Here is a 56,509-nt window from a genome sequence, read left to right on the forward strand (position 1 = left end):
CGCGAACAGCAACGGTGCGTTGCGCGCAATAAACAAGCGCAGGGCAAAACTCCTTTGCCGCCTTTAAGATTATCATTCTGTCGGCTATCACCGTTATCGGAGCAAGGCGAACTTCGTCAACACGTTATTATTGTCTTGCTATCATTAATGTTGTTTTGTATCGCTCACGGTGTTGCGACCCCGTGGGCCTGATACTGCACCCAGGCAGAACAAGGACCCAAGGGAAGGCCATGATAGAAGAAGCCCCGAATGTGGTTACAGAAGGCGGACTGCGCGGCTTGCTCGCCGAGGGCTACCTCATTGAGGTGGTCTGCAAGGAGAGAGCAGAGAAGCGCCATAACAGTTGGTACGGCTCGTGGGTCATCCGCGCCGTCGCCACTGATGGGCGTGACGATAAGATGCTCGTCACCAGCCGAAGCGTCCTCAAGCTCCGCGACTTCAAAACCATCGTTGGCCTTGTCAGTTTCTTGGCCGACATGGGCTGTACGACCGCTAGCATCCCACTTGAAGAAGGTGGCCGCGAGCGCCACGCCGCGCCTCCGGTCAAAGGCAGCTGACCGCGCGACTGCGCTCGTCGTTGCTTTGGGTACAGGCGTTTGTTCCGCGCCCCCGGCCCTGGCCGACGGTTTCATCTTTTCGGTTGGCCCAGACGGCCAATTGATTTCCTCTTCTCAAGAGGCAAACGGGCGCCTTTTTCTCTTCGCAGAACCTCGCGTTCCTGACGCAACGAGCGAGACAGCGATCCCGGCTCGATCCGCCGCCCGCGCCACCCCAGAAATCCTCCATGCGATCGAGACCACGGCTCTGCGGTATGCCGGGCATGGTGCGCTGCGTCGCGCAGGGCTTTCAGTCACTGATTGGGCGCTCCTTTACCGGGCCAATATCGAAGTCGAGAGCGCATACAATCCCGCAGCGCGTAGCCCTGTCGGTGCCATAGGCCTTGGACAGCTTATGCCGGACACCGCCCGCGACCTCGGCGTCGACCCACATGACATTGCGCAGAACCTCGACGGATCAGCTCGCTACCTGCTGATGATGCTCGACCAGTTCGGTGAGGGCTCTCTGGCCCTTGCGGCGTACAACGCTGGCCCTGAGGCGGTCACACGCCACGGCGGCATCCCCCCTTTTCGAGAAACCCAAGGGCATGTGGCCCGTGTGACCGCCGTGTTTGAGCGGCTCAGAGGAGATCTTTCATGACATCGAGGAAACGTCAAAGCGTGCTCCGCACGCGGGCGATCACCGCGTTCGGCGCGATGGCCCTTATCGTGCTGGCGGGTCCAGCGCTTGCGCAGAGCATCGACCTTTCGCCGGTGCAGACCCTTTTGCAAGGCATCGTCGATGCGATCACCGGTCCCTTGGGGATCGTGATCGGAACGCTTGCGCTGATCGGGGTGTTCCTTTCCTGGCTCTTTGGCATCCTCGACTTTCGTCAGGCGCTTTGGGTCGTGGTTGCAATCGCGGGCATCGCCGCAGCACCCACCATCGTCGCCGCCATCTGGACGACCTGAGCCGAAGTTTCTGGAGTTCTTGGCCATGGCTGACCAGTCCCGCGTGTTCATCGGCCTTCTCAGGCCACCCAAGCTGATGGGCTTGCCGATCATGTACGCCATGGTCTGGCTCTTCGGCTCGACGCTTCTGTTCCTCTGGGTGCAGAGCTGGGTGGTGGCTGTGTTCGCAGGGCTGGCCTGGCCGGCGCTTTGGAAAGCCGCAGACTGGGATCCGAACTTCCTCGATGTCCTGGTGATCACCTTGCAGGAAACCCCGCCCACGACAAACCGCAAGCTTCATGGGGGTGACAGCTATGCCCCGTGATGGAGTAGCCGATGACGTGGCCGACGCCCTCGATCCGCTGACGGCACTGCCGGCATGGGTCAAGGGCGAGAAGCGGCTCTCAATGATGCTGCCTTATGTGAGCCTTGTCACCGACCGGACGATCCGGACGCGCGGCAATGAGCTGATACAGTGCATCCGCCTCGAAGGGGTGAACAGCACCACGAGCGAGGACGGGCATCTCGACCGGATCGGAGGGTTGCTGGCTGGCATCGTGGCGCAGGTCGGGACCGAGTTCTCATTCTACCTGCACAAGGTCTCGAAAGCGGTCGATGTGACCCTGCCGCCCGTTCCGGGCGAAGGGTTTGCGGCTGCCGTCGATCAACGCTGGCGCGCGCATCTGGGTCAATCTGGCTTGCGCGACAAGACGCTGACGCTGACCGTGCTGAAGCGCCCGGAGGCGAGCAGCCGTCTGCCCTTCGGTCTGGGGGCGTCTCGCGCGAGACATGCGGCGGACACGACCCGCCGCTTGCGCAAGCTCGACGAGGTTGTGGGGTTTCTTCTGACCTCCTTCGATGAGCTGAAGCCCCGCCTGCTGGCCGCAAGCACCGGCGAGCTTCTGGGCTTCCTCGGTTCACTCAACACGGGCGAGGAGCACCCGCTCTTCCCCCGGTCGCGCCTCGGTGTGATCGCCGAGGACGTAGCCAATACGCGCGTCACCTTCCGCGGCACGACCATCGCACTCTCGGACGGTGCCGTGGGCGACAAGCTCGGGGCGATCTTTGCGGTGAAGAACTATCCCGCCAAGACCGACAGCCTGATGCTCGACGAGTTGAATCTGCCCGTCGACATGGTGGTCACGCACTCTTTTGTGCCGATCAACGCCAACATCATGGCGGGCCGGATCAAGCGGCAGCTGCGGCTAATGCAGGCCGCCAATGACGGAGCCGTCAGTCTCGCCCAGGAACTGGAACTCGCGCAGGACGATCTGGAATCCAAACGCCTGATCTTCGGCGAGCACCACATGACCGTAGCTGTCTATGCGCGATCCCAGGCCGCCCTCGACGACATCGCGGCCGAAATCCGCAACATCTCCGCCACTTCCGGGATCAACCTGATCTCGGAGGCCTTCGGGGCGCGGGCGCATTTCATAGCGCAGCATCCCGGGAACACCGGGGCGCGCAGCCGCAAGGCCGCAATCACGAACCACAACTTCGCCGATCTCGCTACCTTCCACCGCACCCCGCTCGGAAAGACAGGGCGGGAAGTCCCCTGGGGCGTGCCGATCACGCTCTTTCCGACACCCGAGCGCAGTGGTTTTCGCTTCAACTTCCACGAACAGGGCGCGCCAGATCGCGAGCCCACAGGTGGGCACACGCTGATCCTCGGCCGTCCCGGCTCCGGCAAATCCGTCCTGGCGGCTTTCCTGATGACCATGGCACGGCGCGCAGGCGCACGGCTTTTCGTCTTCGACTATCGCGCCGGTATGGAAATGGCCGTCCGCGCGCTCGGCGGCAGCTATTCGACCGTGCGGGCGGGGCGCCCCACGGGCCTCAATCCGCTCCAGACCGAGATCGACATGCGGGGCCAGGCATGGATTGCTGATTGGCTCGCAAGCCTCTTGGAGCGGCGCGATCGACCGCTAACCCCGGTTCAGACCAATCGACTGCAGGAAGTCGTGCGCCAGAACGCGAGCGCAGGACATGCTACCTTGCGAAACTGGTCGGATTTCGCCTCGCTGCTGGTCTCGACCGATGACGAAGGCGATCTCTTCGAGCGTATGCAGGAATGGACGGCCGAGGGTCGCTACGGCTGGATCTTCGGGGCCAATGCCGAGGACAGTTTCAGCATCGATGGAGACGTCGCGGGCTTTGACCTCACCGGCATCCTCGATTCCGAGAGCGAGCGGGAACGCATGGCGGTCCTGTCCTACCTCTTCCGCCGGGTCGAGCGGGTGATCGAGGACCGCAAGCCCACCATCATCGTCATCGACGAAGCATGGAAAGCCCTCGACAACGCCTACTTTGCGGAGCGACTCAGCAACTGGCTGGTGACCGCCCGCAAGCAAAACGCGGTCGTCGTGATGATGACGCAATATGCCAGCCAGCTCGAGCGCACGCGCACCGGCAAGACCATCGTGGAAGCGGTGCCGACGCAGGTGCTCTTGCCCAACATTCGTGCTTCCGCCGCTGACTACGCGATGCTCGGCCTGACCGAGAAAGAGCTCGACGTGCTTCTGGGCGTCGGCTCGGCCTCGCGGCTCGCGCTTGTACGCGACGACCGTGGTTCCGTCGTGATCGATGCCGATCTCAGCGCGCTCGGCCCGCTCGTGACCATCCTTGGCGGAATGGAGAAGGGCGAAGCGTTTGTCGGCGCCGATTATCGCGAACGTCCTGATTTCTGGAGAGTGACATGACCTGTACCATCATTCGCGGCGTCGTGCTGCTCGGGCTCGGCCTGACCCTGACAGCCTGTGCGCAGCATAACCCCCCGCAAGCCAACTGCTTCAATTTTCGCGAGGCTCCTGCGCAGGCAGGAACCGCCAACGCCACGATCTCGACCATGGGAGCGGAGGTCACGCGCCGCGACACGGCCTGCGATTTCGTCCTCTTGGGGGCGGGCGGCTGAGCCAATGCGGACCTGGCTTCCTCTCTCGATGATCGGCTTTGCAATGGCAGGTCCCACGGCGGGGCCAGCGGTCGCCCAGGGCGTGCCGACCTTCGATCTGCGCCTCTTCGCAGAGCGGCAGGCCATCCTTGAGCAGACCGATCGGGACCTGGCACTGCAGCAGGACCGGCTAAGCCGCGAGGAGGAACTGGCCGAAATCGAGCGCCAGCAACTCGCCTCCCTCGAAGGGCTGATGGATGCCATGTCGCTTGGCGCTGGAGACGTGGCCGGAACCGTGGCGGGGCTCGAGGCGGGGCAGGGGGCGATTGACGACGTCGAAAGCGCGGCCGCCAGTCTTTATGCGCCCGAGGACACCAATCCAGCGGCAGCGCGGATGTTCGGCGATGCCCGGGAGGGGATCGAGGAGCTGATCATCCGCGCAGCACGCGACACCCATAGTCTGTCCGGGGTCGGCCGCGCAGGTCTTTCGCTCGTGCAATGGCGCTGTCTCTTGCAGGCGCTGATCTGGCAGGAAAGCCGTTTCCAGATCGGGGCACGCTCACCCGTGGGGGCCTTCGGACTTACCCAAATCATGCCCGGTACCGCGGGCGATCTCGGGATCTACCCGGCCTATTACGACGATCCCTATCTGCAGGTCACCGGCGGTGCGCGATACCTCGCACAAATGCTGAACATGTTCGATGGCAACATTATCCATGCGCTCGCCGCCTATAACGCCGGGCCGGGCAATGTGCAGGATTATGGCGGTGTGCCACCCTTCGCGGAAACCCAGCATTATGTCGTGGTGATCCCGCAGCAGTACAACAGCTACCTCGCGGCCGTAGGCGGCATCGATGCGCTCGGCACCATCGACCCTGTGCTCCTCGCCAACGCGAGTTTCAGCCTCTCGGCCCATGGCGCAGGGGTCTATGGCGACTATTCGCTGGTCTCGGTCCGTGCCGCCGCCCTGCGGGTTCAGGACATCATCACCCGCATTGGTGAGACCGAGGATCTCCACGAGGCCATCGCGCTCAACACCTACGCCCGGGCCGAACTGGCCCGGCTGGTCGCAATCCGGACCCGGATCAAGGCCGCCCGAACCGAGCCACTCAGCGCCGAGCAGATCGCCTTGGCGGCAGCCCAGGCTGCCGAGGGGCAATTCATGGATTTTAGTCAGGAGGATTTGCGTTGAACCTGCGCCTGCCCCGTTCCCTTTTCGCCGGTAGCATCGCTCTCGCGCTTGCCCTCAATGTCACCGGACCTGCCAGGGCACAGGGTGTGCCCACGGTGGACACCCAGAACATTGCCCAGGAAATCCGCCAGCTTCAGCAGATGCTGCAGGATTTCGGTATCCAGACCGATCTTCTGGACAATGCGTTGGAGCAACTGGACATGCTGCAAAGCCAGCTCGATCAGCTGAACGAGATGTATGCCTCGCTCACCGGGCCGCGCAGCATCCTCGGGCTTGCCATGGGCGGGGACCTCGACACCTTGCTTGAGGCCAACTTCGAAGACATCCCCGGCCTGATCCGAGGCATCCAGGCGGGCGATTGGAGCGCTCTCATCGGGCCAAATGCCGGGCCCATGCGCACGCAGATGGAACAGGCGCTGGCAAGCGCCGGGTTCGACGAGGATTCACTCCGCGAGATCGCCACCAGCGGCAATCCGGGCGCCGAAGGCGTGGCCACGCGGGCCACCACAGGTGCTGTGATGTCGGCGGCGGCGCAGAACAGCCACGCAGAGGCGGAACAGTCTCTCGAACGGGTGGAACGTCTGGTCGAGATGATCCCCGACATGGAAGATCTCAAAGCCTCGATGGATCATAACACACGCGTCACGGCGGAACTCGCCATCGCCATGACCCGGATGTGGGAGCTGGAAGCGATCCAAACCCTAGGCGCAGGCAATGCAGGCGTGGTCGACGCCGCCACGGTTGCCGAAGAACGCCGCTACATGGACTTCACCTTGCCGGACCTTGAGCCATGAGTGGGGTAGGGGTGATGACTGCGCGCGAACTCGTGGAAGAGGAACTTGTCTACGGTGCCCTGCGCCGGGAACAGCTTTGGCGGATGATCGGAATTTCCGGGGCTGGCTTTGGCGTATTCGGCTGTTTGACGGCTGCGGCTGTCGCGCTGATGGTCGAGACGCCGCCTCCCGTGGTTGTCCCCTACGACCCCGCGACCGGGATGGCGCTTCCCAATGCCACGGTTGAAACCGTGTCGCTCGCCGAACGGCCTGCCGTGATCGAAGCGCAAATCTACCGCTACATTCTCGACCGCGAGACCTATAACCAGCTCGACAACGATCTTCGTGTCCGCCGTGTCCTCGCGCAGTCTTCCGGGTCGGCCGAGGCCAACATGCGCGCGATGTGGACATCGGGGCAGGACAGCTATCCGCCGACGCGTTACGGGGCTGCGGCCGAGATGGCCGTTGAGATCGCATCGATCACCCTTATTGGCGAGAACCGCGCCCAGGTGCGGCTCAGAAAGCGCCTGACAAGCCCGCAAGGGGTACAGGATGGATCGTTCACTGCCACGTTGATGTTCGAATTCCGGCCCGAGCGGACCCGCGCGATCGACGATGTCTGGCAAAACCCTTTCGGCTTCACTGTTACCCAATATGCAATCCGATCGGACCGTTCTGAATGACCCGCACTCCAATCTCTGCGCTGCTGGCCGCCAGTATTCTCGCGTTCGCGGGAACGACTGCTTTGGCCGAAACTACGCCCCGTCCAGGTTCTCATGACAATCGCGTGCGCGTCGCGACCTGGACTGAAGGCCAGGTTTACCGTGTCGTCACGACTCTGACCCGCGTCACCACAGTCGAATTCGGTGAGGGTGAAACCATCCGCTCGATCATCGCCGGTGACACGGTCGGTTTTCAATTCGACGGTGTCCCGGGTGGCCGTGCCTTCGCCATCAAGCCGACAGCATCTGGCGTCGCCACCAACATCACCGTCTACACCAACCGCCGCTCCTACTACTTCCATGTCGTCGAAGCCCGGGAGACGCCGCATTATGTCGTGCAGTTCCGCTATCCTGAAAACCGCGTGCACCCCACCAGGGCGGTTGCGGCCGATGCGCCGAATGCGAACTATGCGGTCAGCGCCCGAGAAGAGTTCACGCCGACGGCCATCTGGGATGATGGTACCTTCACGTATTTCCGGTTCGCACGGAATGCGCCGGTGCCCGCCATCTTCCGATATTCGAACGGCAGGGAACGCGCGGTGAACAGCCAAGCCTTGAGTGACGGCGTCATCCGCGTGTCCGGCGTCAACCGACAATGGGTCCTTCGCCTTGGCGAAGAGGTGGTTTGCGTCCAGGACGCAGGACAGGCCACATCATGACCGAAGGTACGGAAGACCTCGCCGCGCGCCTCGCGGCTCTCGAAGGCTCGACAGGCAAAGCGAAGGCAAGCAAGCGGCCTGCGCCGCTTGCCGCGATCCTTGGGGTCGTCGGCATCGCGGCAGCAGGCGGTCTGGCATGGGCTGCCCTGCAGCCGTCAGCAGAAGCACCAATGGCGACCGCCGCGCCGGAGGAGTTCCAGAGCAGCGGCCCCGGATTCGGAGATCTGGCGCCGATTTCTGCCCCGCAGCCCAGCCAAGCCCCGCCTGCGGACTCAGGTCCGAGCGAGTCGGAACTCGCCCTGATGGAAAGTCTTGCGACATTGAGAGCGGAACTCGAGGACCTGCGGGCAAGACCGGCCGAGGCCGCGGATAGCGGGGCGGAGCAGGCGATTGCGGACCTGACGGCGCAAATTGCCACCTTACAGGAAGCATCCGCCGAGGCTCAGCGTGCCCTCGAGCGGCAACTGACCGAGCGGGATCGCGAATTGGATCAGCTCCGCATGGACTTGGAACTTGCACGGCTTGCACCACCAGGGCCGACCTCATTGGGACCAAGTGAAGAAGAATTGCGGCTGGCCGAACTCGAAAGGCGTCGCGCAGCCGAAGCCGAGGCCCGCGCAGAGCGCATCGCGTCTCCTATGATCGCGTTCTCCGGGATGGGCGCGGGTGCGGATAGGGAGAATACGCTGGAAGCCGCGCGTCTGAATGCAGATGAAGCCTTTGTTCGTTCGGGCGCGCAACCAGCACAGGTGACACGTGCCGAAGTGATCGCGAACCCATCGAACACGGTTGTTCAGGGCACCATGATTCAGGCTGTGACAGAGACGGCCCTCGACAGCACATTGCCCGGCGCGATCCGCGCCATCGTCTCGGAAGACGTCCATTCTTTCGATGGAACGCGTATCCTGATCCCGCGCGGCGCGCGGTTGATCGGGCGCTACCGCTCCGATGTCGCACTCGCCCAATCGCGCGTCATGGTGGCATGGGACCGGATCATCTTGCCCGATAATCAGACCGTGCAGATCAGCGCCTTCGGTGGAGACGAACTCGGCCGTACTGGCACCACCGGGTTTGTCGACACCCGTTTCGCGCAACGCTTCGGCTCCGCCGCGCTGATCTCCTTGATCGGCGCCTTGCCTGCGGCTGCGGCGGGTCAAATCGACAGCGAGGCGGCGGCCGATGTTGCGAGTGATGTCGGCACCGACCTGCGCGATAGCACGCAAAGCGTGATGCAGGACTATCTGGCGATCCGGCCAGTGATCCATGTCGATCAAGGCACGCGGATCACGGTCATGGTCGACCGCGATCTGGAGATATTCTGACATGGCGGCAAGTTATCTGGAGGCGTCGCTCGACCGTCTCGGCCCCGAGGTCCTGCGCGACGACACGATCGAGATCTGCGTCAATCCCGACGGACAAGTCTGGGGCGAATTCCAGGGCGACCACTTCATGCGAGGTCTCGGTAGCCCGCTGAGCCAGACCGAGATCAAGGACCTCGGCAATCAGATCGCCTCAGCAGCCTCGACCACGCTCAGCACCAAGAAGCCCATCGTCTCTGTCTCGATCCTGTATCGAGATCGCCCGATCCGTGCGCAGGTGATCCAGCCGCCGGCAGTCGAGGGCGGGTTTTCAATATCGTTGCGGTTCTTCTCCTCCCTGCCGCTGGAGGCAATCCGGCTCGGCTTCCTCTTTGGAAAGGAGCGCAGCCTCGAAGGTCTGCGGCGCGAACGAAACGCCGCGCTGCGCAATGTGGTTGCCTCCGGCGACATCGACGCCGCGCTGCGCTTCTGCGTCGAGAACAAGCTCAACATGATCGTTTCGGGCGGTACATCGACCGGCAAGACGGTCGCGGCGCGCAAGATCCTTTCGCTGATCCCGCCCGAAGAGCGGATCATCACCATCGAGGAGGCGGCCGAGCTGCGCCCCGAGCAGCCCAATGCCGTGACGTTGATCGCGGACCGTGACACGGATGCCCGCAGTGCCGATGTGCTCTTGGCCTCAACGCTTCGCATGCGACCCGACCGGATCGTCCTGGGCGAAGTCCGCGGGCGCGAGGCGATGACGTTTCTCGAGGCAATCAACACCGGCCACGGTGGATCGCTGACCACGCTGCATGCCGAGACCCCACAACTTGCTGTTCGGCGCCTCGCCATCGCCGCCCTGAAAACGGATGTACCGATGACCTATGCCGACATGATCGATTACATCGAAGGCTCGATCGACGTGATCATTCAGGCAGGCCGCCATGAAGGCGCACGCGGAATCACCGAGTTCTTCCTCCCGGGTCAAACCACAGATTTGAACCTCGACACGGTCGACGGCAGAGGCAACAAGAGCCCCTCCGTCACCGCAGAGTAGAAAGGAACACCCAGATGCGAAAACCAATCCTCGCAGTCATGCTTGCCGCCCTGGCGGGCCCACTTGTGGCGCAGACTTCGTCTCCGATCTCAAACGATCTCACGATCAATATGTCGCCCCAGCAATACCGGATCTGCAATGATCGCCCGGCGCGCCCGACCTGGATGGACCAAATCAACCCGCGTGAAGCTTACAAGGCTCGGACGATGATGCGGCTCTATGAATTGCGTTCTTGGCAGGCGATCACGTCATCAGGCGATTGTGGCTGTGACATCCGCTTCCCACCATGGGATGCTGCCTCGGCGGAATATGAAGAACGTTTTGCGACAAGTACTCAGGCGGAACATACTCAAGCTCGGTTAGCCCTCAGGGACCAACAAAACCAGATCGCCCGTGAAGTGCAGGATATCTGCGAAGCGCAAGGGAACTGGTAGTGGGTGTCGTCAGCTGGATGGTCGGAACCGCAGACGCGTTCCTTGTCGACGCGGCCGAGTCCCAGTTCGGGGCTGTGGCAAGCAATACCGGCGCGATCGTCCTGCTTATGGCCACTCTTTCGCTGATCGGCGTCTGCATCAACATGGCCTTCCAGTTCCGCAGCATGGATGGGGCAAACTTCTTCTGGTACCTAATCAAGCTGATGCTGATAGGGCTCTTCGCCTTCAACTGGGCCAACTTCAACGCTGTCGCAAATGCGATCATTGGTGGGCTCGACTATGTCGCTGGAGCCCTGATTTCCTCGGTCGGCGGCGGAGGGGCGGGGGCCACATACTTCGCGGCCGAGTTCGATGATCTCATTTCAGAGTTCAGCCAATACTTGAACGCCATCGGCAGCAACCTGAACTGGATGACAGGTGCGATCTTGGGCGGCATAGGGCTCGTTCTGTTGAGCCTTCTTGGCTTCATGACCGGCATCGTGCTCATATTCGCCAAGATGATGCTGACCCTCATGCTCGGCCTTGCTCCGATCATGATCGCATTGTCGCTCTTCGACGCGACCAAAGATTTCTTCCATAGGTGGGTCTCGACGACGGTCAGCTATGCCTTCTACCCCATCGTCATCGCAGCCATGTTTTCGACCGTCGTCGGCATGGCGAATTCGCTTCTCGCGCAGCTCGGTGATCCGAATTCGGCAACCAACATCGGATCGCTCGTGCCGTTTTTTGTGATGGTCTTCTTGGCCAAGGGCTTCGTTGCGGCAACGCCCCTGATCGTGCGCGGCATATCGGGGAACCTGATGGTGGCCGCGGCACCTGCGATTGTCAGCGGGTCTGCAGGGGTCCTGCGGGGGCTGGTGAACACCTCAGGCGTGCAGGGCAGAGAGAGGATTGGGGCGCTCTCGACGGGTGAGGCGATCGGGCGGGGGGCTGTCCAGGCCCCCGCTGCCGTGCGGAGCGCTGCGGCGACCGCGAGTGTGCAGCTGGTCAGGATGACCGAGAGGGCAAAGCGGTTGGGGCGGTGACGCCGCAAGCGAGGGTCGCTCCCGTGATGGATGGTGACGATTAAGTGGAAATTTCAGACACTTGTGATGTTCCGTGTACACGTTGTGTTCATTTTTCAATCGCGCGCTCTCGAGGTTTGTCGCGCGATGTTCCACCAGATGCGTTCAGTTGCAGGTCATTCGGGGTTGCGATTGCCGCTGTTTTTCTGCCTTGCGACCGGTCAAGACTCGCCCGACCTCTGAAGCGAAACGAACGTGTGCGAGATGACTTGCTTGGGTCTCTACCGGTTCCAACTGTTTCTGTTTTTGAAGAGGCGGGGTGGGGTCAGCGACCTTCTGGAACGACAGAATGGTCCTGTTTCCTTGGTCGAATGTCCTCGAGCGCTGCATAAAATGCGGGCAACACCAACAGGATAAGAACCGTCGCCGCCAACAGGCCAAAGACGACCGAGATCACAAGCGGCTTGAGGGTCTGTGCCTGGGTCGAGGTTTCCAGAAGCAGCGGTGCCATGCCCATGATTGTGGTCGAGACCGAAACGAAGATCGGACGAAACCGGGTGCGCACGGCCTCTCCCGCGGCCATCGCGGCAGACAGTCCATCGACGCGGCGGGCGTTTATGACGCCGACCAGCAAGATCGCGTTGTTGACCACGATTCCGGCAAGCGAGGCGGCGCCAACCAGCGACGGCATGGAGATATTGTAGCCCATCAGCACATGGCCCCAGATCACGCCGAGAAACGCGAGCGGGATGGTGATCATCACGATGAGCGGTTCAACATAGCTGCGGAACTGGAAACTAAGCACCAGGTAGATGCCCACCAGCCCGATCAGGAAACCGCGCAAGATTGAGGCGACCGTTTCCGCCGAATTCGCCGCTTGGCCGCCGATTTGGAAGCCGAGGCCGGGGGTGGTAGCCGCCAAGTTGGGCAGGAAAACCTCGGCCAGTTGCGCGGTGATCGCGTCGGCATTGCCGATGCGACCATCCACATCGGCTGCAACGGTCAGGGTACGCAAGCCATTGCGGCGCGTGATGGTGCCCCAGCCGCGCGCCTCGTCGACAGTGGCGATGCTGGACACCGGCACGGTGCCGCCACCGGGCAGGGCAATTTCGAAGTTGCTCAGATCGGTGGGGCTGACGCGATCATCATCGGCCAGCCGCACCTCGATATCCCAGGCCAGATCGCCGCGCCGGATTTCAGAAAGCTGCGTGCCGAGAAAGGCCGCGCGGATCTGGCCAGCGACGTCCGTGGCGGCCAACCCGAGGGCTTCGGCGCCTTGCGACAGGCTCAACCGCAACTCCGGTGTGCCGGGGCGTAGGTCGAGGATCGCGTTGCGCACGCCGGCATAGGTTTCAAGCTCCGCCAGCGTGGCGCGCCCCGCCGCCTCCAGTGTGGCGAGGTCGGGGTGGCTCAGGCGCAGTTCCACCGCGATGCCCTGCGGGCCGATCCCCGGCTCGGTCAGGATCAACGAGGACACACCGGGCAGAGTGCCGATTTCCTCGCGCCAGAGCGTGACGATTTCGTCCAACGTGCTGCTGCGTGTCTCGGCGCCGAGCAGGTCCACCGCGACGGTGGCGACATGGGCACCGGTCTCGCCCGCCGAGAGGTTGCGGCCCAGCCGGGTGATGCGGCGGATCACCAGCGGTTGTGCCTGGGGCTGATCAGGGGACAGGCGGGCGTTCACGCGGTCGAGCGCTGCCTCGACCTGAGCCACGGCTTGGCCCGTGCGCGCTAGCGGTGTGCCTGCGGGTAGCATCAGCCGCGCCTCGAGCACGTCGCCATCGATCTCGGGCATCGCCTCGCGTTTGACCACGCCGCCGCCCAATGCGCCGACGGTCACGATCAGCGCCCCGATGGCCAGACCGACAACAAGCCAGCGCGCCTTGATCGCGGCGTCTGCCAGGCGGCCCACGCCACGTTCGCGCAGGGCATCGAAACCCGCCTCGAAGCGGATGCGAAAACGGGATGCGGCGGTGTCCTTCATCCCGCCTTTCAGGTGATGGGGCAGGATCAGGAAGGCCTCGATCAGCGAAGCGGCGAGTGCGGCCAGCAGGACCACCGGAAGAACCTCCAGCACCGCCCCCAGTTCGCCTGCCAGAAAGGCAAGGGGCAGGAACACGGCCAACGTCGTCAGGAAGGACGAGATCACGCCGGGCGCCACGGCTGCGACGCCCTCCGCGACGGTTTCGACCGTGGCCCCCTTGGCCGAATGAACCGCGATGGAATCCGCGATCACGATGGAATCGTCCATCACGATCCCGATCGCCATCAGAAGCGCCACCAGCGTCATCATGTTGAGGCTGAGCCCTGTCAGCGCCATCCAGACGAAGGCGCCCGCAAAGGCCATGGGCAGGCCCATCGCTGCCCAGATCGCGAAGCTAGGTCGGAAAAACAGACTCATGACGACGACCACCAGCAGAAGGCCTATCACCCCGTTCTGAACCAGCATCACCAACCGGTCGCGGATGATGGAGGTCACGTCCTGCACCACCTCCACCGTGATCGTGTCGGGCAGGCGGGCGGTTTCCTCGGCCACCAGCGCCGCGACGCCGTCGAGCACCCGCAGCGCGTCGGCATCGAGCGCCTTGGCGACATCGAGCACGATGGCGGGGATGCCATCGACAAAGGCGCGGTCTTGCGGCGGGTCGAAGCGTTCCTCGATCGCCGCCACGTCGCCCAGCGTCAGGGTCGCGCCATTGGGCAACACCAGAACCGGGATCGTGGCAAGCGTCCTGGCTGTATCGCGCTCGGCGGTGAAGCGCAGGGTCAGCTCCGCGCCCGGCCCCTCCAGTGTGCCTGCGGGCAGGTCGATGTTCTGCGCGGCGATGGCGGTGGCGAGCGTCGTGGGTGTCAGCCCGTGGCTGTCGAGCACGGCGCGCTCCGCAATGATGGTCAGTGTCCGGGTGCCGAGGCCGCCGCGCGTGACGCCCGCGACACCTGGTAGGGCGGTCAGCCGGTCCAACAGCGCGTCAGCGTAGCGGTCCAGCTCGCCCAGAGGCAGATCGCCCGAGATGGCGACTGATGTGACAGGATCCGAGCGGTGCAATTCGCGCACCACGGCAGGATCGGCGCGGTCGGGGAAGGTGTCGATGGCCGACACCTCGGTGCGCAGCGAATTGACGAAGCGCAGCGCATCGTTACCGGGCGCCATGGTTGCCACGGCCCGCGCGCGACCAGTCTGGGCCGTGCACGTGAAGGTTTCCAGCCCCTCGACACCCTGCACTCCGTCCCAGAGCGGCGCGCAGATCGCGGCTTCCACATCCTCGGCTGCAGCGCCCCGGTAGGGCACGGTGACCTCGGCCTCGACGGCGCGGAAATCGGGGAAGGTTTCGCGCAACAGGCCCGGCGCGGCAAAGGCACCGGCAACGAGGAACAGAAGGAGCAGCAGATTGGCTGCCGTCGGGTGGCCAGTGAACCAGCGTATCATTGCTGGACCTCGACCGGAGTCAGGGACATGCCGGGGATGGCCGGAGCGATATCGTCGATCACCACGCGGTCACCCGGCGACAGGCCTGCGGCGATAACCACGTGGCCATCCTGCGCGAAGGCGACGGTGACGGGACGCAATTCCAGCAGGTCATCGGGGCCAATGACTCGTACCGTTCTGCCATGCAAGGTCGCCTCGGGGATCGCGATGACGCCGGTGAGAGATGCGCCCGAAAAGGCAAGCTGCACCTGCATGTTGGGCACCAGCGGCAGGCGGCGGGGCGGGTCGGCGCCCTCATAGGGGTCGTCAACCCTGACCACGACCGGCACGGTGCGCGCACGGGCATCCAGCACGCCCTCGATCCCGACAACACGGGCGCTCCAGATCTGCCTCGGGTCCGCCATAGGGCTGAGCGTCACCTCGATCTGCGTGGCGGGCATGTCGCGCATCATGTCGCCAAGGGTGATGCCCTCCGGTGTATCTCCCAATAGCCGTCGAAAGCTGTCTATCGGCAAATGCGCCACGAGCTCGGCCGCCGCGATCCCGTCAGCACGGATCACCACCTGACCGGGGGCGACGGTCTGAAACAGCTCTGCAGTCACCTCGGTCACGCGCAGGTCAAACGGCGTCGTCAGGGTCGTGCGGTCGAGCGAGCGGCGCGCCCGGTCGATGGCGGCCTCGCTACGTGCGACCTGCGCCGCGATCCGCGCCTCGCGGGACGGGATCAGGGCGAGCGTGTTTTCCAGCTCCGCCACCGTGCGGCGGGCCAGAAGCGTGGCGCGCTCGGCCTCGTCAGCGCGCGATTGTGGGACGGTGCCCTGTTCGGTCAGCGTGCGGGTGCGGGTCAGGTCGGCCTCGGCCAGTTCCAAGCGGGCACGTTCCAGATCAAGGATTCGGGCCGTATTGGCCACCTCGGCAGCCAGTTGAGCACTCTCGGCGGCAAGTGCCGCGAGATCGGCCTGCGATTGCGCAAGCGCCAGTTCGTAATCGGCCGGGTCTATCTGCAAAACCTCGGTCCCTGCCGGGATCAGACGTCCGGCTTCCAGATCAGGATGGCGCCAGATCACCTCGCCCTGCACCTCGGCCACGGCGACCCAGCTGTCGGCGGCGCGCAGGTTGCCCCAGGCGATTGCGGTGGGGCGCAGGTCCTCTGCCGCGACCGTCGTCACACGGACTGGCAGAGCGGGTGCGTCGCCCTGGACCTGTGCGGGGCCGGGCGCCGAGGCGATCATCCAGACTGCCGCGACGATGCCGATCGCGATAGGTGGTAAGGCAAGAAGGGGGGCGAGGCGCATGGGGATCAGTCCTGCGCGCGCCGCATCCGCGCCAGAGTGCCGTCGCGCAACACGAACTGATGGTAGAGCGCGCCGACCACATGAAGGGCGGCCAAAGCCAGCAGGACAATCTTCAACACATTGTGCCCCTGAGCTGCGGCTTCGACCCCGCCGAACCACGCGACGGCCCCGCTGAGTGGCATCAGGATCATCAGCGCGTAAAGGCCAACATGGGTAAGCTTGGCGAGAATGCCCTGCACCTTGCTGGCTTCGATTGCCGGGGGCACCCCGCGCCGCGCGCGCAGGGTCAACCGCCAGAGCGCGAAGATCATCACCAGCGCGCCGCCCGCCACATGGGCCAGCACGAGCGGGTCGAACCCAGCCTCCAGCCCATCGGTGATGCGGTCCCATGCGGCCGACATCGCGTCCTTGAAAATGTACTGATGCGCGATCAGTGCGAAGATGAGCCAATGCAGCGCGATCTGAAGGCGGGAATAGCCGGTGGGGGCGGTCTTGGCGGGCATGGCTAGGATCCTTTCGGTCAGGGTGCGCGACTCGGGATAGAGGTTGCGGTTGTCATAACTATATGTTAGTGAGTTATAACTAACAAGAGGTGACACATGTCGGGCCGTCAAAGTGCTGAAGAGAGAAAGGCGCAGATCGTGGCCGAGGTTCTGCGACTGGCCGATGAGATCGGACCCGACCGGCTGAGCACCACGGATGTCGCGCGTGCCATCGGCCTCAGTCAGCCTGCGATCTTCCGGCATTTCCCCACCAAGGGCGCGCTCTGGCTGGCGGTGGCCGAGGATATCGCTGACCGGTTGCAGAGTTACTGGGCTGCGGCCGAGGCAGGGGCCACCGGGCCGCACGAACGCCTGAAAGCGCTGATCGGTGCGCAACTGACGGCCATTGCTGAAACGCCTGCCCTGCCGTCGATCCTGTTCTCGCGCGAGTTACAGGTGGAAAATCCAGTCCTGCGCGAGGTGTTTCGCAAGCTTCTAGGCGCGTTCCAGGGCCGTCTTGTCGCCGCGATCCGGGATCTTCAGGCGGCGGGTCACCTGCGCCGGAACGTCGGCCCGGAGGATGTCGCTATCCTGTTGACCTCGCTGGTGCAGGGCGTTGCGATCCGCTGGACGCTTGGCGCGCGGGGCTTTGCGCTCGTGCCTGAAGGGTTGCGGCTGTTTGACGTGCAGATGGAACTTCTACGCGCGAAGGAGGGCGCTTGCGATGCCTAGAACCAGTCTGACGCGCCGCATAGCGGGCGGTGTTGCGATTGCCTTTGGCGTGCTGACCGTTTTCTCTGGTGGCCGAACATTGCTCGGATCAGCCGACATGGGGGCAGTCGTACCCTTCGTGCTGTGGTTCAACACGCTGGCCGGGCTCGCCTATGTCGTCGCGGGTCTCGGCCTGTGGCAGGGGTGGCGATGGGCCTGGCCCCTATCGTTCGTGATCTTCGCCGCAACGCTGCTGGTCTTCGCGGCGTTCGGTTTGCATGTGGCGCAGGGTGGAGCCTTCGAGATGCGCACCGTTTACGCCATGGCCTTGCGCAGCGCGGTCTGGGGCTGGTTCGCGTGGGTGGCGCGTCAGGCGTTTTCCGGTCGGTAAACGCAATCGGCCAGGGTGCTGCGGTTGAGGTCGGCGACAAACGCCGCCTCGGCATGGGCTAGCCGCGCTTTCAACCGACATTGCGGGGTCAGGGTGCAGCTGTTGGTGCCGGCCGCGAAGCATTCCACCAGAGCCTGATCTGCTTCGAGGGCCGCCACCACATCGCCCAGGCGGATGTCCTCGGGCGCGCGGGCCAGCATGGCGCCTCCCCCACCGCCGCGCCGGGTTTCCAGAAGACCTGCCGCGGCAAGTGCCGAGATCACCTTGGCCAGATGGTTGCGGGAGATGCGGAATTCATCGGCGAGTTCCGACGTTGTGAAAGCCCGGTCGGATGCGCTCGCCATCCGCATCAGAACGCGCAGGCCGTAATCGGTGAAGGAGGTGAGGCGCAAGGTCGCGCTCCTGGTTTGGTAGTTGAAATGCGCATTCCCAAGATGGTATGCGCATTTCAACTACCAATTCGCTGCGGCCCACGCAAGGACCCGGCGACGCGCGAGGGAAAGGACCCGCGATGAAAGACCTCCCCGAAACGGACGTGCCGCAGGATACCGGCGCCCTGATCGACCATATCCTGACGCGCTATCACGAGATGCACCGGGAGGATCTCGCCTCGCTAATGCCGCTCGCCGACCGGGTCGAGCGGGTCCACGCGGACGATCCCGAGGCGCCCACGGGGCTCGCCGCGGCCATCCGGACGCTCGCCGGGGAGATGGAGGATCACATGATGAAGGAGGAGATGATCCTGTTTCCGGCCATGCGCGCGGGCGGCGGGCCGGGCATCGAGCACCCCATCGCGGTGATGCGCGCCGACCACGACGATCACGCCGAAAACATCGCGCTGATCCGGCGGCTCACCTGCGATCTGACGCCGCCCGAGCACGCCTGCGGCTCCTGGCGCTCGCTCTATGGCGGCCTGGCGGCGCTGTTCGACGACCTTGCCGCCCATATCGCGCTGGAGAACGATGTGCTGTTCCCGCGATTCGAGCCGGCTTGAGGCGAAGATGCAGCTTGCGGGAGTGACAGTCGAGGGACGCGGCGGGACGGATCGTCTTATGGACGCGGTGGCTGACCGGCTAACGCGGGACGGCGTCCGGCTGGTGGGTGCGTTGCGCGCGGCCTCGCCCGATGCCGGATCGGGATCGTGCGACTGCGATCTCTGGCTTCTGCCCAACGGGCCGCGCTGGCGCATCACGCAGGATCTCGGACCCGGCGCCACCGCCTGCCGGATGGATGCAGGCGCCTTCGAGGAGGCCGTCGGGTTGGCGATGTTGCGGCTTCTGTCCGGCCGGGCAGACCTCGTGATCCTCAACAAGTTTGGCCTGAGCGAGGCAGAGGGGCGCGGTTTCCGCGCGCTGATCTCCGAGGCGCTTGCCCGCGGCGTTCCTGTCCTGACTGGCCTCTCCGAAACCCACAGGGCCGCGTTCGACCGCTATGCCGATGGCATGGCGACGATCCTCACACCGACCGAGGCTGCCGTCATGGACTGGTGCAACGCCGCTGTCGCACCTGTGGCCGAGGAAGGTGCGTGTCCATGAGCGGACAGGGAGCCTATGCCTCGCCCCCCTGCATGGCGGCGGAGGTGGACCCGACCTATTTCGATCCGCTTGGCACGGATGTGCAGCAGGCGCGTGACGTGGCGCGCTGGCGTCGAGCCGAGCGGGCAAGGCTGGCCAGCCTGAGGGAGGGGTTGGGCCAGACAGGACGGGCGCATGTGAGCAGTTCTATCTGCAGTCATCTCGAAACGGTCCTCGCCGCGCGCGGGACCCTCCGGGAGACCGTGCTCGCCGGCTACTGGCCGATCCGAGGAGAACCGGATCTGCGCCCGATCCTGTCCGATCTTCACGCGGCGGGCGTCTGTATCGCGCTGCCGGTGGTGGAGACCCCCGCAGCGCCGCTCGTGTTCCGACGATGGATGCCGGGCATGCGCATGCTGCGCGGCCATTGGAACATCCCCGTTCCGCCGCCCGAGGCGGAGGTCCTGACGCCCGACATCGCGCTCGCGCCCTGCCTCGGCTGGGATGCAGGCTGTTATCGGCTCGGCTGGGGCGGCGGCTATTACGACCGGACACTGGCCGCGCTCTCGCCGCGGCCCGTCACCATCGGCATCGCGCTGGCGGCAGCCCGACTGACCACAATCTACCCGCAGCCCCATGACATTCCCCTCGACAGGATCGTGACGGAGAAGGGCGTATCGGGGGAGCGAAAGGACCCATCATGATCCCGACGAGCGAACCAACGGCCCGGTTGCGGCCCGGCGAAGGCGCGATCGCGCGGCTTGCCTGCCTTGTGCTGCAACCGGTCCTGACGCGCGTTGTCCGTCGGGTCGCGGCGCGGCACCCGTCTCTCTTCGCGCGGCTCGGACCGCACCAGGCGACTGACTTCCTGATCGATCCCGTGGAACTGCCCTTTGCGCTGCATCTCCGCCCCGACCCGCAGGCGCTCGTCTTCCGCGCCGTGCCGCGCGATACGGCGCCGCAGGTCGGGGCCACGATCCGCGGGCGGTTCTTGCTGCTTCTGGAACTGATCGACGCCGAGCAGGACGGCGATGCGGCCTTCTTCTCGCGCGATCTGGAAATCAGCGGGGACACCGAGGCCGTCGTTCGTCTTAGGAATGCGCTCGACGACATGGACGGCTCGCTGGCCGAGGAGGCGTCGGCGATGTTCGGGACACCCGGACGGGCGGTTCTCGCACGGTTGCGGCGGGCCTATCCGGATGCCACCAAACCGAGGGAATACGCATGAGCCTTGCCGAACTGATCTGCCCCGCGGGCACCCCCGCCGCGCTGCGCACCGCCGTCGACGCGGGCGCCGATGCGGTCTATTGCGGCTTCCAGGATGCGACCAATGCGCGGAACTTCCCGGGGCTGAACTTCACCCCCGATGAACTGGCCGAGGCGGTGACCTATGCCCATGCGCGCGGCACCAAGGTGCTGCTGGCGCTGAATACCTATCCGCCTGCGGGCAAGGTCGATCTCTGGCGACATGCGGCGGACACCGGCGCGCGCTTGGGCGTTGATGCCTTCATCGTGGCCGACATGGGCGTGGCCGACTACATCGCCCGGATGTATCCGGGCATCCGGCTGCACCTGTCGGTACAGGCCGCGGCCTCATCGCCCGAGGCGATCCGCTACTATTGCGAGAACTTCGGTGTAAAGCGTGTGGTCCTGCCGCGCATCCTGACGATCCCCGAGATCCGCCAGATCCGCCGCGAGATTCCCTGCGAGATCGAGACCTTTATCTTCGGCAATCACGGGCTGATGGTGGAAGGGCGGTGCAGCCTGACCAATTACCTGACGGGTCAATCCACGAACATGGACGGGGTGTGCTCGCCCGCCTCAGATGTGGAATATGTGCGCGACGCTGACGGGTCGATGTCCTCGCAGCTCGCGGGTTTCACCATCGACCGGTTCGGGCCCGAGGAGAAGGCCGGCTATCCCACGATCTGCAAGGGCCGCTACGCCGCGCCCCATCGCCCCGAGGGCTACTACGCCTTCGAGGAACCGATCAGCCTGAATCTGTCGCGGCTCCTGCCCGAATTAATCGAGGCGGGCGTGCATGCTTTCAAGATCGAAGGGCGTCAGCGCTCGAAGAGCTATGTCCGCGGCGTTGTGCGTGCGTTCCGCGCAGCGGTGGATGACATCAAGGCCGGACGCGAGGCAAACATCGCCGACCTGATCGCCCTGACCGAGGGGCAGAAGCAGACCCAGGGCGCCTTCGAGACAAAGAAATGGCGGTGAATACCATGACGAAACTGACGCTCGGCCCGATCGCCTACCACTGGTCCGCGGATGCACGGCGTGACTTCTATGCCCGCATCGCGGATGAGGCGCCCGTCGACGAGGTTTATCTGGGCGAGGTGATTTGCTCCAAGCGCGCGCCCTTCCACGAGGCAGACCTGCCGGCCACGATCGAGCGGTTGGAGCGCGCAGGCAAGCGCGTGATCCTGTCAACGCTGGCCGAGGTGATGCTGAAACGCGAGCGCAAGGCAACCGAGGACATCGCCGAGATGGTCTCGCCCGAGATCGAGGTGAACAACGCCGCAGGGCTTTACGCGCGCGGTAAGCGTCCGCATCGGATCGGCCCCTTCATGAACGCCTACAACGACGCGACGATAGCCTGGATGGCCGGGCAGGGCGCGACCCATGTTTGCCTACCGGCCGAGATGCCGGCCCCGGCCATTGCAGCCGCGGCGCAGGCCGCGGTTGCGTTGGGCCTGGGTGTCGAGGTGCAGGTTTACGGCCGCGCGTCTCTGGCTGTGTCAGCGCGGTGCTATCACGCCCGCGCGCACGGCCGCACCAAGGACAACTGCCAGTTCGTCTGTGAAGAAGACCCCGACGGCATGCCGCTCCGCACCCGCGACGACCGCCCGATCCTGCGGGTGAACGGCATCCAGACCCTGTCGGAAAGCTATGTCGACCTGCTCCCCGAAGTGGCCCGTCTGATTGCCGATGGCGTCACGCACCTGCGGCTGATGCCACAGGCGGTGGACATGGTCGCGGTGGCGCAGGTGTTTCGCGATGTGCTCGATGGGCGCGTGCCGACAGGCGAGGCCGATGCCCGCCTTGCGACGCTGAGCGGGGATGCGGGCCTGAGCAACGGTTTCTATCATGGCACGGCGGGCTACCGCCGCATTGCCGCCGCGGCGCCGGCCTGAGCGCGCAAGGGACGCCACAAATGACCTCGACCGCCGAACAGATGCGCGCCTGGACCGGACCCGCGATCCTGACCTACGGGTTCCGCCCGTTCTTTTTCGGTGCGGCGGTCTGGGCCGTGCTGGCGATGGTGTTTTGGGTGCCGATGCTGTCAGGGCACCTGATGTTGCCCACAGCCTTCGACCCCGTGTCATGGCACGCGCACGAGTTCCTCTACGGTTATCTCGGCGCCGTCGTCGCGGGCTTTCTCCTGACTGCGGTGCCAAACTGGACGGGGCGCCTGCCAATCGTCGGCTGGCCGCTGGGCGGACTGGCGGCTCTGTGGCTCGTGGGGCGCGTGGCTGTGATCTTTTCGGCGGGGTTGCCGGGGCTGCTGGTGGCGGCGGTCGACCTTGCCTTCCCGGTCGTACTGGCCACGGTGATCGGGCGCGAAATCGTGGCGGGCCGGAACTGGCGCAATCTGATCGTGCTGGGGATGCTCGCGGTCTTTGCCCTCGGTAACGCGCTGTTTCACTGGGAGGCCGCGCGAGGCGAGTATGCCGCGCAAGGTTACGGCCTGCGACTAGGCCTCGGCGCGGGCGTGATGATGATCGCGGTCATCGGCGGCCGAATAGCGCCGTCCTTCACCCGTAACTGGCTGGTGAAGCGGCGCAGCGCCGTACTGCCCGCAGCGCCGATGCAGCCCTTCGATAAGGGGGCGCTCGCGGCTCTTCTAGTGGCGCTTGTGCTGTGGGTAGCACTGCCACTCGGGACGCTGACTGGAGTCGCGCTTGCGCTGGCAGCCGGGTTGCACGCCCTGCGATTGGCCCGTTGGGCCGGACACCACACCTTTGCCGAGCCGCTGGTGACTGTGTTGCACGCAGGCTATGCCTTCGTGCCGTTGGGGGCCCTGGCATTGGCCGCAGAAATCTTGGCTCCCGGGTCCTTCGGAATGGCGGGCGCGCAGCATTTCTGGATGGCGGGTGCAATCGGCTTGATGACACTGGCCGTGATGACACGCGCCACGCTGGGTCATACCGGGCAGGACCTGCGGGCGGGAGCAGGGACCGTCATGATCTATCTGGCCCTGATCCTGTCCGTATTCGCGCGGGTCGCGGGGGGCGTATGCCCCGAATTTTCCAGCCCGTTGCACACGGTGTCCGGGCTGTCGTGGATCGTCGCCTTCGGCAGCTTTGCGGTCATTTACGGCGGGCTTTTGCTACGTCTGCCCGCCGCCAAGCGGATCTGAGGCGCGCATCCATGGGATGGTTCGAGTTCGCCCTGGCCTATGTCGTGTTCTTCCTGTCGCATTCCTTGCCCGTGCGCCCGCCGTTGCGACCCTGGCTTAAGGCGCGGCTTGGCCCTGTCGGTTTCACGCTGGTCTATTCCGCCCTGTCGCTCGCGGTGCTGGCCTGGCTGATCGCGGCGGCAGGCCGCGCCCCGCATGTGGCCCTTTGGGACTGGGCGCCATGGCAGATCCATGTCCCTTTGACGGTCATGGGGCCGGTCTGCCTGATCCTTGCGCTCTCCATCGGCCGGCCCAACCCTTTCTCGTTCGGGGGTGCACGCAACGAGCAGTTCGACCCAGCACGGCCCGGCATAGTTCGCTTGTCGCGTCATCCGCTGCTTCTGGCGTTGGCGCTTTGGGCGGCGGCCCATGTCGTGCCCAACGGAGATCTGGCCCACGTGTTCCTGTTCGGCACCTTCGCCGCCTTCGCGCTGCTGGGAGGCCGACTGATCGACCGGCGCAAACGCCGCGAGATGGGGCCAGAATGGCAACGGATGCGTGATCTCGTAGCGAACGCACCGCTCCTCTCGGCGTCCCTGTCGGGGGGCACTCTCCTGCGGCTTGCGGCAGGCGTTGCGCTTTACGGGGCGCTGCTCTGGGCGCATCCATTTCTTTTTGGGGTCAGCCCGCTTCCCTGAACGTCAATCCTTGATGTCTTCGATCCAGGTCTTCGCGGCGACGGCCCGCGGCAGCCCAAGCGGGCCGATGGCCAGCATCGCGACCTGCATGATCGCCTCAGCCTCAATCCCTTCCGATCTGGCGCGCCGGGTGTGGGAATGGACCGCGCCTTCGGAGCCCGCGCCAATCGCGAGGGCGAGCTTGACGAGGCGCTTCTCGCGGTCTGTCAGGGGGCCGCAATCGGCCGTTGCCTTGCCCAAGGCAGCATAGGCCTTCCAGACATCAGGGTGTTCCTCGGCGAGATCTCCGGCGGCACCGGGCATGGATTTTGTCATCTGTCAGTCCCTCAGGTTGAAAAGTCATCAATCAGTGGATTTGGTTTCGCAAAGCGCTCAAGGTCCGCCTGATTGTCGATGGAGATACGGGTGCCGGTCACGGAAACGCCATAGGGCTGCAGGCCCTTGAAGGCGCGGCTGAGGTTTTCAGGTGTCATGCCGAGCACGGAGGCAAGGCGTCGCTTCTCGAAGCTAAGCTCGAATGCTGCCGCGCCGCCGGCGTGCCTTTGCTGCCTGAGCAGATAGTTCGCAAGCCGCTCGAGCGACGTTCTGAGTTTCAGATCCTTTTGCGCCTTGATGACCGAGCGATAGCACTGCGCCAGTTCCGTGACGACCGCACGCGCAAAGTTCATGTCGGCATCGAAGATCGCACGAACGTCCTGGCTGGGGATCAGCGCGATCCGGCTTTTCTCCAACGTGCGGGCCGACATCAGGTAGGGCGCATCCTTGATGGTCGCCGCTAGAATGAAGGTCGAGATCGGGCGGACAGTCGCCATGCTGGTCTCTCGGCCATTCCAGGTTGAAAACAGATCGACCGAGCCGGAAATGACGATGTGAAGAAAGTCGCTCGGTTCTCCTTCAGTGATCAATTCAATCTGTGCAGGAAAATTCTGCACATAGGCACCACGCATCAAGGATGTGAAATTATCATCCGCCATCTGCGCAAAGAGATCGAGTTTTCGAATATCCCGGTATTCGGAATCGGGCATGTCGGTCCCCCTTCGACTTTGCGCGCTCAACAATTGTCACCAAATCAATTGATATATGTCAACCCGTCGGTTGACCTTCGCGACCGCAGCCTTGATCTGCGACCGCGCACCGGATGACATATTTCTGTAAGCCATTTATTTCGTTACCTTTTTCCAGATTTTGTGATCTAGATCAAGTCACGAGCGTCGCCGTCGCGTCAGGTCTGGCACTGATCCCCTCAAAGGGGTGAACCGCTATTCTTGCCGGAGACCCGCCATGCAGACTGTAGCCACAGCCTCACGCGCCGATCAGACACGCGCCCTGAGCCTGAGCACGATCGCCTTCACCGCCTGTTTCGCGGTCTGGACGATCTTTTCCATCATCGGTGTCGCCATCAAGGCCGAGCTTGGCCTGAATGACACCCAGTTCGGCCTGCTGGTCGCCACCCCGATCCTGACCGGATCGCTCACCCGCCTGTTTCTCGGCGTTTGGACCGAGAAATACGGCGGGCGACTGGTGTTCTCGAGCCAGATGATCCTGACGGCGCTGGCCACATGGGCGCTGACGCTGGCCGACAGCTACATCATGTATCTGATCGCGGCGCTCGGCATCGGCCTCGCTGGCGGATCGTTCATTATCGGCGTGGCCTATGTCAGCCGCTGGTATGACGCTGGCCACCAGGGGACCGCGTTGGGTATCTTCGGCGCGGGTAACGTTGGCGCCGCGGTCACCAAGTTCGTCGCTCCCTTCGTCATGGTCGCCTATGGCTGGCACGGTGTGGCCTATGTCTGGGCGGCGGGGCTGGCCATCATCGGGGTGCTTTTCTTCCTGCTCGCCAAGGATGACCCTGAGCTTGTGGAGCGCCGCAAGACCGGCACCAAGGCACCGTCGCTGGCACAGCAGTTCGCGCCGCTGAAGAACCTTCAGGTCTGGCGCTTCTCGCTCTACTATTTCTTCGTGTTCGGTGCCTTCGTCGCGCTGGCGCTCTGGATGCCGCACTACTTGATCGACGTCTACGGCATCGACGTGCGCTTCGCTGGTATGGCGGCGGCGTCCTTCAGCCTCTCGGCCTCGCTGTTCCGGGCCTATGGCGGCGTGCTGTCGGACAAGTTCGGCGCCCGCCGGGTCATGTACTGGACCTTCGGCTTTTCGCTGCTGTTCCTGTTCATGCTGAGCTACCCGCCCACGGACTACGTCATCCAGGGCAAGGACGGCGCCATCGCCTTCTCGACACAAATGGGTCTTTGGCCCTTCATCGTCACGCTCTTCGCTTTGGGCTTCTTCATGAGCCTCGGCAAGGCGGCTGTCTTCAAGCACATCCCGGTCTACTACCCCAAACATGTGGGTGCCGTCGGCGGGCTTGTCGGCATGATCGGGGGCCTTGGCGGGTTCATGCTGCCGATCGCCTTCGGCGCACTTCTCGATCTCACGGGCATCTACACGTCATGCTTCGCGCTGCTCTTCGGACTGGTCGCCATCGCTCTGACCTGGATGCACCTGTCGATCCGCGCGATGGAGCGCGCTGCGCATGGCGAAGTGCTCGACCAGTTGCCACAGCTGCCCGAGATGCAGGACATTCACCACCCCGAACGCACCGCCATGCCGCGCGTGCTGGAGGATTGGCGGCCGGAGGACCAACAATTCTGGGCCGAAAAGGGCCGTGCCGTTGCCCGCCGCAACCTGTGGATCTCGATCCCCGCGCTTCTGCTGGCCTTCTCGGTCTGGATGGTGTGGTCGGTGGTCGTGGCACGTTTGCCCGCCATCGGGTTCGACTTCACCCCGGGCCAGTTGTTCTGGTTAGCGGCCTTGCCGGGACTGTCGGGCGCGACGCTGCGCATCTTCTACAGCTTCATGGTGCCGATCTTCGGCGGGCGGCTCTGGACGACGCTTTCGACCGCCTCGCTGCTGCTGCCCGCCATGGGCATCGGATACGCGGTGCAGAACCCCGAGACGCCTTACCTGATCTTCCTCGTCCTGGCCCTTCTGTGCGGGTTTGGCGGCGGCAACTTCGCCTCTTCGATGGCCAATATCGGGTACTTCTTCCCGAAGGCCGAAAAGGGCAACGCGCTGGCGCTGAACGCCGGGCTTGGGAACCTCGGCGTGTCGGTCATGCAGTTCCTTGTGCCCATCGTCATCACGGCGGGTGTCTTCGGGGCACTTGGCGGGCAACCGCAGACCATGTCCGACGGCGGTCAGCTGTGGATGCAGAACGCAGGCTTCGTCTGGGTGCCCTTCATCCTCGCAGCGACCATCGCGGCCTGGCTGGGCATGAACGACATCGCAGATGCACGCGCCAGCTTTGCCGACCAGGCGGTGATCTTCGGACGCAAGCAGAACTGGCTGATGTGCATTCTCTATACCGGCACCTTCGGCAGCTTCATCGGCTACTCGGCGGGTTTCCCTCTGCTGACGCGCTTGGCCTTTCCCGAAGTGAACGCACTCAACTACGTGTTCCTTGGGCCACTCGTGGGGGCGCTGAGCCGCGCTGCCACCGGCTGGATCTCGGACAAGTTCGGGGGCGGACGCGTGACCTTCTGGACCTTCGCCCTGATGATCGTTGCCACCTTCGGTGTGATCAGCTTCCTTGGATTGGGCTCCTTCGTCGGCTTCTTCGCCTGCTTCATGGCCCTGTTCTTCCTGACCGGTGTCGGCAACGCCTCCACCTTCCAGATGATCCCGGTCATCATGGGCCGCGAAATTCCGCGCCTGATGCCGCATTTGGGTGCTGAAGAGCGCAAGCGTCAGATCGCGATGGAGTCCGGCGCGATCGTGGCCTTCACCTCGGCCATCGCGGCTTACGGCGCCTTCTTCATCCCCAAGGCCTACGGGACGTCAATCGCGATGACCGGGTCTGCCGTTGGGGCACTGTGGGGTTTCCTGATCTTCTACGTGATCTGCGTCGTCATCACCTGGGTGGTCTACACGCGCCCCGGCGGCCTTCTCCACGACATCGAACATGGCCGTACGCCGAAGGGCACCGCAGCCCAGCCCGCTGAATGATTCAGTTGATTTCCCGGGCGGCGGAGCTCGCCGCCCGGACCCAGACACCCGAAAGGACAGCCCAATGAGCCATCTGCTCGACAAACTGAACTTCTTCCAGAGCAAGGAACTGGAGCAATTCTCCGACGGTTGGGGTCAGACCACCCGCGAGAACCGCGACTGGGAAGACACCTACAGAAACCGCTGGCGGCACGACAAGATCGTGCGCTCGACGCACGGGGTGAACTGCACCGGGTCGTGTTCGTGGAAGATCTACGTCAAGTCCGGCATCGTCACCTGGGAGACGCAGCAGACCGATTATCCGCGCACCCGTGCGGGCCTGCCCAACCACGAACCGCGCGGCTGCGCGCGGGGAGCCTCCTACAGCTGGTATCTCTATTCCGCGAACCGGGTGAAGAACCCGTTGATCCGTGGTGCGCTGATGCGGGCGTGGCGAAAGATGCGCGAGACGATGACGCCGGTGGCCGCCTGGGCCGCGATCCAGGGCGATCCCGCCCTGCGCAATTCGATCAACAAAACGCGGGGCAAAGGCGGCTTCGTGCGGGCCACCTGGGACGAAGCGACCGAGATCATCGCCGCCGCCAACGCCTACACGGCCAAGACCTACGGGCCCGACCGCGTGTTCGGCTTCTCGCCGATCCCGGCCATGTCGATGGTCAGCTACGCCGCCGGTTCACGCTACCTGAGCCTGCTGGGCGGCACCTGCATGTCGTTCTACGACTGGTACTGCGACCTGCCGCCAGCTTCCCCCCAGACCTGGGGCGAACAGACCGACGTTCCGGAATCGGCCGACTGGTACAATGCAGGTTTCCTGATGCTTTGGGGCTCGAACGTGCCCCAGACCCGGACACCCGACGCCCATTTCTACACCGAGGTCCGCTATCGCGGCACCAAGTCGGCCGTGGTCAGCCCCGACTATTCGGAAGCCGCCAAGTTCGGCGACATCTGGCTGAACCCGCAGGCGGGCACCGACGCGGCGCTGGCAATGGCGATGGGTCACGTGATCCTGCGCGAATTCCACCTCGACCGGCAGGCCGAGTATTTCGAGGAGTATGCCCGCAAGTACACGGACATGCCGATGCTCGTTCGGCTCGACGAAAAGGACGGGCATCTGGTGCCGGGCCGGATGCTGCGCGCCGACGACTTCGACGGCAAGCTGGGCGAGGCCAACAACCCCGACTGGAAGACGGTCGCCTACGACGAGGCGTCGGGCCAGATCGTCGCGCCCAACGGGTCCATCGGGTTCCGCTGGGGCGAAGAAGGCAAGTGGAACCTCGAAGAGAAAGCGAAGGGCGCTGAAAGCAAGCTGCGCCTGAGCCAGATCCTCGACGGCGACCACGACGAGGTTGTCGGTGTCGACTTCCCTTATTTCGGCGGTGCGGCCACGGGCGATTTCGTGAAATGCGATCACCCCGAGGTGTTGACCCGGAACATTCCGGCGCGCCGCGTGAAACTCGCCGACGGGTCCGAGGCGCTGGTTGCCACCGTTTTTGACCTCTTCTGCGCCAACTACGGGCTCGACCGGGGTCTTGGTGGTGACTGGGTGTCCAAGGATTTCAACGACGACAGTCCCTACACCCCCGCCTGGGCCGAAAAGATCACCGGCGTTGAGAGGGAGAAAATCATCGCGGTCGCCCGCGAATTCGCCGGCAACGCCGAAAAGACCCATGGCAAGTCCATGGTCATCCTCGGGGCCGGTCTGAACCACTGGTACCACATGGACATGAACTACCGCGGCATCATCAACATGCTGGTGATGTGCGGCTGCATCGGGCAGGAGGGCGGCGGCTGGTCGCACTACGTGGGGCAGGAAAAGCTGCGCCCGCAGACCGGATGGCAGCCCCTTGCCTTCGCGCTCGACTGGAACCGCCCGCCGCGGCACATGAACTCCACCTCCTGCTGGTACGCGCATACCGACCAGTGGCGCTATGAGACGCTGCGCGCCGGTGAAATCCTGTCGCCCACGGCGCCCGAAGGCGACTGGGACATCTCCCTGATCGACTACAACATCCGGGCCGAACGGATGGGCTGGCTGCCCTCGGCCCCGCAACTCAAGACCAATCCTCTGGAAGTCTCGAAAGCCGCAAAGAAGGCTGGGAAGGAGATCAAGGACTACGTCGCCGAACAGCTGAAATCCGGCGATCTGGAAATGTCGTGTCAGGATCCGGACGCCCCGGAAAACTGGCCGCGCAACCTGTTTGTCTGGCGCTCGAACCTGCTGGGGTCGTCCGGCAAGGGACACGAGTACTTCCTCAAGCACCTCTTGGGCACCGACCACGGGGTGATGGGCAAGGACCTTGGCGAGGAAGGCGGCGTGATGCCGAAGGAGGCCGTCTGGCATGACGAAGCGCCGAAGGGCAAGCTCGACCTGCTGGTCTGCATCGACTTCCGCATGTCCACGACGGCGGTGTATTCCGACATCGTCCTGCCGACGGCCAGCTGGTACGAAAAAGACGACCTCAACACCTCGGACATGCACCCGTTCATCCACCCCCTTCAGGCGGCGGTGGACCCGGCCTACGAAAGCAAGTCGGACTGGGAGATCTTCAAGTCGATCGCCCGGAAGTTCAGCGAAGTGGCGCCCGAGGTGCTCGGCGTGGAGACCGACATCGTCCAGCTGCCGCTTCTCCATGACACCGCCGCCGAACTGGCACAGGCCCATGTGAAGGACTGGAAGAAGGGCGAATGCGACCTGATCCCCGGCAAGACTGCGCCGAACTACATCGCGGTCGAGCGGGATTATCCCAACCTCTACAAGAAGTTCACCTCGGTCGGGCCGCTGCTGGAAAAGCTCGGCAACGGTGGCAAGGGGATCAACTGGGACACCAAGACCGAGGTCAAGCATCTGCGCGACCTGAACGGGGTCGTGCTGGACGAGGGCGTGTCCAAGGGCCAGCCGAAACTCGAAACCGCCATCGACGCGGCCGAGATGATCCTGATGCTCGCCCCGGAAACCAACGGCGAAGTGGCCGTGAAGGCCTGGGAAGAACTTGAGAAGCCCACGGGGCAGCACCATGCCCACCTCGCGGAGGGCGCCCATCACACCAAGATCCGCTTCCGCGACATCGCCGCGCAACCGCGCAAGATCATCTCGTCGCCCACATGGTCAGGCATCGAGAGCGAGGAGGTCTGCTACAACGCTGGCTACACCAACGTCCACGAACTCATCCCGTGGCGCACCCTGACGGGCCGCCAGCAACTCTATCAGGATCACGAATGGATGCGCGCCTTCGGCGAGGGTTTCGTCAGCTATCGCCCGCCGGTGGACCTGAAGACCATCACCGCGGCCGTCAACAACGACGCGGCCGAGGGCAGCCCGCACGTGGTGCTGAACTTCATCACGCCCCACCAGAAATGGGGCATCCACAGCACCTACACCGACAACCTCTTGATGCTGACGCTGAACAGGGGTGGCCCGGTGGTCTGGATGTCCGAGGTGGACGCGAAGAAGGCCGGGCTGGTCGATAACGACTGGGTCGAGGCCTACAACACGAACGGCGCGCTGACCGCGCGGGTGGTGGTGTCCCAGCGGATCAAGCAGGGGACGCTGTTCATGTATCACGCGCAGGAAAAGATCGTGAACACGCCCGGTTCGGAAAAGACCGGCAATCGCGGCGGCATCCACAACTCGGTAACCCGCGCCACCCTGAAACCCACGCACATGATCGGCGGCTACGCGCAGCTGTCCTACGGCTTCAACTACTACGGCACCGTGGGCAGCAACCGCGACGAGTTCGTGATCGTGCGGAAAATGAAGAAGATCGACTGGCTCGACAAACCCGCAAGCCGGTCCGCAACCCAGAACGTGGAGGCAGCGGAATGAGAGTTCGTGCACAAATCGGAAAGGTCCTGAACCTCGACAAATGCATCGGGTGTCACACCTGCTCGGTCACCTGCAAGAATGTGTGGACGACGCGCGAAGGTGTCGAATACGCGTGGTTCAACAACGTCGAGACCAAGCCCGGCACCGGCTATCCGACGGACTGGGAAAACCAGAAGCGCTGGAACGGCGGCTGGGTCCGCTCTGCCTCGGGCAAGCTGCATCCCAAGCAGGGCAGCAAATGGCGGATTCTGGCGAACATCTTCGCCAACCCGTCGATGCCCGAGATCGACGACTACTACGAACCGTTCGATTTCGACTACGACCACCTGAAGTCCGCGCCCGACATGACCGCGTTCCCGACTGCGCGCCCCCGGTCGAAGATTACGGGCGAGCGGATGGAGAAGATCGAGAAGGGTCCGAACTGGGAGGAAATTCTCGGCGGCGAATTCTCGAAGCGGTCTCAGGACTACAACTTCGATCAGGTGCAGAAGGACATCTATGGAGAGTATGAAAACACCTTCATGATGTATCTGCCGCGGCTCTGCGAGCATTGCCTCAACCCGACCTGCTCGGCGTCCTGTCCCTCGGGTGCCATCTACAAGCGCGAGGAGGACGGCATCGTCCTGATCGATCAGGAGAAGTGCCGCGGCTGGCGGATGTGCATCTCGGGTTGTCCTTACAAGAAGGTCTATTACAACTGGGATACCGGCAAATCCGAGAAATGCACCTTCTGCTATCCGCGGATCGAGTCCGGCCAGCCCACGGTCTGTTCAGAAACCTGTGTCGGGCGCATTCGCTACCTGGGCGTGATCCTTTATGACGCAGACAAGATCGAAGCTGCGGCCAGCGCCGAGCGCGAGACCGATCTCTACGGCGCGCAACTGGATGTGTTCCTCGATCCGAACGACCCCGAGGTGATTGCCGCCGCCCGCCGCGACGGCGTGCCGGAGGACTGGATCGAGGCGGCGAAGGTAAGCCCGGTTTGGAAGATGGCGATGGACTGGAAGGTCGCCTTCCCGCTGCACCCGGAATACCGGACGCTGCCAATGGTGTGGTACATCCCGCCGCTCAGCCCGATCCAGAATGCCGCTCAGGCCGGACAGATCGCGATGAGCGACCAGATGCCCGACGTGCGGTCCCTGCGCATCCCCGTCAAATACCTCGCCAACATGCTGACGGCGGGCGACGAGGAGCCGATCGTTCACGCTCTCGAACGCATGTCGGCGATGCGGCTCTACATGCGGGCCCTCAGCGTTGACGGCGTGCGGGACGAGGTGATCGCCGCCCGGGTCGGCATGTCCGGCCGGGTGATCGAGGACATGTATAAGATCATGGCTATCGCCGATTACGAGGATCGTTTCGCGATCCCCACGGCGCACCGCGAACAGAACGAGCATGGCGCCGATATTCGCGGCGGCTGCGGCTTCACCGATGGCAACGGCTGTTCCACCGGAGAAAGCGGCAAGACGACGCTCTTCGGCGGCAAGAAGAAGAAATTCGCCCTTCCGCAGGAGACTTTCTGATGCTGGACCGTTCCCTGAAAGCCCTGTCGCTGATCCTGAGCTATCCCTCGCGGGAACTTCAGGAGGCGATGCCCGACATCGGAGCCGTCCTTGCTGACGATCGCCGCATCACCGCCGAGACACGGGCTGCGCTGCGCTCGTTGACCAATGGCTTCGCAGACGCCGATCTCTACGATCTGCAGGAGAGCTATGTGATGCTCTTCGACAGGTCGCGAACGCTATCGCTCAATCTCTTCGAGCACGTTCATGGCGAAAGCCGGGACCGCGGCGGCGCAATGGTCAGCCTGATCGAGACCTACCGGGCGGGCGGGTTCGAGCCCGCCACCTCGGAACTGCCGGATCACTTGCCGGTGTTGCTGGAATTCCTGTCGACGCGTCCCTTCGCAGAAGTGCAGGAAACCTTGGCGGACGCGGCGCATATCCTCGATGCTCTCGCGGCCCGGCTTGTCCGGCGCGACAGCGGGTATGCTGCCGCGTTCGCCGCGCTTTCCCAGCTCGCCGACACGCAGGCCGACGCCGAAGCGGTGGCCGACATGCTGGCCCAGCCCGATGATGACCCGACCGATCTCGCGGCGCTCGATGCCGTTTGGGAGGAAACCGAAGTTGCGTTCGGCCCCGATCCGAACGCAGGTTGCCCGCAAGTCCGCGACATGCTCGCGGCGATGGACAAACCGAGCCGCCGCGCGACGGATGCGCAGCTCGTGACCGAATAATGGAGGCAGACATGCATAACTTTCTTTTTGGGATTTATCCTTACATCGCGCTGTCCGTTCTTCTGATCGGATCGGTCGTGCGCTACGAACGTGACCCCTTTACGTGGAAATCCTCGTCGAGCCAGATGCTACGCCGCAAGCAGTTGATCATCGGTTCGATCCTGTTTCATGTTGGTGTCCTGGTGATCTTTGTCGGACATCTCGTTGGCCTGCTGACCCCAATCGCAATCTTCGACGCCATCGGCATCAGCCACGGGGCAAAGCAGCTTCTGGCCGTGATCGCTGGCGGCATCGCCGGTGTCATGGCCCTCGTGGGCGGTGGGATGCTCATGCACCGCCGCTGGACCGACCCGCGCATTCGCAAGACGTCCAGCTTTGCTGACATCGCCATTCTGGCGCTGCTGCTGGCACAATTGGTGCTTGGTTTGGGGACGGTGTTCGTGTCGCTCCAGCATCTCGACGGTCACGAAATGACTAAGTTCATGTCCTGGGCACAGGGCATATTCACCTTCCGGTCCGGCGCTGCGGCGCAAATCGAGGATGTGGCCCTGATCTTCAAGCTGCACCTGTTCCTAGGGCTGACGATCTTCTTAGTCTTCCCGTTTACAAGGCTGGTCCATATCGCTTCGGGCATCTTCGCACCGCTGCGTTATCTGTTCTTGCGGGCAGGCTATCAGCTTGTCCGTTCGCGGCGGCATCGCCCGCTCGAAGAACGCCGCCGCGCCTATGACAAGGTGCAAGCCAAGCGCGGTCCTTCCGCCACGACGCCAGCGGAGTAAGCCAGATGAACGTGGCCCTGTTTCCCGATGTCGTCGTGAACGGCGAAACCATCCCCTCGGCGGCAATCGCTGCCGAGGCACAAAACCACGACGCACCGAAAGGAAAACCCGGCATTGCCTGGCGCAAAGCGGCCAATGCTGTGGCGGTGCGGACCCTGCTGTTACAAGAAGCGCGCCGACGCGACTTGCAGCCGGTGCCTTTGGAGGTCGATCCGGGCCGGTTCGAGACAGACGAGGAGGCCCTCATAAGGGATCTCCTCGAAACTGCCCTAAGCGTTGCACCGCCATCGGACGAATCTGTGTACAAGGAATGGACCCGCGATCCCTCCCGCTTTCGGTCGCCGCCACTTTGGGAGGTTTCGCATATTCTGTGTGCCTGCGACCCTCGCGATGATAAACAAAAGAAAGCGGCCAAAGCCCGTGCGACCGATCTTGCCGATCGCGCAAGCGCCAACCCTAGCGACTTTGCGAAGCTCGCGAAGGACAATAGCGATTGCGGCTCGAAATCATCCGGCGGTGCCTTGGGTCAGGTGGGGCCCGGCGATACCGTGCCGGAATTTGAAGAGGCGTTGCGCAAACTCACTGAAGGGCAAATTACCGCCCAGCCCGTCCTCACTCGCTATGGCTGGCACATCATCCGCATGGACGCCATCGCAGACGGTGCCGAGCTGCCGTTTGAAATCGTGCGTCCCAAACTCGCAGAGGCAATGGAAAAGGCGGCTTGGGCCCGTGAGGCCCGGTCCTTTGTCACACGTTTGGTCGCGACGGCCACCATTTCTGGCGCGGATCTTCAATCAGTCTAGACCGGGAGGTCATCATGAAGAATGAATTGTCGAACATCCGCCGAGGCAACGTCGATATTGAGCCGACCAACCTCGAACTGATGGAAAACCCTCTTGAATTCATCAAGGAAGACCATATGCACATGCGGTCGGTCTGTGAGTCAATTGACCATCTCGCGCAAGCAGAAGTGCCAGATCGAGTGCAGTTATCCAGGATCATCTCCTTCTTGGAACATGAAATCGGCCTGCTGATTCACGATGAAGACGATGACCTCCGTGAATTGCTTCTCAAAAGATGCTTGCCGGAAGACAACATTGCTTCGACTCTCGACCGGCTGAAGGACGAGCACGTATTGCTCTCTGGTATGCTTCCCCTCTTGAAGTCGCATCTGGCAAGTATTCGGGACGACGAGCGTGCGGCCACAGAGCCCGAGGCGGACGATCTTCGAGAATTTGCTGATCGCTTGCGTAGACACCTGCTGGTCGAAAACGCAATCATTCTTCCCTTGGCACGGGTCCGGTTGACCAATGATGATATCGTTCAGTTGCGGAACGCGATGATCAGGCGCCGCATCGAAGACATGCAGGCCTGAATAATGCTGGAAACGCTGATCAACAATAACATTGCATGGTCCGGTGAACAGCATGAAGCTGATCCAGGATATTTTTCCCGTCTCGCAGAAATACAGGAACCAGAATTTTTCTGGATCGGCTGTTCAGACAGCCGCGTTCCCGCAAATGTAGTCGCGGGCCTCGACCCAGGAGAGGTGTTTGTCCACCGCAACGTCGCCAATGTAGTTCATTCCAGCGACATGAACCTCCTCTCAGCACTGGAATTCGCAGTTGAGGCGCTGAGAGTCCGCGAGATAATCGTCTGCGGCCATTACGGCTGTGGCGGTGTGAAGGCCGCAACCGAGGATCTGCCACACGGTCTGGCCGATCACTGGCTCGAGCCGATCCGGCGCCTGGCCCGCGCTTACGCGGTCGATTTGGGGCGCGAACCCGACCTCGAAGGACAACGTGACCGGCTGGCCGAACTGAACGTCGTCGAAGGCGTTCGGCGTGTCTGCGAAACGCCGATCCTTCAGAGGGCATGGCGCCGCGGAGCTGATGTCCGCGTGCACGGCCTGATCTACGGGCTCAAGGACGGGCGCCTGCGCGACCTCGATTGCAGCATCGGGCCCGGGCATTTCCAGCCTACCCAGTCCGCCGAAGAGGCAGCACAATGACCATCCATCAAGCCATCGCGTCTCCGGGCTGCGGCTGTGACAGTCAGGACATGCTTCACTCGCTGATCAGCATCGACGAGGCACTGGCCCGGATTGCAGGGCATGTAGCACCGGTCGGCCGGACCGAGGCCTTGTCGCTCGACCACGTCTTTGGCCGCATTCTCGCTCAGCCGGTCCGGTCCCGATCCATGGCACCGGCTTTCGACAATGCGGCGATGGATGGTTATGCGATCGCGACATCGGCCCTCACTGGCGCCGGTCCCTGGGTGCTGCGGGTTGTTGCGCGCGTGCCTGCCGGGCAGGCGGTGACGACGCCGGTTGCAGGAGCGGTGGCGGCCCGAATCTTTACGGGCGCGCCAGTCCCGGGTGGCGCGGACGCGGTGGTGATGCAGGAGGAAGTTGAGCGTAACGGGGACGTGGTTCATCTGTCCCGCCGACCTGAACCAGGTTTGAACATCCGCCGCGCAGGCAGCGATATGGCGAAGGGCGCGACCGTCCTCGAGAACGGTCGCAGGCTCGGTCCTCGAGAGATCGCCGCCTGTGCCGCCGCCGGTGCAGGCATCCTGCGCGTTCGGCGCAGGCTGCGCGTGGCACTGCTTGTCACCGGCGACGAGGTACGCCGCGCCGGGGGCGCGCGCGAGGAAGCCCAGATCTGGGACGTGAACACACCGATGCTGACGGCAGGCCTTGCAGCTGCGGATGTGGACGTCGTTGCCTCGGCTCATAGTGCCGACAACCTTGCCGGTCTTGTCCGTCAATTGGGCGACATGGCGACGCAGGCCGATCTGGTCATCACCACGGGCGGTATCTCGGTGGGCGAAGAAGATCATGTGAAGTCGGCCATCATGGCACTCGGAGGCGAAACCCTGTTCAGCGGCGTTGCGATCAAACCGGGCAAGCCGGTGTCGGCCGGGCGCATTGGCAAGGCGCACTGGCTTGGCTTGCCCGGCAACCCGGTATCAGCCTTCGTCACGTGGCAGGTCTTCGGGCTGGCGTTGATCCGTGCCCTGAGCGGCGAGGGAGCCACCGCAACCCGGCGGCATGTCGTGACCGCAGGCCCGATCCGCCGCAAGCCCGGGCGCTGCGAACTCCGACCTGCCACGCTGACCGGTTTCGATGCCCAAGGTCGCGAGATCGTCTGTTTCGAGGATGCCACTCATTCGGCCCGTGTCGGCCTGCTTTCCCTCGCGGACGGGCTGATGTTCCTGCCCGCCGACGTCGAATCCTTGCCAGCCAGTGCGCTGGTCGAATTCCAACCTTTCTGCCAATCCTGAAGGAGCCCAGACATGAAACTCGCCTACACGATGGCGCCAGGACGCGGCGATACGGATCTGGTGCTTGAACGGCTGGCAGCGGACCTTGCAGCCCGGGGCCTCAGATGCTGTGGCACCGTCCAGATCAACAGCGAGCGCGCCGATGCCGGCCCCTGCGACATGGATGTGCGGGTCCTGCCCGATGGTCCCGTTCTGCGCATCAGCCAGGATCTTGGCCCGCAGGCGCGAGGGTGCCGCCTCGACCCTGCCGCGCTGGAAACGGCGGTCGGTCTGGTCAAGGTCAGCCTCTCATCCGGCGCGGACCTGCTGATCGTCAACAAGTTCGGAAAGCACGAGGCGGAGGGGCGGGGGTTCCGCGACGTGATCGCCGAGGCGGTTGCGATGGAGATCCCCGTTCTGGTCGGCCTCAATGCGCTCAACCGACCGGCCTTCGAGAGTTTCGCGGAAGGGATGGCAATCCAGTTGCCGTCCGAAACCGCAGCGCTGATGGCGTGGGTAAACGAGGTGACAGCGTCGGCGAACGAACTGGTCTGATTTCGACCGATTGCCGGGATCTACTTTTCCGCTTTCCGAGTTGAAGGTCGGGCGGTCACTGAAAAGAGCATGTACTGCCCAATTTCGGAATTGGGCGGAGCGCACGCCATGCCAATTGGCACGAAAATATGCGGCTAGGTCCACGCGGGCGTCAGGCTTGATCACCGGACCGGGATCATGGAGGATCGGACCGACTTCAAAGCAACATGAGACGGGTAGGGAATCCCGATGTGCGATCCGTGTGCAGGTCTTCGAAAGCCGGGCGGAAATTGCCTGCGCCGCAGCGGCCATCATTTAACCATGTACTTCTATGATTGATCGCGTCGTCTGAACAGCTGCCGCCAAGACTGACCTGTCTGCCTCTTGGATCCCCAGTTTAGCCAGATCGACCGACAGCTGACCTGAGCCTCCACCATCTGCAGCGGCCCGTGCAGCCCGCCCGCGCGCCCGGCCTTTCAGTGCAGGTTTCGGATCGAGCGCCACTGTCGAGGAAGATTGAGGCGTTTTGGACGACGCAGCAGTCTCAGCCCCCTGCGCCCCTGAAGCCGCCCGAACCTCCTGCAATTCCTGCTTCAGCTTCTCCACCGTTTCCCGAGTCTCAGACATCTGTCGATCCCGCCGCAGGCCGTCCTCGTCCGGATACGGGAAACTCCCCGACTGCCCGACGTGCAGCACCTTCAAAGCCGGGTCCTCGAAATACTTCACCCTTCTAGCCCGGATCGGCATCTGCGCGTCGATCACAAGGATGACCTCGTCGAGGTCCATGCGCCGGGCCTCATCCTCTGTCAGAAGCGGGGTATCTTCTGTCCTCTCCGAAACGCTGCGCCCCTCGAATGGATTGCGTCCAACAGCGCGGGAGCGGGTCACCACACGCTTGGTTGTCTTGCCGACGGCCTGGCTCAACTCCTCGATTGTCTTCTGCTCGGATGGGGTGAGGTAGAGCTTCACTCCGGCGCCGCCCTGAAGCGACCGGCGGGTGTTCTCACCATAGATCTCGTCCAGCGCCGGGATCGTCTGGGTCACGATGGCGAGGTTGCCGCCGAAGGAGCGCAGCGTCTTTATGCTTTCGGCGACGATTGGCATTTTCCCGAGCCGGTCAAACTCGTCGAGCATGATCATCACGGGCCAAGGCTCGTCATCGCCGGGTTCCTGTGCTTGCAGCGAGGCAATCAGGTCCGAGAAGAAGAGGCGGATCAGCGGGGCGAGCGGTCGGATCATCTCGGATTCAACCACAAGATAGATCGCATGTGGGCGGCGGCGGATGTCCCGGAATGAGAAGTCAGAGGTCGCGGTGGCCGCGTCGATCGCGCGGTTATCCCAAGTGTCGAGACCCGATGTCATCAGGAGGGAGAGGTAGGAAGTGAGGGTGTCGTTGTTGGTCGATGCCATACGCTCGAAGATCAGTTTGGCCGACTTGTTCTTCACCTCCTGCGAACGCTTCAGGTATTCCTTCTGCTTGTCGCCCCCCGAGGCTGTGATGCGGTAAATCTCGCCGATGGTCGGAACGCCGCGCTCGAAGGCCAGAAGACCTGCCGCTACGAAGAGGTCGATACCCCCGGCTAAAAGCCCGCTCAGCTTTTCATTGTCGGTCTGCAGGAAGAGCTTCGCGGTGAGTTTCAGCTCCATCTGCTGCCGGTCGGGGTTGGTCATGGCAGCAATGCGAGCCAGCGGATTATAGCGATGTGTCGGTCGGTCCCAGTCGGTCGGCGCGAAGCGGAAAACCTTGTCCCCCATGCTGGCGCGGAAGCGCGAGGTCTCGCGGAAGTTCTCGCCTTTCACGTCGAGCACCACGGCGGAGCCCTTGTAGGTCAGCAGGTTCGGGATCACGAACCCAACGCCCTTGCCCCGGCCTGTCGGCGCCACGATCAGCGCGTGGGGGAAGGTTTTTGAGACTAGGAACTGGCGCTTGGATTTCGGGGAGCCGAGCTTGCCCAGAAGGAAGCCGCCGCCGGGCTTGGCAAAGAATCCGTTCCTCTTCATCTCGCTGCGGGTCTGCCAATGCGTCGTCCCGAAGCGGGTCAATGCATCCCCCAGAAGCGTGACGCTCAGCATCAGCGATGCCAGGCCGAAGCCGCCCAGGATGAGGTTCACCCAGAGGAAGTCTTTCGGTGCAAACTGAGATAGACCCCGATATTCGCGGGCAAGCAGGGTGACGTCGAAACGCGTGGGAGAAAGCCCATAGCGGAACATGACAAAGCCGGTCGCCACGACATAGCCCATGGCGAGACCGACCAGAACGAGGCTCAACACTCCTAAGGCAATCTTGCCTTTATCCATGGGTGATCCCCTTCTCGCCATCTGCCGCAGCGTGGCGTGCGCGCTGCGCCTCTATCTGTTCTTCCGCCAATGCATCGAGAACGCGCTCCATGGCCGGGCCATGCGCAGTGACTTCGCTGCTCTGGAGATAGGTCTTGGCAAGTTCCAGCTGGCGCAGCGGATCCTCGGTGAATTTGTCCAGGACGTCCGCGTTACCGGCCCGCAGTGCGTCGATTGCGTCGGGGCTTAGCCGTTCGTTGACCTGCCGGACGATGTCATGTCGCTCTGCCTCGGATATCGGATCCCCGGCGTCGACGTTTCGCAAAAAGGCCATGACGGTTGGCGCTGTCTCTTCCAGAAACCGGCGCTCGGCGTAGTCTTGTCGCGCCTGGTCCTCGATCTCGAAACTGCGTTCGCTGATATAGGCACGCGACGCGCCGAGCGAACGAAGGTGATTGATTTCGTCCTGGACGGCCTGCCCGAATTCATCATCCGGCATCTCCGTGCGATAGCGGGCGAGGGTGCGGACTTCTTCGGTGATCGGACCGAGATGATCCGAGGGATCCCGCAAGGCGAGGTCCATGTCGCCAGCATGCAACGTGCGGTCCTGCTCAGATACCGCATATTGCTGCGGCATTCGACTGTCAGTCGCCTGGTCCCAAGCCATCGAGGCCAGTTCAGCATGCTGCGGCGATTTCTGCGCGTAGGCGTCGAACGCGGCGCGGGCCTCTTCAACCTCCACGGCGCCCGCCCGCCGGACGGACGGGTCGTCGGAGAACGGATGATCGAAATCCGTCCGGCGGAACTGCGCCACCAGCGCTCTGAACGCCTGCCGCTCCGATGGGGCAAAGATGTCGGACCCATCTTGCGCGAGATCGCTCCCAGGTGTCGTCAACCGCTCACCAAGCGCTGCCTCAGCGTCATCCACCTCGTCGACCTCGGTTGGCGCGCGCAGGACGCGTACTTCGGTCAAAACATCGCCCAGCCGAACATGCACGGCTTCCAGCCGGTCGAGCGCTTCTTCCCGGTCCGCAGATTTCTCCAGATCGAGGTCGCTTGCTTTGGCAATCCCCTGCAGATCCTGTGCCAGCCACTGGCGCTCCAATGCGGCATTGCCTGCCCCCTCCCGCAGGCGCGCGGCCACAGCCTCGGCATCGATGCCCGTGCCTTGCAACGCCTCGGCCAGCTTTGGTGCCACCTCTCCATCGTCAAGACGCGCGAGGTGTTCTTCACTTAAGTTCGGCCTTGCATAGATGCCGTCCCGGGATGGGGCATCGACCAGGGCGGCGGAGCGATCCCCGAGCGGGTTCAAATGCGCGACCGAGGCCAGAACGTCGGTCAGCTTGCGCTCGATCACCGGCCTCTCGGCCGCCGGCGCCCTGTCGATCGCCGCCTCGATCTGGCGAATGTTCTGAGAAAACTCGGTGATCAGCGTGTCGAACGCTGCTTCGTCTTGGGACATGTAGATGGCTCCGTCAGATTGAATCTGACCGCCACTGGCAAGGATGGTGCTGGCCCTCTCGAGCGCCTCGGACACGTCTTCGAAATTCGAACGGGACGCCTCCGCCGCGAGCCCGCGATAGATCAAAGCGTTGTGCCGGACGGTTTCCAGAGCGGCCGCCAGGTCAGCACCGGTTCTCTGGCGCTCGACTGGGGGACGACCTTCGTCGCGAGCCTTGTAGATTTCATCAATCTCGGCGCGGTAGGTCGTGACGCCGCGATCCAGACGACGCGTTGCCTCGAGCCGGATCCCGTGTCCTCTGGCCGCTTCGACCATCGCCTCGCGAAAGGCGTCATAGTTGAAGTGATGATCCTTCCCGAGAAAGAACATTTCGCCATCCTTGCTGCGGCGGTTCAGAACGATATGCGCATGTGGATGCGCGCGATCTTGGTGTATTGCAGCAATATAGTCGAATTGCGAGCCCTCACCTTGAAAGAACTTCTCGCAGACGGCCTGGGTGATATCGCGCACCTCTTCACCACTGGTCCCAACCGGGAATGCCATCAGCAGATGCGACGTATGGCCAAGCTTGGGGCTGTAGCGCTCGTTCCACTGGTTCTCGAACCGCCGCGCCACTCGGTTGATCTCGGCTTCCGAGAGTTGCTTCTTCCCGTCATGGGTGCCGCGACTGTCGAGGATATGGGTCGACTTTGTTGTGAGATATGTGAGCTGCGCCCGTAGCTGCGCCCCGGTGTGGCAGCCCCCTTTCGAGATGGCCTTGAAGATCGCTGGCGAATAGCCGCGCGCGGCCCGAACCATCTGCGCGCCCTTGGAAAGCCCCTGCCAGGATCCCGAAACTCGGCTCCAGCCGCGGTCAAATAGCGCCGGGTCGATGCCACGGACCCGGTCACTCCGCGCCATTCTCATTCCTCTCGGCGAGGCCCGCCAGGGCAGAGCTGATCTCAAGGTCCAGCACGCTGCGCCGCGCACGCGACATCTCCTGGACCTGGTCGGCCAGATCGAAGACCAGACCCGCAAGGGCGCGGACGTCGCGGTGACTTGAGGCCGGGTAGGACAGTCTCTCGCCCCGCACCTTGGCCTCGTTCAGACGTCGCGCGATCTGGTTCACGTTGTTGCCGACCCGGTTGAGCGCGGCGCCGAGGCTGCGCAACTCGTCGCACATCTCGTCGTCGGGCAGGAAGACACCTTCGGCCGCCAGCATCAGGCGGCGTAAGGCATCCGAGCGGTGCGCAATCCCGCGCCGCGACAGCGCCGCGTCGAACCGGCGCAGGTCGTCGTCCGAGACCCGGATCCCCACAACCCGCGATCGGCTGCCGTTCGCTGTCTGACGCTCATCCCAGTGGTTCACCACGTTGTAGATCGTCTTCAGGCTGACATCGTAGCGCGCGGCCAATGACGCCGCGGAGACGCCGTTCCGGCGCTCCTGGGCGATGGTCGATCGCTCGATCTCTGACAGTCTACGGCGGCGGGGCATTTTGAAGTTAACGTTCCTATTTCTTGCCAACTTCGTACAAGCCCGCCGACTCCCAACGCAAGTGGAGTCGGCCATAAGGGCTTGTACTCAATATAGAAAATCGCCCTGCAGGGGCGATTTCCCGTCCTTTGTCCAATGGATCGCGCGTCGCGCTCATTGCACCACGCGATGCGGTCTCCGCATCGCGCATCGCGTCTTTCGCGCCCCGTCTCTTGCACCCCGCAAGACGGGTTTTGCCGCGTGCTGACCGTCTCGCGTCACCCGCAGAACGACATACGCGAGACTGCCTCCCGTCGTCTGGAGCGCGCTCTCCGTCACCTGCATTACGTCCGCAGCACATCGCCAAGCGCATCCCGACATTTGGAGGGTGTGTGGTGCCCCGCGACGAATGCTGAAGGCGCCACGGCAGACGTTGCACGGTCATCGCACAACGCCGCCCGCTGCATGCCAAACGTCGGTCGCATCCCGACTTCTGCTTGACCCCTCCGCCTCATGCGTTTAGCGACATTTTAGTTTTATCGTTGCGATTCACTATTTTTGCGGAGGATCAGAATGCCGAACGAAAATCTCGTGGTGATCGCAGCGATGGCCCGGAAAGGGGGCAGTGGAAAAACGACGCTTTCGCGCGCCTTGATCAGCGCCGCGATCGCCGCCGGACGCAGAGTGATGTTGATCGACACGGACAGCACGAGGGTACTCGGGGCCTGGCATACTCGGGCGCAAGCCGGTGGGCTGAGTTCGCCGCTTCTCTGCTCGGCCACCGTCGAAAGCGTGGCGGGTGTCGAGGATCAGATCGATCAGGTCTACATGGCAGGCACGGCAGACTTCATCTTCATCGATACCGCAGGGGTCGGTGCCGAATGGTCAGACGGAATTGCGGTACTTGCGGACCACATCGTGACGCCCGTCATGCTGTCGACGTCTGATTTCGATGTCGGAGCGCAGACTTCTGATTGGTTTGAGAAACTGAAATCCCGTGTTGACGACCCCTCCAGCCTTCCGCGCCACCACGTCGTCCTCAACATGGTTGACCCGAAAACGACCCGTGCTGACGCGGCCCTGATTGAAGAAGCGCTCACCCGTTTTCCGGTGATTGAGACCGTCATGATGCGGCGGAACACCTACAAGGAGATGGACCAGAAGGGGCTTCTCCACGCCTTGGCGCTGGAAAAGCAATCTGATCCAAACCCTCTGATGCGTCCACATGTACGTCATGTCGTCGAGGCGCTCGAGGAGGCGACGGACATCCTCAACAATATTCTTGCTGCGTGAGGACAGTCGATTGCGCAAGAAGATCCCGACCATCACTAGGCCAGACCCAGCCTACGCCGCCACCCTGCAACAGGGTGACCGCGAGATTCCCGGGAAGGAAGATGAGGCACAGGTCACAGCAACAAAGACAGGCACCCCAGCCACTGACGTTGACGCTGATCGGCACGAGTCAGAGCTTGTGCCGGGAGGTACCGTGGCGCCGCACCAAGTCACCGCGGAAAGCTCTGACCCGCATACCAGCCTGAGAGCTCCCGTATCGGCGCGCGCATTGAGCCCGACCCGGAAGATCGACATCAGAGTCAACGCACTCGAACGACAGGAAGCTGCGCTAGAAACTTGTGGTGTTGACCCAGCACATGTGGTGCGTGCCGCCCTGCGCCGTGCAGTCAAAGGCTGGCAACTGTCGCCGGTCTTCGCGCCAATTGCTGAGGAGCGGCGCACTCGAAACACGCAGTGGCAGGCCCGGACATCACTGGCAGTCGATGCGGCCAGCCTGGGTATGCTCCTTCGGGACCACGACCCCCTCGACGTCTTGAGTAAATGGGCTCTGATCCGCGGTCAGGTGGAACCACGCATATGGGGCGAGATCGACAAAATCTTGGAAGAAATTGCTGTTCGCGCTGCATCGCCGCATGAACCGTAAGATACCTATCTGAAAAGATAACTTGCATTTCGCCGGTGGATTTTCGCCCACCCGGAACGGTTCATCTTGCAGTTGCAGAAACCTAGTCCTAACACCAGCTAACAGGAATTTCAGACCTCAGTAGTGACGAGTTGCGAGGTCCATTTAGGAGGAACGCATTATGAATATGAAGCCCCGCCTGACTGGCGAACCGATCATGCGTATCCTCTGCAAGACATCTGAGAATCTGGTTGGCTACCTTTACCAATGGAACAATGGTGACGTGCAGCCTGCCTGGTTCGACGGCGCCATAGCGGACGTTCGCTATGAACCATTCATTCAAGCGCCGGAACAAAACCCCGCCGATCCGAAGGTCCCCAGACCGCGTCAGCAAGGTCTGACGCACCTTGAAAAGGCATAGCTCAAGGCCTCGCGTCGGTTTGTGGGTCACCCCATCCCGCAGGTCCTTTGAGCGATAGAGTTGACTTCTATGCCTCAGAAGTGATCTAAATATGAGTTATAGAAAGGATGTCTATAACTCATGGCTTGGAACTGGACGCTGCCCGATTGGCCGGATTTCCGGTATGACGCCTCCGCTCTGGAGCCGTTCGAGCAGACGTTTCTGCTGTCGTCCGGAGAAATCCTCGGCGCGGTCCATCATGTCAGCCAGCCGGAGCGCGAGCAACTCCGCATCGAACTGCTCAGCGAGGAAGCGATGCAGACGAGCGCCATCGAGGGTGAAATCCTCGATCGGCTCAGTGTCCAGTCTTCGCTGCGCCGCCATCTGGGCCTCGATCCGGACAGTTACCCTGCCAAACCGCGCGAACAGGGCGTCGCGGAAATGATGGTCGACGTCTATTCCAGTTTTGCAGAGCCGCTTTCCCACGAGACATTGTACCGCTGGCATCGGATGCTCCTGTCCCATGACCGTCGGTTGGAAACCATCGGGGCCTACCGACAACACGCCGAGGCGATGCAAATCGTTTCCGGCCGCCTTGACCGGCCCACGATCCATTTCGAAGCGCCGCCCTCGGAGCGGGTCATGCCTGAGATGGAGCGATACGCGGAATGGTTCAACAAGACCGTGCTGGGGGGAGCAGAGCCGCTTCCAGCGCTGACGCGCGCAGGGCTAAGCCACCTCTATTTCGAGAGCATCCACCCATTCGAAGACGGGAACGGCCGCTTGGGTCGCGCCCTCGCTGAAAAGTCGCTGGCGCAGAACATTGGCCAGCCGACCCTCATCTCGCTCGCCTTCACCATCGAGAAGGAGCGCAAGGCATACTACGACCAGCTCGAGCAGCATCAAAGAACGCTCGACGTGACCGATTGGCTCGTCTGGTTCGCGGAAGTTGTCTTGAAGGCCCAACAGGCAACACTCGACCGCGTCGGCTTCTTCATCAGCAAGGCACACTTCTACGATCGTCACAGAGACCACTTGAACGAACGCCAGGCCAAGGCCATCGCTCGAGTTTTTCGGGAAGGCCCTGGCGGTTTCAAAGGCGGCCTCAGCGCCGACAACTATCTCAAGATCACCGGAACGTCACGCGCAACCGCAACCCGCGATCTGCAGGATCTGGTCGAGAAAGGTGCGCTCAGCCGAACCGGTGAGCGACGCCATACGAGGTACTGGTTGAACCTAGATGGGAGAGCGTAAATGGTTGGTAGAAAGCCCGAGATATTTACTATTGGCACATACGGCACGACGCGCAGTGCCCAGATTGGATGTTCCCTCTTTGTGCCAACCGGCGTAGAGTGGCCGTCAAAAAGGATTGAGCAGGATGGCACAAAAATCTGAAATCGAGTGGACAGACGCGACGTGGAATCCCGTTACCGGCTGTACAAAAATCGGTCCGGGCTGCGACAACTGCTATGCGGAACGCTTTGCGGAGCGGTGGCGTGGTATAGAAGGGCATCCTTACGAACAAGGATTTGATCTGCGTCTCTGGCCGTCACGACTTGACCAACCGGCTCGTTGGAAGAAGCCGCGTATGATTTTTGTCAATTCAATGAGCGATCTATTTCACAAGGATATTCCAATCAGTCACATCGACGCCGTTTTTGACGCGATGGAGAGGGCCAATTGGCATGTGTATCAGGTTCTTACCAAACGCTCTTCGCTGATGCGAAACTATGTGAAGAAGAGGTACTCTGGAGAAAAAGTCCCTTCGCACATTTGGCTCGGCGTGTCCGTCGAGGACAGCGCACACAAGAGCCGAATCGAACACCTGCGCCAAATCAACTCAGAAGCGCGATTTATTTCGTTTGAGCCATTGCTCGGCAGGATCGGGAACGTCGATCTGAGTGGCATAGCCTGGGCAATCGTCGGGGGAGAAAGTGGACCAAAGGCGAGGCCGATGGAACCGTCATGGGCAACAGAATTACGCCTTGCATGTGAAAAATATGACGTTGCATTCTTTTTCAAGCAGTGGGGGGGAGCACGCCCAAAATCTGGCGGACGGCTTCTCGAGGGGGCTGAGTGGAACGGCTTTCCATGGCAGATTGTTCCCAAAGAAATAATGGCAGAGTTGACGAGTTAGGAACGCGATGGCGACGAATTTCATCTGGGGACCCGATGGCAATCTCCCGCGAATTGAGGAACATACCAAGCGTAAGCTCGATGTCCTCAAGAATTATCTTGATGTCTATTTCGACACAGTGGTTCGTAACCCAGCACAAGATCGTTTGAATATTACTCTCGTCGATGGATTCAGTGGAGGCGGCGCATATTCCGATGGAAACGACACACGAGCCGGGAGCCCGCTTGTTCTCCTCAATGCTGTTGAAGAGGCGACCGTAAGACTGAATGAAGGCCGGGCAAAGCCTCTGGAAATCAATGCACGCTTTATCTTTGTGGATGACGAACGCGAGCATGTGGCCGCCCTGAAGAGGGAGCTGCGCGGGAGAGGATACAAAGAGAACGATCCGCGGATCTCTGTATTAGAGGGAAAGTTTGTCGAACACTTGCCGACAATCATGGCTGAAATTATGCAAAATCAGCGGAAAGGCCGATCCATTTTCTTTTTGGATCAGTTTGGCTACTCCGACGTGCCAATGTCAGCGATACAGACGATCTTCACTGCCCTTGATAGAGCGGAGGTCGTCCTCAATTTCGCCATTGATAGCCTCTTGAACTACCTACAGGACGCTTCGGCAGAGCTTCCTCTATACCAGCAATTTGGCATCGACTCCCGCTTCATCGCTGATTGGAGACAGCGAAAAGATGAAAATATGGGCCGCGCCCTTACACAGCGCGCGCTCATGGCACACATTCATGCAAAAAGCGGAGCCAAATTTTTCACGCCATTCATGCTTTGGTCACGCACAGATAACCGATGGATGATGCTTGCGCACCTATCGCAACACCAGGCTGCCCGCGACAAGATGCTGAGCGTACACTGGCAGGAACAGAACAGCTTCACCCACATTGGTTCGGGCAGCTTGTTTTCTTTGGGGTATGACACACGACTGATCGAGAGTTGCGACTCGCTCTTCAACTTCTCAGAGATCGATCGAACCAAGTTGAATACGGAACTTGTGAACGCACTGCCAGCCGAAGTCCACCAAATGATGGAAAACGGGCAGTTGGACGTCGCACGCCTGTTAGATGAGATTGGCAATCGAACAGCGGGCACCAACGACGACATTTTTCAGGTACTATCCGAATTGGCACAAGCGCGTGAATTAGAGGTTTTATCGGCCAACGGAACGCCGAAAAGGGCAGGAACGCGTATTTCTATCAAAGATCGACTTATCAGACCTAGCCAACCGACATTATTTTTTCCGTCGCGCTGGTAGCCCACCGCGCCTTTACCTAGTCAAACCTTCGCAACAATTTCTTGGGATTGAAGGTCGTACTTGAACAAATGAAGGCGCCCCTCTTCAATCAGTTTCGCCGCACGGCCGACATGTTCCGGCAAGACGTAAAACCATTCCTTTGGAAAGACCTTCTTCCCGAAGCGGTCCGTCACAAAGAGCTCTGCCGGCCTGGCCGTCGCGAAAAAGCGGTGGAGAAGGTTCTCAACTTTGCGGCGGGACAGGTTTTGAAGCTCGTAGGTCGCGACGATGTCCACTGGTGCTAGCAAAAACGTTGGATCGTTGCGAGCATCTGCAACCCGGCGCGCAACATCCTGACTGGTGACACCGATCTTGTGCAGGATCATTCGCTGAGTTCTGATCGACGGATCATCCGAGCGCGACCGAGCGACGTAAATTGTCCCAGACAATTCTAGTTGATCAGATTCCCAGTCCAGATCGAGGGGACCAAGCCCGACCTTCTGAACCATTCTGGCCGTCTTATCGTCGTTGAGTGACTTGCGGAACGAAGACATGAGAGGATCACTCTCCATGCCGTTGGAAAAAATGACCCGAAGTCTGTGGTCACGAGAGCCCCCTCGCGCGGACATTTCGGATTTCTCAGCGATCATTGCGAGAAGGCCGTTGCGGATGAAGAAGTCGCCTTCTATGGGCTCAATCACGGACCATTTCTTTACAGGCAGTGCTTGGCGGTCGCCCGCTTCCAAAGCCTGCTGCACCGCTTCAAAACGCTCTGCGAACTGGTCGAAATCGCGACAGGGAACAAATTCCGCCCGATGATCGGGCAAGTGTCGTTCTGCGGCAGGCGTCGTATGTTTCAAATCGATCAGAGACGCATCGACGGAAAGCTCTTCATCGTCGAAAATATCATCTAGGCTGTCAGGCACGTCAGAAACTAGCGGCTCATCTCGCCATGATTTCAATACCTGCGCTGTCTCGTCGTCCAAGAGCCCAAACCGGTCCTCCAGCCGCATCTGGTCAGTCGGCGCAGACTTGATCGAAGCCCAGATCGAACCGAGCCGCATCTCGTCATGGTCCACCGCATCAGGATCGGGAACGCGCCCGTGTTTCTCAAAGAACGCTGAGACTTCTCTCAGCGCGCCAGCCCCTTGGTCGGAAGCTACAGTGGCGCGGCTGCCGCGCAGCCTAACGTCCAACAGGCCGAATTCATCGTCTTCCGCAAAAATGTCATCCAAGCTCGGCCGAGTCATTGCATCGCGCCCTCGCGCAGCCGCTTCGCCTTCTCAGCTTTCAGCCAGGCCAGTGCCTCTGCCATCCGCTTCTCCAAGGGATCGGCAGAATGAACGTTCGGCTCGCGTCCCTCACTGGCCCGGAACGCCTTAATCCTCGGCCAAAGTGTTCGAGCCTCGTCGCCGGTCATATTGACCCGCAATGCAACCATCGCCGATTGGACATGTGCCAAGAGCTCCGAGTTCAAAGACTTCGATGCGACCTCGAACCGTTCACGAAACGTGTTCACGCTATCGATGAGCTCAACATCGATGTCGCGGACATTGATGAATTTCTTGACCATCTGCAGCAGCGTATTGGGGGCGCTGTCTCCGGCTTCATCCCCATCGTCGTCAGAAACGTCCGCCTTGCCGGGGCTGCCCGTCAAAGGTGACTGCCCTTCAGCGAAGCCACGCTCAGCTTCTCGCCGCGCCAAAGTTAGCACGTTCATATGCGCCGCAAGGTGTTGCCGAACAGACTCGGCCTCTTCTGAATCCAGAGTTTCATATCTGCGCTCGATGATGTCCGTCAGAACCATTTGCGTGGCAACCTCGGGCGCCGTGTCGGGAGAAAGGACCCGTCTATCCATTTCCTGGTAGGCGGTAGCCATCAAGTCGTGCATGTCCTTCTCGCAGATTTCCCGAGCTCGATCAGTGGGTGGCTCAATCAGTCCCTTGATACCGATTGTAACGTTGCCTTCGGCGTCAGTCCCGACCGAAGCACGCACGTCGCCATCCTCGCGCCGATAGAATTTGAAGTTGGGTGCCAACACCTGCTCCATAAGCAGAGAACCAGAAATGGCCTTCAGCATGTCGTTGACCGCGTCTGTCACAACGCCGGTTTCCACACCCGGCTCGGCAACCAGGTTGGTGAAGAGCGCACGCGGCTTACCGGGCGCATCGCGAGTGGCTCTCCCAATAATCTGCACGATTTCTGTAAGCGATGACCGGTAGCCGATCGTCAGGGCATGTTCACACCAGACCCAGTCGAACCCTTCTTTCGCCATACCAAGCGCAATTATGATGTCGACCTTCTCGCGGTCCGCCGTATCATCTCGACGACCATCAGCGCCTTTGATCTCTCGCGAAAGCGCAGATTTAACGATGTCGCGGCCTGGTCCGTCATCAACCAGATCGGCGATTTTCAGAATCTGCCCATCTGGCCTGCGGACCAGATCAAATCCGGTCTCAGGATCGCGACCTTCATGGACACCCAAGAGGTCGAGAATCTTTCCGACTTCGTTGTATTTGTCGTCGAATGCCTCGGACGACCCCCGATGAGGAATGTGGATGATCGTCTTTTGGTCAGGGTTCAGCACCCCTGGCAATCCGTTGACGTAATTGCCCTTGTAGAATTCGTAGTTGATCCCGAGTGCCTTGAGAAATTCGTAGCCTTCCAGCTGCTCGTAGTAGCTGTAGGTGATCTTGGTGAACCGATCCTCATCCTCTGGCCGCAACACTGGATCCGCATCCCCGCGGAAATAGCTGCCGGTCATTGCCATCACATGGCATTCCGCTCGGGAAATCAGACTGCGCAGGATCACGCCCAGCCGGTTGTTGTCGGAGGCAGAGACATGGTGGAATTCGTCAATGGCGATGAAGCAATTGTCAAAAGCCTCGATGCCCGCAGTTCTTGCCACCTCATCGAAGCCGAAGCGGAATGTGGCATGGGTGCAGACCAGCACCTTGGCATCGCTTTCCAGGAACGCCTGAAATGCCTTGACCTTTTGCTTGTCTGCGTCCTCGCCCGTCAAACAGAGGTTCCAGCGATCATCGACCTCCCAGTCCGCCTCAAACCCGTAGCGGGTCAGATCCGTCGAGCGGAATGACCCGCCAATCGATGTCTCGGGCACGCAAACGATCGTCTTTTCCAGCCCCTGATGAAGCATCTTGTCGAGAGCGACGAACATGAGCGCGCGGCTTTTGCCAGCTGCGGGCGGCGCTTTAAGCAAAAGGAACTGCGCCGCTCGTGCGGCATAGGCGCGGGCCTGCATCGGGCGTTGGCCCAACTTGTTGGTTGTCGATTTGGAGCGCCCATAGGTCACGTTCACCATTTCAACCATGTCATTCTCCCTTCGGGCGCGCGTTGATAATCTGGTTCACACGGCATCGGGTTGCTACCCATGCCTCCAGGTCCGGAGAGGACCACGCGATCAGCTTTAACGCGTCTTGGTACTTCGATGATGGGCCTTTGTCGAAGATCGCATTGTGGTGCGCGATGCGGTTACGCCAGCGGCGAACGCTTTCGATCAAGTCGTGCAAGTCTTCCAGCTTGGCATCCCATGGAGCGTGCTTGAACACCCGCTGAAACCCTTTCGGGAACAGATAACGCTGAAATCGCTTGGTCGTCAGATGCTCCCAAAACCCGAAAGACAAAGCCGAAACCATGTGGTGGGCGTCCATAACGTCGCCGTGTTGATCAGTTTCGTCAGTGATAGCGTTGTCGAGGTCCTTCCTGCGAAGCGGGTCCAGGATGTTCAGGAAAGTTTGGTTTTCAAACCATCGCGGGTCACGGAACGTCAGGGCGTTGTGTATGCTGTTCCGGCAGGTCACTTCGGCCATATGCAAAGCAAAATGGAAGGCCTCGGACAGGTCGCAATTCCAGAGGTAGATGTCCTCGCGCGCCACCCCGGCATCACCGGCCGCGGGTGCGTATCGCTGCAGTCTTCGGTCGCTCAGGCAGTCGGTTAACAGCTTCTGAACCCTAAGATCGGTCAGAGTTTGAACTTGATCCGTGGCCACATCAGCGCTATCTATTGCTTCGTGAGACGCGGTGAGGTTGCCTTTAGGTGCTTCGGCAGGCTTCTGGCCCCTCCCGTGGACAAGATCATGAGGCGGGCCTTCGGGCGCCGCCTCGCTTGTTTTTGGGGGAGCGTTCTTATCGGTCATTTCGCACCCGCCTTCTGATCACGATCCTTCAGTATCGCCTTCTCGAACCAAGTCGGCACACTAGCAACGTCAGCCTCAGAAATGTTCTCGGGCACGTCCCTCCAGAAAGACACGATGGCATCAGAGAATGCCTGAAACTGGGCATCGCTGACTTTCAGATCAGTATGGTCCAGAACATCGATCGAAGACCACGCAAGGCGCGTTCCAACATTCGGATCAGGAAGATACTCGGGGAAACTTTGCTTCAGATCGTCCAGCGACGTCCCTTTGCCATGCTTGTAGACGTTGACGACCAGACGGCAGGCATCCAGCAGCTTGAAGTACCCGGTGCTGCGGATCTTCCAACCGAGGCCTTCGAGCAGGTCAGCGAGGTCTGAAAAGTTCGCCTTCCAGATTTTTTCGGCGGCCAGATCCCCCCGGTGCCAATGTCCAATCTCACGCACCAGCCAATCGCGAAGCTGCTTGTCCCATTCATGGAACATGCCCGCGACCACACTCAGCTGGGTCTGATCACGCATATCGGAGAGCAGGCGATAGAACTCGATGCCGGCCTCTCCGGCCGCCTCATAGAAGCTCCCCGGATCGTCTCGGTCGGGATCGAAACGGTGGCTGTTGTTCTCGAGCCAGTCTTCCGAGGCCTTGTCCGCCTCGGCTTCAATGTTCTCAAACTGCGTGAGAAGCCGCTTGCGTGCCTGTTCGACATAGAACAAGTGCCCGTCGATCAGCGACTGGCGAAACGGTCCCCACATCTGGAACAATACATAGGTCCCCGTCATGCGCGCGCACCCTTCTTCTCCAGCGATTTCACCTTGGCGGCATAGAGCTTGAAGAGCTTTTCCAACCGCTCAGTGTCATTGCGGAAGGGGCGGCCGATATACATCGTCTCCAAGAGGTCATCGTTTTCGCGATGCACGGCGCGCAGGTCGTCGGGCATTTTGTCGGGGTCGTAAAGCTCGGCGATGGTCTTGGGGAAATGCGAGTAGCGGCACTTGAGGATGCGCCGCGCCGAGGCGGATAGCTCTGCCAGTTGATCCTCGCTGAACTTCGGCACGGGGAAGGTGTTCCAACCGAGGGTGTTGGAGTAGCGGAAATCGGACTTCAACTTGCCGCAGACTGTGGCGATCCAGACCAGATGTAGGCGAGAAGCGATCAGGGCGATGCACCATTCAGGGGCGTCGTAGAGCACTTGGTTAAGATTTGAAGCAATAACATCAGCCCCAACCCGTTCAACGGGCAGATAGGGGCGTCGTTCCGATGTGACGCTTGGGACAAGGATAGCATGACGTTCAGGCGCAACATGCTCGCGGAACTGGTGTGGCCGATCTGCAAGTTCAATGCCGCCCTTATCGGTCATTTTAAGACGAGCTTCTCTGGTCGCCTCGACACGACGAGCGACAGGCGGGATGGCCATCGCATCACGCAGGTCGGAATCTGAAATCCAAAGGCAATGCCGTTCTATCCCTTTCACAACCTCCTGCGACCCCATGAAACGACGAATGAACTTCGATGCCTCGGGGGCTTCAGCCAGCATCTGCTCTTTTTCCTCTGGAATCAGTAGCAGGTTTCCAGCGTCATAGGGCATGCAGCCAAAGTTCATCTCGGGGAGCCCGAAAATCCCTTTGCTCGCACCGGTCACGAATACGTTTTGGTCGTTCAAGAGATACGAATTGATATTTGCGGCTTCCTCGGAAACATCACCATCGAAAATGCGCTTGGTCGCATTTGACTTGTTTCGCATCCCGACGACCACGCAAATGACTGCGGCATTTGCCGATGCATTGTTGCGCCACTTGAAGGATCGATGCGCAAACCCGATTTCCACGCCGTCAGTCAAGATTTCGGGCCAGAGGTTGGCTGCCGATGCCCCTTGGCAGATTGAATTGGTCGACACCAGAGCAGCACGGACATTACGACCACGCAGATAGACCGAGGCGTTGAAGAACCATGCCGCCACTAAGTCAAACGCTCGGTAAGATTTTAACTTACCCTTGAAGACATGGTCCATTCCGGCTTTGTGATCCGCGTCCTGCTGGGCCTTTCCAAGGAACGGGGGGTTGCCCGCGATGAAAACTTCCTCTTCTTCGCCGGGGTGCGGGCAGACCTCCTCCCATCGGGTATAAAGGGAGTCCCCTCGCCTGATATGCGCTGCGTCTTTCAGCGGTAGCGCGGCAGGACGGCGACCAAAAACCTCGGCAAAGCTGGCATTGGCCTGATACTCGGCAATGAACAGCGCGAGCTTGGCGGTCTCTGCCGCAAAGTCCGCGATCTCGATCCCGTAGAAATTGCTGATCGGGATGGCCGAAAACATCTGCATCGAGCCGGGGCCGTTCAGCTCCTCCAGCCGCTGCAGGATGCGCGACTCTCGCGCTCTGAGTTCGCGGTAGGACACGACCAGAAAGTTGCCCGAGCCACAGGCAGGATCAAAGACGCGAATACGCGACATGCGGT

55 protein-coding genes (1 of these 55 cut by a window edge) are annotated in these 56,509 nt (G+C 62.0%); 41 read left to right on the plus strand and 14 right to left on the minus strand.

The window, feature by feature from the left end; translation table 11 throughout:
- From CLM60_RS21115 to CLM60_RS20105, 15 genes are all read left to right on the plus strand, one after another.
- On the plus strand, positions 1-192 hold a 192-nt coding region (locus CLM60_RS21115; protein ID WP_217983315.1), incomplete at its 5' end, for a hypothetical protein.
- Between the two features lie 38 nt (positions 193-230).
- On the plus strand, positions 231-557 hold the full coding sequence (locus tag CLM60_RS20040; RefSeq protein ID WP_095590916.1) for a hypothetical protein: 327 nt from the start codon (positions 231-233) through the stop codon (positions 555-557).
- The gene (locus CLM60_RS20045; RefSeq protein ID WP_043872336.1) at positions 514-1,197 is read left to right on the plus strand and encodes a lytic transglycosylase domain-containing protein; all 684 of its coding nucleotides are present in this window, start codon (positions 514-516) and stop codon (positions 1,195-1,197) included. The genes CLM60_RS20040 and CLM60_RS20045 overlap by 44 nt, the downstream gene beginning before the upstream one ends.
- Positions 1,194-1,508 (plus strand): TrbC/VirB2 family protein, encoded by a 315-nt coding sequence (locus CLM60_RS20050; protein ID WP_009574150.1) that lies wholly within the window; start codon positions 1,194-1,196, stop codon positions 1,506-1,508. The genes CLM60_RS20045 and CLM60_RS20050 overlap by 4 nt, the downstream gene beginning before the upstream one ends.
- A 25-nt stretch (positions 1,509-1,533) precedes the next feature.
- Positions 1,534-1,812 carry a VirB3 family type IV secretion system protein gene (locus CLM60_RS20055; RefSeq protein ID WP_009574151.1) on the plus strand — a complete coding sequence of 93 codons (279 nt, stop codon included), beginning with the start codon at positions 1,534-1,536 and terminating at the stop codon, positions 1,810-1,812.
- Complete coding sequence (locus CLM60_RS20060) at positions 1,802-4,186, plus strand: VirB4 family type IV secretion/conjugal transfer ATPase (protein ID WP_095590925.1); 2,385 nt, start codon at positions 1,802-1,804, stop codon at positions 4,184-4,186. The genes CLM60_RS20055 and CLM60_RS20060 overlap by 11 nt, the downstream gene beginning before the upstream one ends.
- Positions 4,183-4,398, plus strand: a complete 216-nt coding sequence (locus CLM60_RS20065) for a hypothetical protein (protein ID WP_095590926.1) — start codon at positions 4,183-4,185, stop codon at positions 4,396-4,398. Before CLM60_RS20060 ends, CLM60_RS20065 begins: the two co-directional genes overlap by 4 nt.
- 4 nt (positions 4,399-4,402) lie before the next feature.
- Positions 4,403-5,569, plus strand: coding sequence for a lytic transglycosylase domain-containing protein (locus CLM60_RS20070; protein ID WP_095590927.1), 1,167 nt, complete (start codon positions 4,403-4,405; stop codon positions 5,567-5,569).
- Positions 5,566-6,363, plus strand: coding sequence for a type IV secretion system protein (locus CLM60_RS20075; RefSeq protein ID WP_095590928.1), 798 nt, complete (start codon positions 5,566-5,568; stop codon positions 6,361-6,363). The genes CLM60_RS20070 and CLM60_RS20075 overlap by 4 nt, the downstream gene beginning before the upstream one ends.
- Positions 6,364-6,377: 14 nt before the next feature.
- Entirely contained in the window at positions 6,378-7,025 is a 648-nt protein-coding gene (locus CLM60_RS20080) for a VirB8 family type IV secretion system protein (RefSeq protein ID WP_095590989.1), read from the plus strand.
- Positions 7,022-7,723, plus strand: a complete 702-nt coding sequence (locus tag CLM60_RS20085; protein WP_176473941.1) for a TrbG/VirB9 family P-type conjugative transfer protein — start codon at positions 7,022-7,024, stop codon at positions 7,721-7,723. Before CLM60_RS20080 ends, CLM60_RS20085 begins: the two co-directional genes overlap by 4 nt.
- On the plus strand, positions 7,720-9,045 hold the full coding sequence (locus CLM60_RS20090) for a TrbI/VirB10 family protein (protein WP_095590930.1): 1,326 nt from the start codon (positions 7,720-7,722) through the stop codon (positions 9,043-9,045). Before CLM60_RS20085 ends, CLM60_RS20090 begins: the two co-directional genes overlap by 4 nt.
- 1 nt (position 9,046) lies before the next feature.
- Positions 9,047-10,081 carry an ATPase, T2SS/T4P/T4SS family gene (locus tag CLM60_RS20095; RefSeq protein WP_095590931.1) on the plus strand — a complete coding sequence of 345 codons (1,035 nt, stop codon included), beginning with the start codon at positions 9,047-9,049 and terminating at the stop codon, positions 10,079-10,081.
- Positions 10,082-10,095: 14 nt separating this feature from the next.
- On the plus strand, positions 10,096-10,515 hold the full coding sequence (locus tag CLM60_RS20100) for a hypothetical protein (RefSeq protein ID WP_095590932.1): 420 nt from the start codon (positions 10,096-10,098) through the stop codon (positions 10,513-10,515).
- A complete protein-coding gene (locus CLM60_RS20105; RefSeq protein ID WP_095590933.1) occupies positions 10,515-11,540 on the plus strand; it encodes a TrbL/VirB6 family protein in 1,026 nt (341 codons plus the stop codon). Before CLM60_RS20100 ends, CLM60_RS20105 begins: the two co-directional genes overlap by 1 nt.
- A 304-nt stretch (positions 11,541-11,844) precedes the next feature.
- Here the strand turns inward: CLM60_RS20105 and CLM60_RS20110 are convergent, their stop codons facing one another.
- Genes CLM60_RS20110 through CLM60_RS20120 form a run of 3 tightly spaced genes read right to left on the minus strand, consistent with a single transcriptional unit; the run spans position 11,845 to position 16,744 of the window.
- A complete protein-coding gene (locus CLM60_RS20110; RefSeq protein ID WP_095590934.1) occupies positions 11,845-14,946 on the minus strand; it encodes an efflux RND transporter permease subunit in 3,102 nt (1,033 codons plus the stop codon).
- The gene (locus CLM60_RS20115; protein WP_141246569.1) at positions 14,943-16,241 is read right to left on the minus strand and encodes an efflux RND transporter periplasmic adaptor subunit; all 1,299 of its coding nucleotides are present in this window, start codon (positions 16,239-16,241) and stop codon (positions 14,943-14,945) included. The genes CLM60_RS20110 and CLM60_RS20115 overlap by 4 nt, the downstream gene beginning before the upstream one ends.
- A gap of 5 nt (positions 16,242-16,246) precedes the next feature.
- Positions 16,247-16,744, minus strand: coding sequence for a cytochrome b (locus CLM60_RS20120; protein ID WP_095590936.1), 498 nt, complete (start codon positions 16,742-16,744; stop codon positions 16,247-16,249).
- A gap of 96 nt (positions 16,745-16,840) precedes the next feature.
- On the opposite strand from CLM60_RS20120, the gene CLM60_RS20125 reads away from it, so the two are divergent.
- Positions 16,841-17,455, plus strand: coding sequence for a TetR/AcrR family transcriptional regulator (locus CLM60_RS20125; protein WP_095590937.1), 615 nt, complete (start codon positions 16,841-16,843; stop codon positions 17,453-17,455).
- Positions 17,448-17,825 (plus strand): hypothetical protein, encoded by a 378-nt coding sequence (locus CLM60_RS20130; protein WP_095590938.1) that lies wholly within the window; start codon positions 17,448-17,450, stop codon positions 17,823-17,825. Before CLM60_RS20125 ends, CLM60_RS20130 begins: the two co-directional genes overlap by 8 nt.
- On the opposite strand, the gene CLM60_RS20135 is transcribed toward CLM60_RS20130, so the two are convergent.
- Positions 17,804-18,217 (minus strand): RrF2 family transcriptional regulator, encoded by a 414-nt coding sequence (locus CLM60_RS20135; protein WP_095590939.1) that lies wholly within the window; start codon positions 18,215-18,217, stop codon positions 17,804-17,806. The genes CLM60_RS20130 and CLM60_RS20135 overlap by 22 nt on opposite strands.
- Before the next feature lie 119 nt (positions 18,218-18,336).
- Here CLM60_RS20135 and CLM60_RS20140 point away from each other — a divergent pair, with 119 nt between their 5' ends.
- From CLM60_RS20140 to CLM60_RS20175, 8 genes are read left to right on the plus strand one after another with little or no spacing between them, the layout of a single operon-like run.
- Complete coding sequence (locus tag CLM60_RS20140; RefSeq protein WP_245848543.1) at positions 18,337-18,819, plus strand: hemerythrin domain-containing protein; 483 nt, start codon at positions 18,337-18,339, stop codon at positions 18,817-18,819.
- A 7-nt stretch (positions 18,820-18,826) separates the two neighbouring features.
- Complete coding sequence (locus tag CLM60_RS20145; protein ID WP_095590941.1) at positions 18,827-19,360, plus strand: DUF2478 domain-containing protein; 534 nt, start codon at positions 18,827-18,829, stop codon at positions 19,358-19,360.
- Positions 19,357-20,043 carry a 5-formyltetrahydrofolate cyclo-ligase gene (locus tag CLM60_RS20150; RefSeq protein ID WP_245848547.1) on the plus strand — a complete coding sequence of 229 codons (687 nt, stop codon included), beginning with the start codon at positions 19,357-19,359 and terminating at the stop codon, positions 20,041-20,043. The genes CLM60_RS20145 and CLM60_RS20150 overlap by 4 nt, the downstream gene beginning before the upstream one ends.
- The gene (gene ubiT, locus CLM60_RS20155; RefSeq protein ID WP_095590942.1) at positions 20,040-20,567 is read left to right on the plus strand and encodes a ubiquinone anaerobic biosynthesis accessory factor UbiT; all 528 of its coding nucleotides are present in this window, start codon (positions 20,040-20,042) and stop codon (positions 20,565-20,567) included. The genes CLM60_RS20150 and ubiT overlap by 4 nt, the downstream gene beginning before the upstream one ends.
- Positions 20,564-21,562, plus strand: coding sequence for a ubiquinone anaerobic biosynthesis protein UbiU (ubiU, locus tag CLM60_RS20160; protein ID WP_095590943.1), 999 nt, complete (start codon positions 20,564-20,566; stop codon positions 21,560-21,562). Before ubiT ends, ubiU begins: the two co-directional genes overlap by 4 nt.
- 5 nt (positions 21,563-21,567) lie before the next feature.
- Entirely contained in the window at positions 21,568-22,479 is a 912-nt protein-coding gene (ubiV, locus tag CLM60_RS20165; RefSeq protein WP_245848549.1) for a ubiquinone anaerobic biosynthesis protein UbiV, read from the plus strand.
- Positions 22,480-22,499: 20 nt separating this feature from the next.
- Positions 22,500-23,705, plus strand: a complete 1,206-nt coding sequence (locus tag CLM60_RS20170) for an NnrS family protein (protein WP_095590945.1) — start codon at positions 22,500-22,502, stop codon at positions 23,703-23,705.
- Positions 23,706-23,716: 11 nt separating this feature from the next.
- Entirely contained in the window at positions 23,717-24,382 is a 666-nt protein-coding gene (locus CLM60_RS20175; RefSeq protein WP_095590946.1) for an NnrU family protein, read from the plus strand.
- A 3-nt stretch (positions 24,383-24,385) separates the two neighbouring features.
- On the opposite strand, the gene CLM60_RS20180 is transcribed toward CLM60_RS20175, so the two are convergent.
- Positions 24,386-24,697, minus strand: a complete 312-nt coding sequence (locus CLM60_RS20180) for a carboxymuconolactone decarboxylase family protein (protein WP_095590947.1) — start codon at positions 24,695-24,697, stop codon at positions 24,386-24,388.
- A gap of 11 nt (positions 24,698-24,708) precedes the next feature.
- Positions 24,709-25,407, minus strand: coding sequence for a cyclic nucleotide-binding domain-containing protein (locus CLM60_RS20185; protein WP_095590948.1), 699 nt, complete (start codon positions 25,405-25,407; stop codon positions 24,709-24,711).
- Between the two features lie 256 nt (positions 25,408-25,663).
- Between CLM60_RS20185 and CLM60_RS20190 the strand changes: the two genes are divergently transcribed.
- The 10 genes from CLM60_RS20190 (at position 25,664) to CLM60_RS20235 (ending at position 39,044) form a co-directional block, all read left to right on the plus strand.
- Entirely contained in the window at positions 25,664-28,387 is a 2,724-nt protein-coding gene (locus CLM60_RS20190; protein ID WP_095590949.1) for a nitrate/nitrite transporter, read from the plus strand.
- 64 nt (positions 28,388-28,451) lie between these two features.
- Positions 28,452-32,210 (plus strand): nitrate reductase subunit alpha, encoded by a 3,759-nt coding sequence (locus tag CLM60_RS20195; RefSeq protein ID WP_095590950.1) that lies wholly within the window; start codon positions 28,452-28,454, stop codon positions 32,208-32,210.
- Positions 32,207-33,733 (plus strand): nitrate reductase subunit beta, encoded by a 1,527-nt coding sequence (gene narH, locus CLM60_RS20200; RefSeq protein ID WP_095590951.1) that lies wholly within the window; start codon positions 32,207-32,209, stop codon positions 33,731-33,733. Before CLM60_RS20195 ends, narH begins: the two co-directional genes overlap by 4 nt.
- Positions 33,733-34,446, plus strand: coding sequence for a nitrate reductase molybdenum cofactor assembly chaperone (gene narJ / locus CLM60_RS20205; protein WP_176473942.1), 714 nt, complete (start codon positions 33,733-33,735; stop codon positions 34,444-34,446). The genes narH and narJ overlap by 1 nt, the downstream gene beginning before the upstream one ends.
- 11 nt (positions 34,447-34,457) lie before the next feature.
- A complete protein-coding gene (gene narI, locus CLM60_RS20210; RefSeq protein ID WP_176473943.1) occupies positions 34,458-35,225 on the plus strand; it encodes a respiratory nitrate reductase subunit gamma in 768 nt (255 codons plus the stop codon).
- Positions 35,226-35,230: 5 nt separating this feature from the next.
- Complete coding sequence (locus CLM60_RS20215; protein WP_095590953.1) at positions 35,231-36,028, plus strand: peptidylprolyl isomerase; 798 nt, start codon at positions 35,231-35,233, stop codon at positions 36,026-36,028.
- Positions 36,029-36,042: 14 nt separating this feature from the next.
- Entirely contained in the window at positions 36,043-36,600 is a 558-nt protein-coding gene (locus CLM60_RS20220; protein WP_095590954.1) for a hemerythrin domain-containing protein, read from the plus strand.
- A gap of 3 nt (positions 36,601-36,603) precedes the next feature.
- Positions 36,604-37,236 (plus strand): carbonic anhydrase, encoded by a 633-nt coding sequence (locus CLM60_RS20225; RefSeq protein ID WP_095590955.1) that lies wholly within the window; start codon positions 36,604-36,606, stop codon positions 37,234-37,236.
- Positions 37,233-38,510: a molybdopterin molybdotransferase MoeA gene (locus CLM60_RS20230; protein WP_095590956.1), complete on the plus strand. Its 1,278-nt coding sequence runs from the start codon at positions 37,233-37,235 to the stop codon at positions 38,508-38,510. Before CLM60_RS20225 ends, CLM60_RS20230 begins: the two co-directional genes overlap by 4 nt.
- A 12-nt stretch (positions 38,511-38,522) precedes the next feature.
- Positions 38,523-39,044, plus strand: a complete 522-nt coding sequence (locus CLM60_RS20235) for a DUF2478 domain-containing protein (RefSeq protein ID WP_095590957.1) — start codon at positions 38,523-38,525, stop codon at positions 39,042-39,044.
- Positions 39,045-39,338: 294 nt separating this feature from the next.
- Here CLM60_RS20235 and CLM60_RS20240 read toward each other — a convergent pair whose 3' ends face one another.
- From CLM60_RS20240 to mobC, 3 genes are read right to left on the minus strand one after another with little or no spacing between them, the layout of a single operon-like run.
- Positions 39,339-41,321: a type IV secretory system conjugative DNA transfer family protein gene (locus CLM60_RS20240; protein WP_095590958.1), complete on the minus strand. Its 1,983-nt coding sequence runs from the start codon at positions 41,319-41,321 to the stop codon at positions 39,339-39,341.
- Entirely contained in the window at positions 41,314-43,662 is a 2,349-nt protein-coding gene (locus tag CLM60_RS20245) for a relaxase/mobilization nuclease domain-containing protein (protein WP_095590959.1), read from the minus strand. Before CLM60_RS20245 ends, CLM60_RS20240 begins: the two co-directional genes overlap by 8 nt.
- Positions 43,649-44,236 (minus strand): plasmid mobilization relaxosome protein MobC, encoded by a 588-nt coding sequence (gene mobC / locus CLM60_RS20250; RefSeq protein WP_095590960.1) that lies wholly within the window; start codon positions 44,234-44,236, stop codon positions 43,649-43,651. The genes CLM60_RS20245 and mobC overlap by 14 nt, the downstream gene beginning before the upstream one ends.
- A 552-nt stretch (positions 44,237-44,788) precedes the next feature.
- On the opposite strand from mobC, the gene CLM60_RS20255 reads away from it, so the two are divergent.
- The 6 genes from CLM60_RS20255 (at position 44,789) to CLM60_RS20280 (ending at position 49,925) form a co-directional block, all read left to right on the plus strand.
- Positions 44,789-45,508: a nucleotide-binding protein gene (locus CLM60_RS20255; protein WP_095590961.1), complete on the plus strand. Its 720-nt coding sequence runs from the start codon at positions 44,789-44,791 to the stop codon at positions 45,506-45,508.
- A 10-nt stretch (positions 45,509-45,518) separates the two neighbouring features.
- Positions 45,519-46,151, plus strand: coding sequence for a hypothetical protein (locus CLM60_RS20260; protein WP_095590992.1), 633 nt, complete (start codon positions 45,519-45,521; stop codon positions 46,149-46,151).
- Between the two features lie 160 nt (positions 46,152-46,311).
- The gene (locus tag CLM60_RS20265) at positions 46,312-46,551 is read left to right on the plus strand and encodes a hypothetical protein (protein ID WP_095590962.1); all 240 of its coding nucleotides are present in this window, start codon (positions 46,312-46,314) and stop codon (positions 46,549-46,551) included.
- 120 nt (positions 46,552-46,671) lie between these two features.
- Positions 46,672-47,784, plus strand: a complete 1,113-nt coding sequence (locus tag CLM60_RS20270; RefSeq protein ID WP_095590963.1) for a Fic family protein — start codon at positions 46,672-46,674, stop codon at positions 47,782-47,784.
- 124 nt (positions 47,785-47,908) lie between these two features.
- A complete protein-coding gene (locus tag CLM60_RS20275; RefSeq protein WP_095590964.1) occupies positions 47,909-48,667 on the plus strand; it encodes a DUF5131 family protein in 759 nt (252 codons plus the stop codon).
- Positions 48,668-48,674: 7 nt separating this feature from the next.
- The gene (locus CLM60_RS20280) at positions 48,675-49,925 is read left to right on the plus strand and encodes a three-Cys-motif partner protein TcmP (protein ID WP_095590965.1); all 1,251 of its coding nucleotides are present in this window, start codon (positions 48,675-48,677) and stop codon (positions 49,923-49,925) included.
- Positions 49,926-49,945: 20 nt separating this feature from the next.
- Here CLM60_RS20280 and CLM60_RS20285 read toward each other — a convergent pair whose 3' ends face one another.
- The 5 genes in view from CLM60_RS20285 to CLM60_RS20305 are tightly spaced (at most 1 nt apart) and all read right to left on the minus strand, a layout consistent with a single transcriptional unit that may run on beyond the window.
- Complete coding sequence (locus tag CLM60_RS20285; protein WP_095590966.1) at positions 49,946-51,154, minus strand: GIY-YIG nuclease family protein; 1,209 nt, start codon at positions 51,152-51,154, stop codon at positions 49,946-49,948.
- Positions 51,151-53,235, minus strand: coding sequence for a DEAD/DEAH box helicase (locus tag CLM60_RS20290; RefSeq protein ID WP_095590967.1), 2,085 nt, complete (start codon positions 53,233-53,235; stop codon positions 51,151-51,153). The genes CLM60_RS20285 and CLM60_RS20290 overlap by 4 nt, the downstream gene beginning before the upstream one ends.
- Position 53,236: 1 nt before the next feature.
- Positions 53,237-54,061 (minus strand): Abi family protein, encoded by an 825-nt coding sequence (locus CLM60_RS20295; RefSeq protein ID WP_095590968.1) that lies wholly within the window; start codon positions 54,059-54,061, stop codon positions 53,237-53,239.
- On the minus strand, positions 54,058-54,837 hold the full coding sequence (locus CLM60_RS20300) for a hypothetical protein (RefSeq protein ID WP_095590969.1): 780 nt from the start codon (positions 54,835-54,837) through the stop codon (positions 54,058-54,060). The genes CLM60_RS20295 and CLM60_RS20300 overlap by 4 nt, the downstream gene beginning before the upstream one ends.
- On the minus strand, positions 54,834-56,509 hold the 3' portion of the coding sequence (locus tag CLM60_RS20305) for a class I SAM-dependent DNA methyltransferase (RefSeq protein WP_095590970.1). Its footprint extends 1,012 nt past the window's final position; only the last 1,676 of its 2,688 coding nucleotides appear in the window; its start codon lies beyond the right edge, outside the window; it ends in the stop codon at positions 54,834-54,836. Before CLM60_RS20305 ends, CLM60_RS20300 begins: the two co-directional genes overlap by 4 nt.

The organism is Actibacterium ureilyticum, from assembly GCF_002285435.1.
Lineage (GTDB): Bacteria > Pseudomonadota > Alphaproteobacteria > Rhodobacterales > Rhodobacteraceae > Actibacterium_C > Actibacterium_C ureilyticum.

What these genes read in the sequence shown, in the direction of transcription:
- CLM60_RS20040 (WP_095590916.1), top strand. Translation starts at nt 231, where the DNA reads ATGATAGAAGAAGCCCCGAATGTGGTTACAGAAGGCGGACTGCGCGGC.
- CLM60_RS20050 (WP_009574150.1), top strand. Translation starts at nt 1,194, where the DNA reads ATGACATCGAGGAAACGTCAAAGCGTGCTCCGCACGCGGGCGATCACC.
- CLM60_RS20055 (WP_009574151.1), top strand. Translation starts at nt 1,534, where the DNA reads ATGGCTGACCAGTCCCGCGTGTTCATCGGCCTTCTCAGGCCACCCAAG.
- CLM60_RS20060 (WP_095590925.1), top strand. Translation starts at nt 1,802, where the DNA reads ATGCCCCGTGATGGAGTAGCCGATGACGTGGCCGACGCCCTCGATCCG.
- CLM60_RS20065 (WP_095590926.1), top strand. Translation starts at nt 4,183, where the DNA reads ATGACCTGTACCATCATTCGCGGCGTCGTGCTGCTCGGGCTCGGCCTG.
- CLM60_RS20070 (WP_095590927.1), top strand. Translation starts at nt 4,403, where the DNA reads ATGCGGACCTGGCTTCCTCTCTCGATGATCGGCTTTGCAATGGCAGGT.
- CLM60_RS20080 (WP_095590989.1), top strand. Translation starts at nt 6,378, where the DNA reads ATGACTGCGCGCGAACTCGTGGAAGAGGAACTTGTCTACGGTGCCCTG.
- CLM60_RS20085 (WP_176473941.1), top strand. Translation starts at nt 7,022, where the DNA reads ATGACCCGCACTCCAATCTCTGCGCTGCTGGCCGCCAGTATTCTCGCG.
- CLM60_RS20090 (WP_095590930.1), top strand. Translation starts at nt 7,720, where the DNA reads ATGACCGAAGGTACGGAAGACCTCGCCGCGCGCCTCGCGGCTCTCGAA.
- CLM60_RS20095 (WP_095590931.1), top strand. Translation starts at nt 9,047, where the DNA reads ATGGCGGCAAGTTATCTGGAGGCGTCGCTCGACCGTCTCGGCCCCGAG.
- CLM60_RS20100 (WP_095590932.1), top strand. Translation starts at nt 10,096, where the DNA reads ATGCGAAAACCAATCCTCGCAGTCATGCTTGCCGCCCTGGCGGGCCCA.
- CLM60_RS20110 (WP_095590934.1), bottom strand. Translation starts at nt 14,946, where the DNA reads ATGATACGCTGGTTCACTGGCCACCCGACGGCAGCCAATCTGCTGCTC.
- CLM60_RS20115 (WP_141246569.1), bottom strand. Translation starts at nt 16,241, where the DNA reads ATGCGCCTCGCCCCCCTTCTTGCCTTACCACCTATCGCGATCGGCATC.
- CLM60_RS20120 (WP_095590936.1), bottom strand. Translation starts at nt 16,744, where the DNA reads ATGCCCGCCAAGACCGCCCCCACCGGCTATTCCCGCCTTCAGATCGCG.
- CLM60_RS20125 (WP_095590937.1), top strand. Translation starts at nt 16,841, where the DNA reads ATGTCGGGCCGTCAAAGTGCTGAAGAGAGAAAGGCGCAGATCGTGGCC.
- CLM60_RS20130 (WP_095590938.1), top strand. Translation starts at nt 17,448, where the DNA reads ATGCCTAGAACCAGTCTGACGCGCCGCATAGCGGGCGGTGTTGCGATT.
- CLM60_RS20140 (WP_245848543.1), top strand. Translation starts at nt 18,337, where the DNA reads ATGAAAGACCTCCCCGAAACGGACGTGCCGCAGGATACCGGCGCCCTG.
- CLM60_RS20145 (WP_095590941.1), top strand. Translation starts at nt 18,827, where the DNA reads ATGCAGCTTGCGGGAGTGACAGTCGAGGGACGCGGCGGGACGGATCGT.
- CLM60_RS20150 (WP_245848547.1), top strand. Translation starts at nt 19,357, where the DNA reads ATGAGCGGACAGGGAGCCTATGCCTCGCCCCCCTGCATGGCGGCGGAG.
- ubiT (WP_095590942.1), top strand. Translation starts at nt 20,040, where the DNA reads ATGATCCCGACGAGCGAACCAACGGCCCGGTTGCGGCCCGGCGAAGGC.
- ubiU (WP_095590943.1), top strand. Translation starts at nt 20,564, where the DNA reads ATGAGCCTTGCCGAACTGATCTGCCCCGCGGGCACCCCCGCCGCGCTG.
- ubiV (WP_245848549.1), top strand. Translation starts at nt 21,568, where the DNA reads ATGACGAAACTGACGCTCGGCCCGATCGCCTACCACTGGTCCGCGGAT.
- CLM60_RS20170 (WP_095590945.1), top strand. Translation starts at nt 22,500, where the DNA reads ATGACCTCGACCGCCGAACAGATGCGCGCCTGGACCGGACCCGCGATC.
- CLM60_RS20175 (WP_095590946.1), top strand. Translation starts at nt 23,717, where the DNA reads ATGGGATGGTTCGAGTTCGCCCTGGCCTATGTCGTGTTCTTCCTGTCG.
- CLM60_RS20180 (WP_095590947.1), bottom strand. Translation starts at nt 24,697, where the DNA reads ATGACAAAATCCATGCCCGGTGCCGCCGGAGATCTCGCCGAGGAACAC.
- CLM60_RS20185 (WP_095590948.1), bottom strand. Translation starts at nt 25,407, where the DNA reads ATGCCCGATTCCGAATACCGGGATATTCGAAAACTCGATCTCTTTGCG.
- CLM60_RS20190 (WP_095590949.1), top strand. Translation starts at nt 25,664, where the DNA reads ATGCAGACTGTAGCCACAGCCTCACGCGCCGATCAGACACGCGCCCTG.
- CLM60_RS20195 (WP_095590950.1), top strand. Translation starts at nt 28,452, where the DNA reads ATGAGCCATCTGCTCGACAAACTGAACTTCTTCCAGAGCAAGGAACTG.
- narH (WP_095590951.1), top strand. Translation starts at nt 32,207, where the DNA reads ATGAGAGTTCGTGCACAAATCGGAAAGGTCCTGAACCTCGACAAATGC.
- narJ (WP_176473942.1), top strand. Translation starts at nt 33,733, where the DNA reads ATGCTGGACCGTTCCCTGAAAGCCCTGTCGCTGATCCTGAGCTATCCC.
- narI (WP_176473943.1), top strand. Translation starts at nt 34,458, where the DNA reads ATGCATAACTTTCTTTTTGGGATTTATCCTTACATCGCGCTGTCCGTT.
- CLM60_RS20215 (WP_095590953.1), top strand. Translation starts at nt 35,231, where the DNA reads ATGAACGTGGCCCTGTTTCCCGATGTCGTCGTGAACGGCGAAACCATC.
- CLM60_RS20220 (WP_095590954.1), top strand. Translation starts at nt 36,043, where the DNA reads ATGAAGAATGAATTGTCGAACATCCGCCGAGGCAACGTCGATATTGAG.
- CLM60_RS20225 (WP_095590955.1), top strand. Translation starts at nt 36,604, where the DNA reads ATGCTGGAAACGCTGATCAACAATAACATTGCATGGTCCGGTGAACAG.
- CLM60_RS20230 (WP_095590956.1), top strand. Translation starts at nt 37,233, where the DNA reads ATGACCATCCATCAAGCCATCGCGTCTCCGGGCTGCGGCTGTGACAGT.
- CLM60_RS20235 (WP_095590957.1), top strand. Translation starts at nt 38,523, where the DNA reads ATGAAACTCGCCTACACGATGGCGCCAGGACGCGGCGATACGGATCTG.
- CLM60_RS20240 (WP_095590958.1), bottom strand. Translation starts at nt 41,321, where the DNA reads ATGGATAAAGGCAAGATTGCCTTAGGAGTGTTGAGCCTCGTTCTGGTC.
- CLM60_RS20245 (WP_095590959.1), bottom strand. Translation starts at nt 43,662, where the DNA reads ATGGCGCGGAGTGACCGGGTCCGTGGCATCGACCCGGCGCTATTTGAC.
- mobC (WP_095590960.1), bottom strand. Translation starts at nt 44,236, where the DNA reads ATGCCCCGCCGCCGTAGACTGTCAGAGATCGAGCGATCGACCATCGCC.
- CLM60_RS20255 (WP_095590961.1), top strand. Translation starts at nt 44,789, where the DNA reads ATGCCGAACGAAAATCTCGTGGTGATCGCAGCGATGGCCCGGAAAGGG.
- CLM60_RS20265 (WP_095590962.1), top strand. Translation starts at nt 46,312, where the DNA reads ATGAATATGAAGCCCCGCCTGACTGGCGAACCGATCATGCGTATCCTC.
- CLM60_RS20270 (WP_095590963.1), top strand. Translation starts at nt 46,672, where the DNA reads ATGGCTTGGAACTGGACGCTGCCCGATTGGCCGGATTTCCGGTATGAC.
- CLM60_RS20275 (WP_095590964.1), top strand. Translation starts at nt 47,909, where the DNA reads ATGGCACAAAAATCTGAAATCGAGTGGACAGACGCGACGTGGAATCCC.
- CLM60_RS20280 (WP_095590965.1), top strand. Translation starts at nt 48,675, where the DNA reads ATGGCGACGAATTTCATCTGGGGACCCGATGGCAATCTCCCGCGAATT.
- CLM60_RS20285 (WP_095590966.1), bottom strand. Translation starts at nt 51,154, where the DNA reads ATGACTCGGCCGAGCTTGGATGACATTTTTGCGGAAGACGATGAATTC.
- CLM60_RS20290 (WP_095590967.1), bottom strand. Translation starts at nt 53,235, where the DNA reads ATGGTTGAAATGGTGAACGTGACCTATGGGCGCTCCAAATCGACAACC.
- CLM60_RS20295 (WP_095590968.1), bottom strand. Translation starts at nt 54,061, where the DNA reads ATGACCGATAAGAACGCTCCCCCAAAAACAAGCGAGGCGGCGCCCGAA.
- CLM60_RS20300 (WP_095590969.1), bottom strand. Translation starts at nt 54,837, where the DNA reads ATGACGGGGACCTATGTATTGTTCCAGATGTGGGGACCGTTTCGCCAG.